This window comes from Micromonospora sp. NPDC050187 (genome assembly GCF_044459745.1).
In the GTDB taxonomy this organism is placed as follows: Bacteria; Actinomycetota; Actinomycetes; order Mycobacteriales; family Micromonosporaceae; genus Micromonospora.
In genome coordinates this window covers 1-44,564 of sequence record NZ_JBITJH010000037.1, presented here as the reverse complement: position 1 = coordinate 44,564, position 44,564 = coordinate 1, and the positions used below count along the sequence as shown (strand labels likewise).

The following is a 44,564-nucleotide window of genomic DNA, read 5'->3' as shown; positions in this document are numbered from 1 at the left end:
GCTCAACGGACGACCCCGGCAAACCCTGGGATGGCAGAATCCTGCCGAAGCACTCCACCAGCACCTCGTCGCAACAGCCACTTGAAACCGCCCACCCGGACAGGCCGGGATGCCGCAAGTCGTGTCGATCATCGGCCGGTCCGGGGCGGGGCGGGGGCGTGGGCGTGGGTCAGGGGCGGGGGCGGGTGAGCAGGTGGGTCAGTGAACGGGCGACCAGGTCGTTCCGGGCCGCCGGAGCCAACCCCTCCAGCCCGAACCCGAGGTAGACGGTGTCGGCGGTGACCACCGCCGCGCCCTCCTCGAAGGCCCGCTGGCTGCGTGACCAGTCGTTCGTGCCGGGCAGGGAACCGGGCGGCGGCGCGGCCACCGTCCAGCCGCCCAGGTCGGCGGTCTCGAACGACGTCTCCGCGACGGTGGCCCCGTCGACGATCACCCGGGCGTCGTCCAGGAAGACGCCGAGCCCCTGGGTGCCCCAGTCCGAGACGTACGAGATGGCCACCTCGACCCGCTTGCCGGCGTACGCCGACAGGTCGACCGAGAACTCCTTCCAGCCGTTGGACGCGCCGGTGGCGGCGTGCCACTGCCCGGTGCTGCCGGTCGGCGAGCAGTCCGTGCCCTGGTAGTGCAGGAGGAACGGGTGCAGCTCGGTGGCCAGCCCGCTCTCGCAGCTGTCCCCGGTGTCGGTGCTGGTGTGGCCGTTGCGGTCCGGCAACGTGGTCCAGTCGTCGGTGCCCACCTCGTGCGCCTCGACGATCATGAAGTCCCAGTTCGGCTCGATGTCGTACGAGGCGAAGAAGCGCAGCTCACCGCTGGTCGCCGAGGTCAGGTCGACGGTCCGGGTGAGCCGCTTGTACGCCTCGTCGGCCCGGCCGCTGTAGAGGTACCACTCGCCGGTGCGCGGGTCGAACGGCGCGCCGCCGGGTCGGACCCAGTCCACCGTCGTGGCGGCGGAGAACTGCGGGAACTCGTCCGGCGGCAGGAAGCTCGACGTGCTGAGCAGGGACGCCGTGTGGTCCTGGTTGCCGGCCGAACCGGGCGCGTTGAGGGTGCCCTGGAAGCCGGCGAACGCCCCCTCGGAGCCCCGCACCGGGTACGGGGTGCCGTCCGCGCTGCCGCCGTCGCTGACGTAGTTGTACGCGCCCAGCCAGTACTGCTGGAAGTCGTTGGACAGCGGCAGGCAGGTGGTGTCGTCCGGGTCGGTGCACTCGGCCGGCGCGGTCGGCTGGTAGACGTAGGCCCCGTCGGACGCCTGCGCGTACAGCGCGTACTTCCCGCTGACCAGCACCTTCCCGCCCTCGTTGAGGTAGTCCCGGACGGCCAGTTCGGTCTCGGCCGCGGCGCGGGCCGCCGTGCCGGGAACCTGGCCGGGGGAGCGGGGGATGACGTCGTCGCCGGTCTCCCACACCACCGCCCGGTAGTGCGACAGCACGCCCAGGTGGTGCGGGGCCGTCCGGCCCATCCGGTCGACGTCGTACACGTCGCTGCGGCGCCCGGCGGCGGTCAGCGCGGCGACCACCTCGTCGGCGTACTTCGCGCCGGTCCCGTCCTGCTCCGGGCTGAGGCCGGTGACGTCCTCGGCGGCGAGCACCAGCACCTCCCCGCCGATGTCGGTGTGCACCCGGTAGGTGAAGTGCTCGCTGGCGACCACCCCCCGGCCGCGTTTGGCGCCGGTGAACCAGACCTCCACCCGGTCGCCCGGCCTCGCCCCGGTGACCGTGCCGCGCAGCTCGGCGTAGTAGTCGTCGTGGGTGTCGCCGTACCGTTCGCCGCCGCGCCACTCGCGTACCGCGACGGTCTTCGGCCGGCCGCCGTTGACCGTGTAGTGCATGCGCACGTTCGCCAGCGCCCGCCGGGTGATCGCGGCGACCTGCTGGGTGCGGCCGTACGAGGTGTCGAAGGCGTCGACCACGAAGTCCGGGGTGCTCCGGCCGACCACCGAGACCGGGTCGTCCGGATCGTGGGTGGACTTCGCGACCGCGAGCGCGAACGGCAGGTTCTTCGCCACCTCGGCGGCGATCAGCTTCTCGTCGTCGGGGAAGACGAAGCTGCTGACGCAGTCCTCGGGATGCCACTGGTCGTCCGGGTCGGACGCGGCGGCGACCTGGCAGGTGGACATCTCCGGGGTGAAGCCGAGCGCGCCGTACCGCGCGACGGCGTGGCTGTCGGTGTCGCCGTTGGTGGTGTACAGCTCGGCGGAGAGGTCCGGGTCGTAGCCGGGCACGGCCGAGTGGTCGTCGTCGCCGACCATCGCCTGGTAGATCAGGTCGTCCGGGGTGGGGGTGGCGACCTGCCAGCCGAGGCCGTAGAGCAGCAGGTTCGCCGCCGAGTGGTAGTTGACGAAGAACTCGAAGCCGACCCGGCGGAAGAGCCGGTCCAGGGCCTGGGTCTCCGGCTCGGAGTTGGGGCCGGGACCACGGTAGGTGTCGCTGGCCGGGTCCGGTGAGGACCCCTCGTTGTCGTATCCCCACCTGAAGGCGAAGTTGCGGTTCAGGTCGACCCCGTCGGCGGAGGTGATCTTCCCGTCGCCGTCGTTGTCGCGCAGGTTCTTGCGCCACAACCGGTTGCCGGGGGTGAAGGTGTGGTCGTACCCGTCGGGGTTGGCCACCGGCAGGAACCACAGCTCGGTGGTGTCCACCAGCCGGGTGATCTCCCGGTCGCGGCCGTAGTTGTCCAGGACGTGGTGCATCAGCCGCCGGGTCATCTCCGGAGTGATCCACTCCCGGGCGTGCTGGGTGCTGGCGTAGAGCACCGCCGGCCGTCGGCCGTCCGGCACGGTCCGGGCGTTCTTGGTGACCTTGACAGCGAGGATCGGCTTGCCCTGGTGGGTGCGGCCGAGGGTCTCCACCTTGGTCAGCTTCGGGTGGCGCGCGGCGGTGGCGGTGATCTCGTCCCGGATGCCACCCGGCGCGGAGTACGGGCGGAACGCGGTCCAACCGTCGGCGGCCTGCTCGCGCAGCGCCCGGGAGGCGTCCCGGCCGTCGACCTGCTTCACCCGCAGCGGGACGCCGATGCTGGTCAGCCGGTCGGCCTGCCGCCGGCTCAGCACGGTCTCGACCGTGGTGTCGCCGCCGGGGCCGGTGCCCCGGTGGTCGTGGCCGAGGTCGACGCCGGCGGCGCGCAGCTGTTCGCGCTGCTCGGGGTTGACCGTACCGACGTACACCTCCAGGCCGTCGTCACGACCGCCTGGGTCGGACGGTGGCCGCGCGCTCGCCGGAGCGGTCAGCGCCAGTGCGCCGACCAGGGTGAACACGCCGGCGACCGCCAGCCGTGTGCGCCTCATCGCGGCTCCCTTCGGTGGGGAAGGACCTCTGGTGGCGAGCCTTCCGGAAGCGCTTGACGCATGTCAATGAGTCGATCGGATTGTCGCCTCGCCCTGGCCGGCTCGTTGGCGCGAAGGGGTCGCCGCCTGGGCCGGTGGACCGGGTCGTGATCGGCGGGCCGACTGATCCGTACCCGATTAGCACATTTTGTCGTTGTGGGGGAGTGCGGGACAGGAGGGAAGGCCCGATGAGCGTGGGGTACGAGAGTTCGCTGCCGGTCGTGCCCGAACGCGCCGGAAGCCGGCCGCCGACGGCGCGACCTGCCGCCGACGCGGCGCCCACGACGCCCGACGTGCGCGTCGGGGTGCGCGACGTCGCGATGGTGCTGCCCCTCATCGCCTTCCCCGCGGCCACCGCGCTGGACGCCTCGGGTGTGCTGGCCGACCTGGGGGTGCCCCTGTCCGGCGAGGCCGGCCCGCTGCGCCATCTGTTCCTCTACGCCGACCTCGCCGCCGTCGCGGTGCTGATCGTGGTGACCTGGGCCGCCCGGCGTTTCCGGGCACCGGCGGGAGCGCTGCCGTTCCTCATGTTGCTCCTGTCGTTCCTGCCCGGCTTCGCGTTGACGTCCGTCGGCGGGTACCAGTCCGGCAAGACGCTGCAGATGCTGACCACGACCCCGGCGTTCGTCGTCGCCACGCTCCTCGTGGTCGACCGACCGGCCCGGCGGGTGGCGCTGCTGTGGGCCAGCGCGGGCATCGGGGTGCTCATCGCGCTACTGGCGATGCTCCGTCCCGATCCGGTCTACCAGGCCGTCGACACGGTCGTCCTGGCCGGCACCGTCTCGATCACCACGGCCCGGCTCATCGGGTACGGCGTGGTGGGCCTGCTCTGTCTGGGTGTCCTGGTGCGCCGGCTGCGACTGGTGGCGCTGCTCGGCGCCGTGGCGCTCGCCGTGCCGCTGCTGATGACCGGCTCCCGGGGGCCGCTCGTCGCGCTGGCCCTCGCCGGTCTCGTCCTCGCCGTCACCGTCAGCGGCACCCGCCGCTGGCGGCTGCTGCCGCCGCTGGTCGGCCTGGGCGGCGTCACCGCCCTGACCGTCGCGACGGTCCTGCCGGAGGAGCTGACGTCACGCTTCTCGGTGCTCTGGGGCGGGCCGCTGGACGCCTCCGCGGAGACCCGGGTGATGCTGTCCCGGCTGGCCGCCGAGGTCTTCCTGGAGCGCCCGCTCGGACTGGGCTGGGGTGGCTTCGGCTCCGTGGTGCCGGGCGGCTCGCTGATCGTCCTGCCCGGCCTCGAGGACGCCATCTATCCGCACAACCTGCCGCTCGAGGTGGCGGTGGAGGGCGGTCTCGTCGCGCTGGCCGGGCTGGTGCTGCTGGTGGTGGCCGCCGCCCGGGTGCTGTGGAGGTGCCGGACGGATTCCTCCGTGGTCGCCGCCGCCGCCCTGTTGACCTTCGCCTTCGTCAACTCGCTGTTCAGCGCGGACCTCAACGGCAACTACCTGGTGTGGGTGTTCGCCGCCGCCGTGCTGGCCGCCGGGGGGCGGGCTCCGCGTCATGACCGGCCGGAGTGGGCGCGCCCGGTGGCGGTGGTGTCGCCCCGGGAGGCCGGGGCACGATGAGACGACCCGCCGTACCGAGCCGGGACCGCGTGCAGACGGCCGCGCTCATGATGGCGGCGCAGGCCGTGAACCTCGCCGGCATCCTGCTGGTCACCCGCCTCTACACTCCCGCCGCCTTCGGTCGCTACGCGGCGGTGGCGGCGGTGGCGGCGGTGGCCGGTGGAGCCGGCGCGCTGCGACTCGACGTGGCCGCCACCACCGCAGGCGACCGGGACGCCCCGCTGCTCCTGCGGATCGCCGCCCGGCTGAACGGCGTCGTCGGCGTCGTCGTGGCGCTGCTCGCGGTGGCGTGGGCGGCGATCGTCGGTGACCTCGACCGTCCCGCGCTCGTCGAGGCGGTCGTGCTCGGTGCGCTGACCACGGCCCTGGGCCTGTCCGGCACGATGGTCTACGCCCGGGTCCGGGACCGCCGCTACCGTCTGGTCGCGGTGGTGAAGCTCGCCACCGCTCTCGTGCAGAGCGTCGCGATGGTGGCCTTCGCGCTGCTCGGTGGCCGCTCGGCGACCGCGTTGCTGGCCGCCACGGCACTGGGCTACGCGACCGGCGCGCTGCTGCTGTTCCGCCCGCGTCGGCCGGCCGCCGGGGTGGGTGTCCGGGACGTGCTGCGGCGGCACCGACCGTTCATGACCGCCTCCGCCCCGGCGAGCCTGATCAACGGCCTGACCCTCAACGTTCCCCTGTTCTTCGCCGCCGCCGTGAGCAGTGTCGCCGCGGCGGACCTGGCCCTGGCCCTGCGGGTCGGCGCGCTGCCGTCCGCGCTTCTCGGTCAGGCCCTGATGCCCATTCTGTTCGGCGAGATCGCCCACCAGTTGCGGTCCTCGCCCCGGCGCGCCCGCACCAGCTACGACCGCGCGCTGGTCGGACTAGCGGTCGCCGGTGCCGTGCTGCTGACCGGACTCGCGGTCGGCACGCACCTCGCCGCGCCGCTCGTCTTCGGTCCGGAGTGGGCCGGCGCGGCGACGGTGTTGCTGCTCCTGTTGCCGTTCCTGGTCGGGCAGTTCGCCGCCGTCCCGCTCAGCCAGACCCTGGCCGGCACCGGCGGCAACCGGCAGCAGCTGCTCTGGGACGTCGGGCGACTGCTGACGACGGGGCTGGTCTTCCTGCCGGCCCTGGCCGGCTGGATCAGCTGGCCGGTGTCCCTGCTGTCGTTCTCCCTCGCGATGGTCGGCTGGTACGGCGTCCACGTCGTGCTGACCCGCGCGGCCCTGGCCCGCGCCTGTCCCGTCGAGGACCGTCCGGCGGACGACGCTGCGCAGCGCCCACCGGACGGGGAGCGCGCTGCGGACCGTCCGGTCGGGACCGCCCAGCGGGGCAGCACCGAGCCACTGACGCCGGTGGGGAGCAACTCGACCGTCGGTGAGCAGGCGTGACGGGGCGACGCGGTACCCGGCCACCCCGACGAACCCACACGGAGGAAGCATGATCGTCGACGCAGACATGATCACCACCGCGCACTGGCGGCTGCGGGTGCCGACGGCGGCGCCCGCAGGCCGGACGGTGTGCGTGCCCACCGTCCACCCGGTCGGCGACCGGCGGGTGCTCCGCTGCGCCCAGGCGGTGCTGGACGCCGGCTTCGACGTCCACCTGATCTGGCTCGGGGGCGAGCCGGGCGAGTCCCGCCCCCACCCCCGGGTACGGGAGACCCGGCTGCCCGAACCGACCTCGGTGCGACAGCGGCTGCGGCTCGTGCCGGCGGTCGCGGCGGTGGCCGGACGGGTCCCCGCCGACCTGTGGCACATCCACGACTACTACCTGCTGCCGCACGCCCGGCGCTGGTCCCGCCGCACCGGTCGACCGGTGCTGTACGACGTCCACGAGTACTACCCCGAGTACTACTCGCAGCGGTTCGCCGCCCCCGCGCCGGTGCAGCACGCCGCCCGCCGGCTGGTGGCCGGTGCGGAGCGGTGGTACGCCGGCCGGCTCGGGGCCGCCAACGCGGTCAGCGAGCAGTTGGCCGACCGGTTCCGGGCGCTCGGCCTGCCCGCCGTGGCCACCCCGAACTACCCGTCGGCCGACGCCTTCGCCCGGCCGGCCCGGCCACTCACCCCGGACCTGCTGCGCCGGGTCGTCCACACCGGCAGCCTGACCACCGACTACGGGGCGGACGTGCTCGTCGGCCTGGCCGTGGAGTTGGCGCGGCGGGCGCCCGAGGTGGAGGTGCTGGCGGTCTCCCGGTTCCCCAGCGAGTCGGCCCGACGACGGTTCACCGAGGCGGTGGAGCGGGCGGGTCGCCCGGCGAACCTCAGGATGCTGGACCCGGTGCCGGCACACGAGGTGGCCGACCTCCTGGCCACCTGCGGCATCGGCCTGTCCCTGATGCAGGACGTGGGGGAGGCCCGGCTCTCGGTCAACTCCAAGTTCTACGAGTACGCGATCATGGGGCTGGCGGTGGTCACCTCGGACCTGCCCGCCGCCCGCCACTTCGTCGAGAACCACGCGGTGGGGCGCTGCGTGCCACCGGCCCGCCCGGACAGCTTCGCCCAGGCGGTCACCGACCTCGTCGCCGACGCCGAGGCGACCTGCGCTGCGGTGAACCGGGCCGCCGCACGGGCCCGGGAGGAGCTGTCCTGGGAGCGGACCTGCGCGCCGCGCCTGCGGGCGCTCGTCCGTCACCTGCTGGACGTGGGTGGCGGGCTGCCCGGTCAGGTCGTTCCGCGGCCCACCTCGGTCGGCGTCGACCGGTCGTAGCGGTGGGGGACTCAGTCAGGGACGGGGTGCGGCACCCGGGGTGGGACTGACCGCGTAGACCAGGTTGTTCCCCGCGTTGCTGCCGACGCCGTCCGCGCCCGCGGCGACGTAGCAGTCGTGCAGGCTGTTGCCCGGAGCCTGGAGGATCCAGCCGAAGCGGACCCGGAAGGCGACGCCCGCGATCTCGTTGCCCCGGCAGGGAGCCACCGAGCCGTCGGCGGTGGTGCCCTGGGTCCCGTTGCTCAGCGAGACGCCGTACCCGGGACTGGAGACCGTGCCGGTGACGAACCTGTTGTGGCATCCCCCGACCACCGCCAGCGCGGGAGCCAGGGAATCGGTGATGCTGACGGTGAAGTCGGTGACCAGGTTGTCGTCGTTCGGGCCGTCCCAGCCCTCCTCGGCCGCGTTGGACCGGTTGTCGAGGTACACGGCCGTCCACGTCGCGCCCGTGACGCAGACGCCACGGACCCGGTTGCGCCGGCAGCCCTGGTACAACCACAGCGCGCTGCCCTTGACCGTCTCCGGCGTGCCGCAGCCGTGCAGGTGCAGGTCCACCAGTGTGCAGTCGCTGGCGCCCCGGGTCAGCGCGAAGCCGTTCTCGGCGTTGCGGATGGTCATGTTCTCCACCCGTCCCCACCGGACCAGGCGCCAGGTGACCGCGAAGAGGGAGCGGACCGCGCCGCCCCAGACCTTGTTCCCGTCGATGGTGAGGCCGTCGATGGTGGGCCGCACGCAGCCGACCGAGACGGCCACCCCGGTGGCACCGATCAGGGCGGGCGTGTCGAGGGTGACCGTCGTGCCGGTCACCCCGACCACGAGGGCGTACAACCGGCGGGCCACCCCGAAGGACGCCGTGGTGGTGTGCGGGGCGGGGGTCGTGCCGTACGCGCCCCGGGTGACACCGGTCAACGTGGCGCCGCTGAGTCCGGTGTAGGTGACGAGTTCGTTGTCCACCTGGAGGGTGCCGAGCACCGGGAACCCGGTGGCGGACGCCAGCGTGATGCCGCTGGTCTGCGTCGCGGTGATCGGCCCGACCAGGCGGGTGAACTGGGTGTCCAGGATCCCTCCGACCGCCTGGACGGCGACCACCGCGTCCACCCGGATGCCGGCACCGGAGGCGACGGTGAGCTGTCGGCCGCCGGCCGCGATCGAGCCCTTGGTGGTGGTGACCCGGGTGGCGAGCACCTCGGGGCAACTGCCCGTCGGGACTGCGCAGCGTCACGCCGGGCATGACGAACCCCACGCCGCCGTCCTGGACGATCCCCTTCACCTGGTAGGTGCCCGGCGGCGCGGTGACCTGGCCGCCCCCGGCGTTCCGGGCCGCGTCGTTGGCGGCCTGGAAGGCGTCCCGGTTCACCGTCCAGGTCGCGTCGGGGCTGGCCCCGAAATCAGCGGCGTCGAACATCGGTCCTCCTCGGGAGAAGTGGCGGATCCCGGCCACGGGGCGCCGGTCAGGCTACGGAGCGCCCCTCGTTCCCGGAGTCGGCTTTCTGACCCGCGTGTCCCTGTCGTGGGAATTTGCCCGGTATGCGTTTCTTCGCGTCTTCGGTGGTCGTTGTTCGGGCGTCATGACATGTGTGAACGACGAAACGGGGGCTCCGCGTGACCGTGTTGCCTGCCGGGTGCCGGGTATTGATCACCGGTGGCACCGGCTCCTTCGGACAGACGATGGTGCGACGCCTGCTCGATCGGGACGTCGCCGAGATCCGGGTGCTCAGCCGGGACGAGGCCAAACAGGACGCCATGCGCCGGGTGCTCGGTGACGACCGGATCCGCTACCACGTCGGCGACGTCCGGGACCTCGACTCCGTCCGGAACGCCACCCGGGACGTCGACCACGTCTTCCACGCCGCGGCGCTCAAACAGGTGCCGTCCTGCGAGTTCTTTCCCTTGGAGGCGGTCCGGACCAACGTCCTGGGCAGCGCCAACGTGATCGAGGCGGCGGAGCACCACGGCGTCGGGTCGGTGGTGCTGCTCAGCACGGACAAGGCGGTCCACCCGGTCAACGCCATGGGGATCAGCAAGGCACTGATGGAGAAGGTCGCCCAGGCGTACGCCCGGAACAACCCGCGTAGCCGGACCACCGTCTCCTGCGTCCGGTACGGCAACGTCATGTACTCCCGGGGCTCGGTGATCCCGCTCTTCGTCGAGCAGATCCGGGCCGGGCGTGCGCCGACGGTCACCAACCCGGCGATGACCCGGTTCCTGATGTCGCTGGACGACTCCGTCGAGCTGGTCGAGCACGCCTTCACCCACGCCCGCCCCGGTGACGTATTCGTCCACAAGGCGGTGGCCTGCACGATCGGCGACCTCGCCGAGGCCGTCTGCCAGCTCTTCGACGTGCCTGCCAAGATCGAGATGATCGGCGTACGGCACGGCGAGAAGCAGGACGAAACCCTTGCCAGCGGGGAGGAACTCGCCCGCGCCGACGACTTCGGCGACTTCTTCCGGGTGCCGCTCGACGCCCGCGACCTGAACTACGCGCTCTACGTCACCGAGGGCGACCTCGGCGGCACCCCGGCCGAGGACTTCACCTCGGCCAACGCGCCCCGGCTGGACGTACCGCAGATCGTGGACCTGCTCCGCACACTCCCCGAGATCCGCGCGGAGCTGGCGCTGCGCGACCCGGTGCTGGCATGTTGAGGGTCGCGGTCACCGGGGCGGGCGGCTTCCTCGGCTGGCACGTCCGGGTGCTCGCCCGGGCGCTCGGCTGGCCGGAGCCGGTCGTGCTCACCCGCGCCGACCTGACCGACCCGGCGACCGTGGCCGCCCGGATCGCCGGCGTGGACCGGCTGCTGCACCTGGCCGGGGTCAACCGGGGCGACCCGACCGAGGTGGCCGCCGGCAACGTCCGGCTGGCCGCCGCCCTCGCCCGGGGCCTGGAACGCTGCCCGGAGCCGCCGGGTGCCGTGGTCTACGCCAACTCGGTGCAGGCCGGCAACGGCACTCCGTACGGCGACGCGAAGGCAGTCGCCGCGGCCGCCCTGGCCGCCGTCCGCCCCGACCTGGTCGACCTGCGCCTGCCCAACCTGTACGGCGAGCACGGCCTGCCGTACTACAACTCGGTGGTGGCCACCTTCTGCCGGCTGCTCGCCGAGGGCGGCCGGCCCGAGGTGCACCACGACCGCGAGCTGACCCTGGTGCACGTCACCGACGCGGCGGCCCGGCTGCTGGGCGCGCCCGCCGGTCACCCCTGGGACGCCACCATGCCCGGGTTGCGCGTCGGGATACGGGAGCTGGCCGGGTTGCTCAGCGGCTTCGCGGCCACCTACCGCACCGGGGAGATCCCCGACCTGCCGGACCGCCACGCGGTACGGCTGTTCAACACCTACCGGTCGCACTGCTTCCCGGCGCACTACCCGGTGCCGCTGCCCCGCCGCTCCGACGCCCGGGGCGACCTGGTCGAGGCGGTGAAGGCACACGGCGGCGGGGGGCAGACCTTCTGCTCCACCACGCGACCCGGGGCGGTCCGGGGGGAGCACTTCCACCTGGCCAAGCTGGAACGGTTCTGCGTGCTCCGGGGCTCGGCGGAGATCCGGCTGCGCCGGGTCGGCGACGACACCGTGGTCCGGTTCCCGGTCAGCGGCGACGGCCCGGTGGTGGTGGACATGCCGACGATGTGGACGCACCACATCGTCAACACCGGCCCGGACGACCTGCTCACGCTCTTCTGGACCAACGAGCTCTTCGACCCGGCCCGCCCGGACACCTGGCCCGAGCCGGTCGGGCAACCCGCCTGCGAGCCGGCCGCCGCCCTGGCCGGCTGACCGCCCACCCCCCGGACGCCCGAGCCCCGCCGACCGTCACGGTCGGCGGGGCTCTTCGGGCGCCGGGTCAGCGGCCGAGGACGGCCTGCACGGTGCGGGCCAGGATCAGCAGGTCCCCGAGGAAGCTGCGGGTCTCGACGTACCGCACGTACAGCTCCACCTTGCGCGGCAGCACCACCGAGACGTAGTACTCCTCCGGCCGGTCCGCGCGCGCCAGCTCCGCCGACTCGTTGCGGTAGGCGATCGACGCCGGGTCGGTGATGCCCGGACGGACGGACAGGATGCGCCAGCGGGCCACCGACGGCCAGTGGTCGACGTAGCACCGGACCTCGGGACGGGGACCGACCAGACTCATCCGACCGAGCAGCACGTCGTAGAGCTGGGGCAGCTCGTCGAGCTTGCTGGCCCGCAGCAGCCGACCGATTCGGGTGATCCGGTCGTCACCGTCGGAGGTGACCTCCGGACCGGGTGCGGCCCGCATGCTGCGGAACTTGTGGATGTGGAAGGGGCGGCCCCGTCGGCCGGTGCGCTCCTGCCGGAACAGCACCGGTCCGCCGTCCTCGAAGCGGATCGCCACGGCGATCACGAGCAGCAGCGGAGCACAGAGCACCAGCCCCACCGTCGCGCAGACGATGTCGAAGAGTCGTTTGATCATTGCAGGACCTTGCTGACGGTACGGATGACGAGATCCACCTGCTCGTCGTCCATCGCCGAGAAGAGCGGCAGGCTGACCACCCGCGCGAACTCCCGGCTGGCGACGGGGAACATGTCGTCGGTCAACGCGAGCCAACGACGCCAGTGGGTGTGCTGGTGCAGCGGGATGAAGTGGACGCTGCACCCGACGCCGAGCCGGGACATCTCCACGATGAACCGGTCCCGGTCGACCGGGGCGTCCGGCCGTAGCCGGACCACGAAGAGGTGCCACGCGTGCACGTCCGCCTCCGGCGCGGGGGCCGGCAGGTCCAGCGGCAGACCGGCGAACGCCGCCCGGTAACGGCCGGCGACCTCCTCCCGTCGCTGCCGCATCGACTCGGCACGATCGAGCTGCACCAGTCCCATCGCCGCCGCCGGGTCGGTCAGGTTGCTCTTGAACCCGGCGTCGACCACGTCGTACCGCCAGGCGGGCCGGTCGCTGCGGTAGCGGTCGAAGCCGTCCCGGTCGAAGCCGTGCAGCCGCATCACCCGGACCCGGCGGGCGAGGTCGGGATCCCGGGTGACCAGCATGCCCCCCTCGCCGGTGGTGATGGTCTTGGTGGCGTAGAAGCTGAAGACCGTCGCGGCGGTCGGGCCGGCGCCGACCGGCACGCCTCCGCTGGCCGCGGGGAAGGCGTGCGCGGCGTCCTCCACCACGGCCACGCCGTGCCGGCGGGCGAACTCGTGCAACCGCGCGCCGTCGACCGGCTGGCCGGCGAAGTGCACCGGCAGGACGGCGACCGTGCGCCCGGTGACCTTGCGGGCGGCGTCGTCGAGGTCGATGTTGAGGGTCACCGGGTCGACGTCCACCAGCACCGGGACCGCGCCGACGTGCACCACCACCTCGGCGGTGGCGGTGAAGGTCCAGGTCGGGACGAGGACCTCCGTGCCCGGGCCCACCCCCAGCGCCTCCAGTGCGAGGTGCAGGCCGGCGGTCGCCGAACTCAGCGCGACGGCGGTGAGGCCCGGTCCGCAGTACGTGGCGAACCGCTCCTCGAACTCGCGCACGAGCGGACCGCTGGAGAGCCAGCCGGACCGGATCGCCGACGTGACGGCGGCGATCTCCGCCTCCCCGACGTCGGGCAGCGCGAAGGGAAGAGTGCGGTCATCCATACCGGTCCTCCTGCATATGTGTTTTACGCACCAATTGATGCGGCTGAGGATAAACTGCGGATGTCCGGTAGATGCCTGATTTCACGTATTGCAGCTGTTTGGGAATGAGGTGAGGGTGTGCGGCTCGGCCTGCTCAGCCAGTGGTTCGACCCGGAGCCCGGTCCGGCCGCGCTGCCCGGCGTCCTCGCCCGTGGCCTGGCCGCCCGTGGCCACGACGTACAGGTGCTCACCGGCTTCCCGAACTGGCCCACCGGGCGGCTCGCCCCCGGTTACCGGATGACCCGCCGCGCCGACGAGGTCGTCGACGGCGTCCACGTCCGGCGGGTGGCCCTCTACCCCAGTCACGACCGCTCGGCCCTGCGTCGGCTGACCACGTACGGCTCGTTCGCCGCGTCCGCACTGGTCTCCGGCACGTCCGCGTTGCGCGGCCTCGACGCGCTCTGGGTGAGCAACTCGCCGATCACCGTCGCGCTGCCGATGTGGTTCGTCCGGTACGCCCACCGGGTGCCGGTCGTGCTGCACGTGCTGGACCTGTGGCCGGACAGCGTCCGGGCCAGCGGCTTCCTCGACGCCGGACGCGACGGGCGTCCGCTCGCCGAGCGGGCGATGCACACCTGGTGTGCGGCGATGTACCGGGCCGCCGCCCGGGTCGCCTACATCTCGCCCGGCGTCGGTGACCTGCTCGCCCGCCGTGGGGTGCCGGAGGAGAAGCTCGTGCACATTCCGATGTGGGCCGACGAGACCCCGACGCCCCCGGCTCCCGACCTGCGCGCCGAACTCGGCATCACCGCCGACCGCGTCGTGCTGGTCTACGCCGGCACGCTCGGCGAGGCCCAGGGCCTCGACACCCTGGTCGACGCCTGCGCCCAGGTCGACGACCCCCGGCTGCTCTGCCTGGTCGCCGGCTCCGGCACCGCCGAACGGCGACTGCGGGACCGGGCCTCGGCGGTCGGCCTGACCAACCTCCGGTTCCTCGGACGACTGCCCCGGGACCGGATGCCCGCCCTGATGGCGGCGGGCGACGTCCACTACGTCGGGCTCCGGGCGGGCGGTATGTCGGCGTACACCATGCCGAGCAAGGTCCAGGCCACCCTCGCCGCCGGTCGGGCCCTGCTGGTCGCCGCCGATGGGGATGCCGCCACGGTCGCGCGGGACAGCGGAGCGGGGATCACCGCCCGACCCGGCGTCCCGGAGTCGGTCGCCGCCGCCATCCGCGAGGCGTGCCAGCTCGGCCGGGAGAAGCTGCACCTGCTAGGAGCGGCCGGTCGGGAGTACTACCAGCGCACCTTCTCCGTCGCCGCCGGGGTCACCCGGATCGAGGCGGCGTTGCGGGAGGCCGTGGCGACCGGAGGACGCCGATGACCGGAGCCGACCTCGCCCCACTGACCGGCCACGACGTGTCCGCCGCCGCCGACCTGCACCTGCGGGCCTTCCCGAAGTTCTTCCTGTCCAGCCTGGGCGCGCCGTTCCTGCGGGAGTTCTACGCCGGGTTCGTCGACGACCCGGACGCGGTCACCGTCGTGTCGCGAAGCGAGGACGGCCGGCTGCTCGGGCTCGTGGTCGGCACCGTCACGCCCGACGGCTTCTTCGGTCGGCTGCTGCGCCGGCGCGGCCACCGGATGGCCGTGGCCGCCGTCCGTCCCGCCCTGCGCGACCCCCGCGCCGTCGGTCGGCTGGTACGCGGCATCGCGTACCGGGGGGACGTCCCGGTCGCGGCGCGTGGAGCGCTGCTCAGCTCGATCTGCGTCGACCCGGCGGCGGCCGGCGGCGGTCAGGGCCGGCAGTTGATCGACGCGTGGTGGCGGCGGGTGCGGGAGCGCGGGGTGTACGACGCCTACCTGACCACCGACGCCGACGACAACGACCGGGTCAACGCCTTCTACCGGCGGGCCGGATGGACGTTGGTGGGGGACTACGCCACCCGGGAAGGGCGGCGGATGAACTGCTACGCCGTCTCGGTCGGTTCGGCCGTCGGATCAGGGACGCGTCGGATCGATCTCTGACGGGTAAAGTGCTGCGGCCGGCGGCAGGTACGCCGCCCGACCGCAGGGAGCCCGTCCGTGCTGCACTTGAGGATCATCACGCCGGCCGACCGGTCCGAGGCGGTGGCCGACCTGCTCGCCGCCGATCCGGGAGTGGCCCACCTGGCCGTCCTCCCGGGAGCGGCCCGCCAGCCGGTCGGTGACCTGATCCTCTGCGACGTGGTCCGGGAGAGCGCCGACCATGTGCTGCACCGCCTCCAGGAACTCGGCGTGGAGGCCCGGGGCGGGGTCAGCGCGGACGACGTGGAGCTGACCCTCTCCTCGGCCGCCGAGCGGGCCGCCCGGGAGGCACCCGGGCACGCCGACGACGCCGTCGTCTGGGACGAGATCGCCGCCAAGACCGGCGAGCAGACCGAACTGTCCGGCACCTACCTCGTGCTGATCGTCGTCGCCACCATGCTCTCCGGCATCGCGGTGCTGCTGGACCAGCCGATCCTCATCGTCGGCGCGATGGTGGTCGGCCCCGAGTTCGGGCCGCTCGCCGCGCTCTGCGTCGCCCTGCTGCGCCGCAAGCCCCGGATCATCGTCCGGTCGGTGCAGGCCCTGGTGGTCGGCTTCCTGGCGGCGATCGTGGCCACCATCCTGAGCACCTGGGCGCTGACCGCCGCCGGCCTGGTCGACCGGGGGATGCTGCTCGCCGAACGGCCGGTGACCGACTTCATCTGGCGTCCCGACGCGCTTTCCTGGGTGGTCGGCCTGCTCGCCGGGATCGCCGGCATGCTCTCGCTCACCTCGAAGAAGTCCGGCAGCCTGGTCGGCGTGCTGATCTCGGTGACCACCGTGCCGGCCGCCGCGAACGCGGCGGTCGCCCTGGCCTACGGCGTGTGGCACGAGGCGGGCGGCTCGATGCTCCAACTCCTGATCAACATCTGTGCGATCGTGGTCTCCGGGCTGCTCACCCTGGCCGTGCAGCAACTCTGGTGGTGGCATGTGGCCCGGCGTACCACCGGACCGGTCACGGCCAGTCGTCCCCTGCGTCGAGTCGCCGGGTGAGCAGCTCCCGCAGCGGGACGGAGTCGCCGTCCCGGCCACCCTCCCCGACGATCAGCGGCGCGGGATGGGGCTGCGGCGTCGCCCCGAACAGCCGGGACCGCAGGCCACCCGGGACGGTCAGCAGGTAGAACCGGCCCTCCACGTCCACCGCCCGGGTCGCGGCGCGGTCGACGTACCAGCCGGTCAGGCCGGTGCGGTACCGCCCGCCGCCCGAGTAGGAACCGGCCACCAACGGAATCGGTCGCAGTCCGCGCCGGGTCGCCTCTGCGACGAACCAGGCGACCACCTGGGCGGCCTCGGCCTGCTCGACGGCGCGTCGCCGCTCGTCCGCAGCAGCGTGCGCCCGCACCGCACGCTGTCGCTGCTCCCGCCACTCCCGGCCGTCGCCCTCACCCACGACCCCGACGGTACGCCGCTCGGCCGTCCGCTGACGGCGCGGGCTCCCGGACCAGCCCCACGGTGCGGTGTGCCGGACGAAGCCGGCCCGGCTCCCGGCCCGTCCTCGTGCCGGCCCTCAATCCCGGCCCTCAATCCCGGCCCCGCCCGACGGCATCGTCACCGGACCGATCGGGTATCACGATCCCGCCAAGTTCCAACGTCGCCGCGGTGTTGCGAGCCCGGCCGCGGTGTTGCGGGCCCTGCCACGGCGTTGCGGCCCTGCCACGGCGTTGCGGGCCCTGCCACGGCGTTGCGGCCCGGCCACGGTCCGGGCTCCGCCCTGGCGTTCCGGGCCCCGCCATGGTCCGTCTGCGAGGTGGGGGCGGGGGACCAGGGTGGAGGGTGGCGTCCTTTGGAGCTGCCCCGTTCGTGCGCCCACCGTTCGTGCGCTCGTCCGGGCGCAGATCGGCCTCCCCATCCGACGGCAGGGACCGGTGGGGCCACAGCAGGGGCTTGCTAGGCGGTGGTGTGCGATTGCGCGGCGGCAAATCTCTGCCCCGTCTGTGCGGGCAGCTCCAAAGGACGCCGTGTGCTACCTGGCCGCCCCGCACTGATGCATCCCAAGGGCCGCCCCGACTGGCCGGGTGTGCGGGTTCAGCTCCGGCACGGACCGAACGCCGGCTGCCCCCAGCTTCCCCGGCTACCCCGGTCTGACTTCGCTGAACTCGGCTGACTCCGGCTGACTCCGGCTGACTCCGGCTGACTCCGGCTGACCTCGGCCGACCCCGGCTGGCGCCCCGCGGCCTCGGTCGGGCTCGGTCGCCGGGTCCGCATCCGGACCCGGCGACCGAGCTCAGCGCTCGAGTCGGCCGGTGCCGCTCAGGCCAGGCCGGCGCGGCGGAGGGCGTCAGCCATCGCACCGGACGGCGGCGGGGCCGAAGTTCCCCGTCCCTGGCGCTGCGGTGCGCCACCCCGTGAGCCCCGGGCGTCGCCCCGGTCCGCAGCCGAGGCACCCCGGTCGCCGCGTCCACCCCGGTCGCCGCGTCCGCCTTGGTCGCCGCGTCCGCCCTGGTCGCCCCGGGGGCCGCCACGTTCCCGCCGGCCACTCTCGGCCGGGCCGCGGCCGGCGGGCGCGCCCGGCTCGTCGTCCAGCCGCAGGGTCAGCGAGATCCGCTTGCGCGGCACGTCCACGTCCAGGACCTTGACCCGGACCACGTCACCGGACTTCACCACGTCCCGGGGGTCCTTGACGAAGGTGTGCGACATGGCCGAGACGTGCACCAGACCGTCCTGGTGCACGCCGACGTCCACGAACGCGCCGAAGGCGGCCACGTTGGTGACCACGCCCTCCAGGACCATTCCCGGGGTCAGGTCACCGATCTTCTCCACGCCCTCGACGAAGGTGGCGGTCCGGAACTCCGGTCGCGGGTCGCGCCCCGGCTTCTCCAGCTCGGCCAGGATGTCGGTGACCGTGGGCAGGCCGAAGGTGTCGTCGACGAACTCGGTCGCCCGCAGTCCACGCAGGATCGTGCTCTTTCCGATCAGCGAGCGCAGGTCCTGCCCGGTGTGCGCGAGGATGCGCCGCACCACCGGGTACGCCTCCGGGTGCACGCTGGAGGAGTCCAGTGGGTCGTCCCCGTCGGGGATGCGCAGGAAGCCGGCGCACTGCTCGAACGCCTTCGGCCCGAGCCGGGCCACCTTCTTCAGCTCCGCGCGGGTCCGGAACGGCCCGTTGGCGTCCCGGTGCAGGACGATGTTCTCGGCCAGCCCGGCGCCGATGCCGGAGACCCGGGTGAGCAACGGAGCGGAGGCGGTGTTGACGTCCACGCCGACGGCGTTGACGCAGTCCTCGACCACCGCGTCCAGCGAGCGGGAGAGCTTCACCTCGGAGAGGTCGTGCTGGTACTGCCCGACGCCGATCGAGCGCGGATCGATCTTGACCAGCTCGGCGAGCGGGTCCTGGAGGCGGCGGGCGATGGAGACCGCACCGCGCAGCGAGACGTCCAGGCCGGGCAGCTCCTGCGAGGCGTACGCGGACGCGGAGTAGACGGACGCGCCGGCCTCGGAGACCACCACCTTGGTGAGCGTCAGCTCCGGGTGCCGCTTGATCAGGTCGGCGGCGAGCTTGTCGGTCTCCCGGCTGGCCGTGCCGTTGCCGATGGCGACCAGTTCGACGCCGTGCGCGGCGGCCAGCTTGGCCAGGGTGGCGATCGAGGCGTCCCACTGCCGGCGCGGCTCGTGCGGGTAGATGGTGTCGGTGGCGACCACCTTGCCGGTGGCGTCCACCACGGCCACCTTGACCCCGGTCCGCAGCCCCGGGTCCAGGCCCATGGTGGGGCGGGTGCCGGCCGGGGCGGCGAGCAGCAGGTCGCGCAGGTTGGTGGCGAAGACCCGGACCGCCTCGTCCTCGGCCGCCTGCCACAGCCGCATCCGCAGGTCCGCGCCGAGGTGGATGAGGACCCGGGTACGCCAGGCCCAGCGCACCGTGTCGGTGAGCCAGCGGTCCGCCGGTCGACCCTGGTCGCTGACGCCGAACCGGCCGGCGATGGCCGCCTCGTAGCGGGTCGGGCCGGTGACCGGGGCGTCGGCGTCGCCGTCGGGCTCCGGATCCATGGTCAGGTCGAGCACGCCCTCCTTCTCGCCCCGCAGCATCGCCAGGATCCGGTGCGAGGGCAGCTTCGGGTACGGCTCGGCGAAGTCGAAGTAGTCGGCGAACTTGGCGCCGGCCGTCTCCTGCCCCTCGCGTACCCGGGCGACCAGCCGGCCCCGCGACCACATCTGCTCGCGGAGCGTACCGATCAGGTCGGCGTCCTCGGCGAAGCGCTCGATGAGGATGGCCCGCGCGCCCTCCAACGCGGCGGCCTGGTCGGCGACGCCCTTCTCGGCGTCGACGTAGCCGGCGGCGACGGTCTTCGGGTCCTGCGTCGGGTCGGCCAGCAGCGTGTCCGCGAGGGGCTCCAGGCCCGCCTCCCGGGCGATCTGCGCCCGGGTCCGCCGCTTCGGCTTGTACGGCAGGTAGATGTCCTCCAGCCGGGCCTTCGAGTCGGCGGCCATGATCTGCGCTTCCAGGGCCTCGTCGAGCTTGCCCTGGCTCCGGATCGACTCGAGGATCGCGGTGCGCCGCTCGTCCAGCTCGCGCAGGTAGCGCAGCCGCTCCTCGAGAGTGCGCAGCTGCGCGTCGTCGAGCAGGCCGGTGGCCTCCTTGCGGTAGCGGGCGATGAACGGCACGGTGGAGCCGCCGTCGAGCAGCTCCACGGCTGCGCGTACCTGACGTTCGGTGACGCCGAGTTCCTCGGCGATCCGCTGATGAACGGACTGGGTCACGATCTGATCCGCCTTCTCGGGTGGGGTACGCCCTGCATTGTGCCGTCTCACGCCGACACGACCGTCGTCCGGTACACGGGCGCGTCGGACGGAGCCGCTGCGCTAGCGTGGCGATCATGGAACAACCTGCGGACCCCCGGGCCCGGCGGCTCTTCGGCGGCAGCGCCCGAGCCCTGGGTGACCTCGCGGCGAGTCCGTTCCGCGCCGACCGGGACCGGATCGTGGGCTCGCCCTTCTTCACCCGCCTCGGCGGCGTGACCCAGGTGGTCAGCCCCGGCGGCTCCGGCCTGCTGGTGCACAACCGCCTCACCCACAGCCTGAAGGTCGCCCAGGTGGCCCGGGCCATCGCCGAGCGGCTCACCGCCGACGACCGGTACCGGGACCTGCTGACCGCCCTCGGCGGCTGCGACCCGGACGTGGTGGAGGCCGCCGCGCTCGCCCACGACCTCGGGCACCCGCCCTTCGGGCACCTGGGGGAGCGGGTGCTGGACCGGCTGGCCCGCCAGCGCCTCGGCCTGGCCGACGGATTCGAGGGCAACGCGCAGTCGTACCGGATCGTCACTTCGACCGAGATCGGCGGCGCGGCCACCATCGGTCTCGACCTGACCGCGGCGGTCCGGGCCGCGATGCTGAAGTACCCGTGGACCCGGCTGGACCACCCCGACCCGCACCCCCGGCACCTGGACCCGCCGCCCCGGGGCGCCGCCGCGCCGCCGGACGACCCGGCCAGCGGCTCGGTCAAGTTCGGTGCCTACCGCACCGAGCTGGACGACCTGCGGCAGGCCCGGGAGCCGTTCGCCGGCCGGATCGCCGACTGGCAGCAGACCGTGGAGGCGTCGGTGATGGACACCGCCGACGACATCGCGTACGCCATCCACGACGTGGAGGACTTCCACCGGGTCGGTGTGCTCCAGCAGGGCGCGGTGGCCGCCGAACTGATCGCCTGGCAGCGGGAGCACGGGCACTACCGGTCGGTCACCGACGCGGCGCTGACCAGCACCGCCCGCCGACCCGGCGCGGCGATCGAGCGGCTGCGCCGGCAGCTGCACCGCAAGGACGGCTGGATCGCCGACGACGAGGCGTTCGCCGCCGCCGTCGAGCACGTCCGCCGGGAACTGGTCGAGGGGCTGCTCGCGCTGCCGTTCGACGGCTCGATCGAGGCGGAGCAGTACGTCGCCCGGTTCTCCGCCCGCTGGACCACCCGCTTCGTCGACGCGATCCAGGTGGTCGAGAAGCCGTCGGTGCGTTCCGGGCACGTGCAGCTCGCCGCGCCGCAGTGGCACGAGGTGCAGGTGCTCAAGTTCGTGCACCACCGGTTCGTGCTGGCCCGACCGGATCTCGCCCTGCACCAGCGCGGCCAGGCCCGGCTGCTCGGCTCGCTGGTCGAGGCGCTCTGGGAGTGGCTGCTCGACCCCGAGGAGGAGTCCCGGCTGCCCCGCCGGCTGCACGACCTGGTGGAGCTGGCCGAGGCGGAGCTGCACCCGCGCACCTCGGACCGGTCGGCGCGGGCCCGGGGGCGGGCCATCGTCGACTTCGTCGCGCTGCTCACCGACTCACAGGCGGTGGCGATGCTGGATTCGCTCTCCGGTCGCTCGGGCGCGCTCTGGACGGACGCCTTCGTGCTCTGACCCGGCACCGTTCAGGCGACCTGGTCCCACCAGGCGTCCACGGGCGGTGGGTCGTCCACCACCACCCGCTCGCCGGGGCGCGGCACGGCGATCCGGACGCCCCGCGCCTTCGCCTCCCGCCAGAGCCGGTTCACCGGCTCGGCCCAGTCGTGCAGGGCCAGGGTGAAGGTGCACCAGTGCACCGGCACCAGCAGCCCGCCCCGCACGTCGAGGTGGGCGGCGACCGCCTCCTCCGGGAACATGTGGATGTTCGGCCAGGCCTGGTCGTACGCGCCGATCTGGGTCAGCGTCACGTCGAACGGCCCGTACCGCTCGCCGATCTCGGCGTACCCGGGGAAGTAGCCGGAGTCGCCGGTGTAGAAGACCCGGCGGTGCGCCCCGGCCACCACCCACGAACCCCAGAGCGTGCCGTCGCGGCGCAGGCCCCGGCCGGAGAAGTGCTGGGCGGCGGTGGCGGTGATCGTCAGCCCGGCCACCCGGTGGCTCTCCGCCCAGTCCAGCTCGATGATCCGGTCCGCCGGCACACCCCACCGGTCCAGGTGCGCGCCGATGCCGAGCGGCACCAGGAACGGGGCGGACTGGGTGTCCCGCAGGCGGCACACCGTCGCCATGTCGAGGTGGTCGTAGTGGTCGTGCGAGATCAGGACCGCGTCCACCGGGGGCAGCTCGTCGAGGCGCACCGGCGGGGCGTGCAGCCGGCGCGGACCGACCACCTGCGACGGGGAGCAGCGGTCGCTCCACACCGGGTCGACGAGCACCCGCCGTCCCTCGATCTCGACCAGCGCGGACGCGTGGCCGTACCAGACGACGGCGAGTTCCCGCTCGTCACCGCCACCGGGGCTCGGACGCAGCAGCGGCACCGGTCGCGCCGGCCGGCGGCGCTGCTGGCCGAAGAACAGTTCCCACACCAGGTTCCGGCCGGGGTCGGCGATCGTCGTGTGGACGTCGGCGGGATTGTGGAACGCGCCGTCGTGGAACTGCGGTGAGCGGCGTACGCGGTCGGCGCGGGCACCGGTCAGCCGGCCACCCAGGGCGGCCGGAACGTCCCGGGCGGCCCAGGCCAGGGCGGCCAGCGCGGCCAGTCCCAGCACCCCGGCGGCCCCGCCGCCCCGACCCCGCCGTGTCCGCTGCGCGCGTCCCCCCATGATCGTTTCCCTCCGCCCGGTGGATGCCGGGTGCCCACGGTAGCCTCGGCGCGTCAGCCGCCGTTGCTCGGGCGCTGCCGGGTGGCCCGGTGGGCCGTCCCGGTGCCGGTCAACCCGTCCACCGCGTCGAGGAAGCTCCGTCCCATCTTCGCCCGTGCCGTCACCGCCGGATGGGTTCCGCCGAAGTTGCCCGCGTCGGCCTGCCCGGCGGCGAAGAGGGCGTACGTCAGCACCGGCGCGCCGGCCCGGTCGAAGATCACGCCGGCCTCGCAGCGGGCGTCGGCGTACCAGCCGCCCTTGGTGGCGATCCGGGCCCGCTCGTCGGAGGACATGGTGCGCCGGACGCCGTCGGTGTGCGCGATGGGGGAGCGCAGCTGCCGCAGCAGGAACGCCGTGGAGGCGGGCGAGAGCAGGGTGCCGGCGACCAGTGCCCGGAGCAGGTCGTGGGTCTCCCGGGGCGTGCTGGTGCCGAGGTAGAACCGGTTGGGGTTGGCCACCGGCTGGACCTGGGTGTTCGGGAAGCCCTTGGCGACCAGGATCGCGTTCAGCTCGGCCGCCGGGCAGACCAGGCCGCACAGGCGTACGGCGGTGTCGTCGGAGACGGTGAGCAGCGCGGCGAGGGCGTGGCCGAGCGTGACCGAGCTGGGGTACGCCCCGTCCAGGCTGAAGATCCCGTCCCCGCCGGAGACGACGATCGCGGAGGTGACGTCGACCTGTTGGTCGAGGGTGAGCAGCCCCCGGTCGACCTTGTCCAGCACCGCCACGGCGACGGCGATCTTGTTCACGCTGTACGCCTCCAGCCGGAGGTTCGGCTCGTCGGCGACGGCCGGCAGCGGCGGACCCGCCGGGTCGGCCACGCTGACGTACGCCTGCCAGCTGCCGCCCGCCTCGGCGATGCGCTGCTGATACGCGGCGGCGACCAACGCCGCGGCCTGGGCGGGGGTGCCCGCGGGCTGTCTCACGCCACGCTCCTCGGCCGATGCCGGCGTCCCGTTGCCGAGCACCGTGCCGGCGGTGGCGGCGGTGCCCAGCCCGAGTGCGGTCCTTCGGTTCATCCTGGCAGTCAAGCGTGTCTCCTCGTCCCGTGTGGCCGGAGTGTTCCCCGGTCACCCTAGGCGATGAGACGGCTCCGTCGGGTGCCCTGCCGGCCGCCACGAGCCAGCGGGAGCACCACCCGACTCACGGCGCGAGCACGACCTTGACGCAGCCGTCCTCCTTCTTCTGGAACATCTCGTACGCCTTCGGCGCGTCGCCGAGCGGCATCCGGTGGGTGCGCAGGTCCTCGACGCCCAGCGGATCGTCGTCGCCGGCCAGCAGCGGCAGGATCTCGTCGGTCCAGCGGCGGACGTGGCACTGTCCCATCCGCAGCTGCACACCCCGGTCGAACATCTCCATCAGCGGCAGCGGATCCACCTCGCCGCCGTACACCCCGGAGATGGAGACGGTGCCGCCCCGACGGACGGCCTTGAGCGCGGCCTTGAGCACCACGAGCCGGTCCACGCCCGCTTTGTCGGTCATCGTCTGGGCCAGCCGGTCCGGCAGCAGCCCGGCGGCGGCCTGGGCGATCTTGCCGGAGGTGGAGCCGTGCGCCTCCATGCCGACCGCGTCGATCACCGCGTCCGGGCCACGCGCGTCCACCAGGTCGATCAGCGCACCCGGGACGTCGTCCAGCTGAGAGACGTCGAGTACCTCGATGCCGTGCCGGCGGGCCATCTCCAGCCGCTCCGGCACCAGGTCCAGGCCGATCACCCGGTCCGCGCCGAGGTGCCGGCCGATCCGGGCGCAGAACTGCCCGACCGGGCCGAGCCCGAAGACGGCGAGCGTGCCGCCCGGCGGGGTGTCGGCGTACTTCACCGCCTGCCACGCGGTGGGCAGGATGTCGGACAGGTAGAGGTAGCGTTCGTCGGCACCGGTCTCGGGAACCTTGATCGGCCCGAACTGGGCGTGCGGCACCCGCAGGTACTCGGCCTGTCCGCCGGGCACCGAGCCGTAGAGAGAGGTGTAGCCGAACAGCGCCGCGCCCTTGCCCTCGCCGGTGACCTGGGTGGTCTCGCACTGCGCGTAGAGCTGCCGGTCGCACATCCAGCAGGAGCCGCAGGCGATGTTGAACGGCACCACCACCCGGTCGCCCGGCTTCAGCCGGGTCACCCCGGAGCCGACCTCCTCGACGATCCCCATCGGCTCGTGCCCGAGGACGTCGCCCGGCTTCAGGAACGGCCCGAGCACCTCGTAGAGGTGCAGGTCGGAGCCGCAGACGGCGGTGGAGGTGATCCGGACGATGGCGTCGGTCGGCTCCTCGATCCTCGGGTCGGGCACCTTCTCCACCCGTACGTCCCGCTTCCCGTGCCAGGTCAGTGCCTTCATGCCGGTTCCTCCGCCGTGTCGGGTCGTCCTGTCCTGGACTGCTACCCGGGAAGCGACCGGTGAACCGTCCCGCCGGTCATCCCGCCCCGGGCGTGGGCAGGGAGACGGTGACGTCCAGACCGCCGCCCGGCCGGGGCAGGGCACGCACCGTACCCCCGTGCGCCCGGGTCACCGCCCGGACGATGGACAGGCCCAGCCCGAAGCCCCGGTTGCCGGCGGCCCGCTCCCGGTTCAGTCGCCGGAACGGCAGGAAGATCGACTCGACCTCGTACCCGGGCACGACCGGCCCGCTGTTGCTGACGGTCAGCTCGGCCCGACCGTCGGCCGTCGTGGTGGTTACGGTCAGCCACCCGTCCTCGCCGAGGTTGTGCCGTACCGCGTTCTCCAGCAGGTTCTGGGTCAGCCGTTCCAGCAGCACCGGGTCACCGACCGTCCGGGCCGGGGCCAGCGTCCGGGAGACCGCCAGCGTCGTCCGGGCGGCGGTCTGGTCGGTCAGGTGGCCGGCCACCTCGGCGAGGTCCACCTCAGTGCGCTCGGTCAGCGTGTTCTCCGACTCGGCGAGGGTGAGCAGCCCGTCGATCAGCCGTTCGTGCCGTTCGTTCACCGTGAGCAGCGTCTCCCCGAGCTGGCGCAGCTCCGCCGGGGCGTCCGGCCGGGTGACGGCCACCTCGATCAGGGAACGGTTGATCGCCAGTGGGGTGCGCAGCTCGTGCGAGGCGTTGGCGACGAACCGCCGCTGGCCGTCGAAGGACCGGTCGAGCCGTTCCAGCATCAGGTCGAAGGTGTCGGCGAGTTCCTTCACCTCGTCGGTCGGCCCGTCCAGGGCGATCCGCTCGTGCAGGCCCCGCCCGGCGCCGTCCGCGCCGGCGATCCGGCGGGCGGTCCCGGTGATCTGGTTCAGCGGCTGCAACGCCCGCCCGGCGACCAGCCAGCCGAACGCGACGGCGGCGACCGTCACCACGGCCAACGCCACCCCGCCCTGGGTCAGCAGGGAGTCCAGCGCGTCCTGGCGGGCGTCCTCCTGCACCTGCCGCACCAGCCCGCGCAGGGTCTCCGCCTGCTCAGGGGTGATCTTGGTGCCGGACTGTGGCAGCGGCACCCGGTCCGGGTCCCGGCTGCGCAGGTCGAACCCGAGACCCCGGGTGAGGCGCTGGTCGACCAGCACGTAGGTCACGGCGAGCAGCACCGCCCCGGCGAACAGGAACAGCCCGCCGTAGACCAGCGTGAGCCGGGCGCGGATGGTCAGCTTCTTCACCGGATCCGATACCCCGCGCCGGGCACCGTCTCGATGACCGGCGGCTCGCCCAGCTTGCGGCGCAGCTTCATCACGGTCACCCGCAGCACGTTGGTCAGCGGGTCGATGTGCTCGTCCCAGGCCCGTTCGAGGAGTTCCTCGGCGGAGACCACCGCGCCGTCGGCGCGCAGCAGCTCGGCCAGCACTCCGAACTCCTTGCGGGACAGCGGCACGTGGCGCCCGTCCCGGGTCACCTCCAGCCGGGCCGGGTCCAGCACGATGCCGGCCCGGGCGAGCCGGGGCGGCGCGGCCGGCCGGGTGCGCCGGGTCAGGGCGTGCACCCGCGCGCTCAGCTCGATGAACGCGAACGGCTTGGTCAGGTAGTCGTCGGCGCCGATGGCCAGCCCGGCGACCCGTTCCCGGACCGCGGCGGCGGCGGTCAGCATCAGCACCCGGGTCTCCCGGTCGGAGTCGACCACGGCCCGGCACACGTCGTCGCCGTGCACCACCGGCAGGTCCCGGTCGAGCACCACCACGTCGTACCCGTTGACCCCGAGCCGTTCCAGCGCGGCATCCCCGTCGTACACGACGTCCACCGCGAATGCCTCCCGGCGCAGCCATTCGGCGATCGCGTCCGCCAGGAGCCGTTCATCCTCGACCACCAGTACCCGCACCGCTCCATCCTCGCCCACCTCGGCATAACCACGCCGTTAACGGCACGGTGGGTGTTTACGCTCCGGCTACGCCCCGTGACGTTGACTCGACCATGGACGCCGGCTTCCCGCCGGCCACGGAGATGAGGAGCACGAGACGATGCGGAGACGGCTGACGGGCGTACTACTCGCCCTGCCTCTTGCGGCGGCCATCGGTCTGGCCGGCTGCGGTAAGGCCGACCAGGACGACGACGGGGTGGCCACGGCCGGTGGCGGCGGTGCGAAGCCGACGGTCAACGCCGCCGCGTTGAGCGACGAGGAGCGCCGGATCAAGTTCACCAGTTGCCTGCGTGACCAGGGGCTGGACGTGGCGGATCCGGAGCCGGGCCAGAACGGGCCGCGCTTCAGGCAGGGCTCCGACGTGGACCGCACGAAGGTCCAGGCGGCCCTTCAGGCGTGCCGCGAGTTCGCCCCGAACGGCGGACAACCCCGGGAGCTCAACGCCGACCAGGTCGAACAGGTCCGTAAGCTCGCCCGCTGCATGCGGGAGAACGGCGTGCCGAACTTCCCCGACCCGGACGCCGACGGCCGGATCCAGCCCGGGAAGGCCGACATCGACCGGAAGGACCCGGCGGTCCGGGCGGCGTTCGACAAGTGCCGCGAGGTGATGCCCAACCTCGACGAGCGTCTGGGGGCGTCGTGAGCGCGCCGATGGGCGCCGACACCGGGGCCGCCCCGGCGGGCGACGGTGACGGCGCGACGGAGGCACCGACCCGGCGGCGCCGGTGGCGGCCGGTCACCGTGCTGGCCGCCGGGGCGGTCGTCGTGCTGGCCGGCGGGGCGGTCGCGGTCGGCGTGGCCTCCGACGGCAGCGCCGGGGAGTCGGCCGGGGCCGACCCGCTTCCGCCGACCAGCACCACCGTCGCCCGGCAGACCCTGGTCGACCGGGAGACCAAGACCGGCGAGCTGGGGTACGGCACACCGCGCGCCCTGGACACCCGGTACACCGGCACGCTGACCTGGCTGCCCGCCACCGGGAGCACGATCACCCGGGGCAAGGCCCTGTACCGGGTCGACGACGACCCGGTGGTGCTGCTGCACGGCAGCCTGCCGGCGTACCGGACCCTGCGTTCCGGGGTCAGCGGCCGGGACGTCAAGCAGTTCGAGCAGAACCTCAGCGGTCTGGGCTACACCGGGTTCACCGTCGACGACGACTACACCTCCTCCACCGCCGACGCGGTCCGCCAGTGGCAGGAGGACCTGGGGGTGGCCGAGACCGGGCAGGTCGAACCGGGCCGGGTCGTCTACGCCGCCGGCACGGTCCGGGTGGCGAGCCAGGGCGCCGAGGTGGGGGACGCCGTCGGTCCGGGCCGGGCGGTGCTCTCGGTGACCGGCACCACCCGGCTGGTCACCTGCACCCTGGACGTCGACGACCAGCGGCTGGCGCGCAAGGGCGCGGAGGTGACCATCACGTTGCCGGACGGCAGGCGGACCACCGGCCGGGTCGGCACCGTCGACACGGTCGTCCAGACGTCGGCCGGGTCGGCCGGACAGGACCCGGTCAGCGAGACGAAGATCGAGGTCTCGGTGACCGGGAACGACCCGGCCGCCCTCACCGGCTTCGACCAGGCGGCGGTCGACGTCGGGTTCGTGGCGGCCGAGCGGGCCGACGTGCTCACCGTGCCGGTCGCCGCGCTGCTCGCCCTCGCCGAGGGCGGATACGGCCTCCAGGTGGTGGACGACGCGGGCACCCGGATCGTCGCGGTGAAGACCGGCCTCTTCGCCGCCGGCCGGGTGGAGGTCTCCGGCGACGAGGTCGTCGAGGGGCTGACGGTGGGGATGCCCGGTGACTGACCGGATCTCCGCCGCCGCCGACCACGTCGTGCGGTTGCGGGACGTGACCAGGCGGTACGGCGACACCGTCGCCGCGCTCGACCGGGTCGACCTGACCATCGGCCGAGGCGAACTGGTGGCCATCGTCGGCCCCTCCGGTTCCGGCAAGTCCACGATGCTCAACGTCATCGGCACCCTGGACCGGCCCACCTCGGGCACCGTGTCGGTCGACGGGTACGACACGTCACGCCTGACCGACCGGGAGCTGTCCGCGCTGCGGGCCAGCCGGATCGGCTTCGTGTTCCAGCAGTTCCACCTCGCGGTGGGCGTACCGCTGGTGGAGAACGTCGCCGACGGCCTGCTCTACGCGGGCGTACCCCGGCGGGATCGGCACCGGCGCGCGGAGGTCGCGCTGCGCCGGGTCGGGCTGGGCCACCGCCTCGACCACCGTCCGCACCAGCTCTCCGGCGGCGAACGGCAGCGGGCGGCGATCGCCCGGGCCGTGGTCGGCGAGCCGCCGCTGCTCCTGGCCGACGAGCCCACCGGCAACCTGGACTCCACCTCGGGGGCCGGGGTGATGGAGCTGCTGCACGGGCTGCATGCGGCCGGCACCACGGTCGTCGTGATCACCCACGACCGGGAGATCGCGGCGAGCCTGCCCCGTCAGGTGCGGATGCGGGACGGGCGGATCGTGACCGAGGACGTCCCGCTGGTCGAGGGGGTGTTCCGGTGACCGCGACGACGACCCGGGCCGCGCGCCCGGACCGGCTGCGGCCCGCCCGGATGCACCCGCGCGACGTGCTGCGGGTCGGCGGGGTGGGTCTGCGTACCCGTCCGCTGCGGGCCTTCCTCTCCGCGCTGGGCATCGCCATCGGCATCGCGGCGATGATCAGTGTCGTCGGGATCTCCTCGTCGTCCCGGGCCGACCTGGACCGGACCCTGGCGGCGCTGGGTACCAACCTGCTCACCGTCGCGCCGGGCAGCACCCTCTTCGGGGCCGACGCCCAACTGCCGGTCGAGTCGGTGGAGATGATCTCCAGGATCGGGCCGGTGGAGCAGGTCGCGGCGGTCGCCCAGCTCGCCGACACACCGGTCTACCGGTCGGACCGGATCCCGGCGGCGCAGACCGGCGGCCTGGGCACCCAGGCGGTCACCCTGGACGTCCTGGACACCGTCGGCGGCACGGTCGCCCACGGCACCTGGCTCAACGACGCCACCGCCCGCTACCCGGCCACCGTGCTCGGCGCGGTCGCCGCCGAACGGCTCGGGCTCGGCGCGGCCGGACCGGACATCCAGGTCTACATCGACGGTCGGTGGTTCACCGTGATCGGGATCCTCCGGCCGGTGCCACTCGCCCCGGAGATCGACTCGGCGGCGCTGGTCGGCTGGCCGGCCGCCACCACCTACCTCGGGCTGGACGGGCACCCGACGCGGATCTACACCCGCTCGGCGGAGCAGCACGTCGAGGCGGTCCGGGGGGTGCTGGCGGCGACCGCCAACCCGGAACAGGCCAACGAGATCCAGGTGTCCCGGCCCTCGGACGCGCTGGCCGCCCGGCAGGCCACCGACGAGGCGTTCACCGGTCTGCTGCTGGGCCTGGGCGCGGTGGCCCTGCTGGTGGGCGGTGTCGGGGTGGCCAACACCATGGTCATCTCGGTGCTGGAGCGGCGGGCGGAGGTCGGGTTGCGCCGGGCGCTCGGTGCCACCCGGGGGCAGATCCGGACCCAGTTCCTCGCCGAGTCCCTGCTGCTGTCCGCCCTCGGCGGGCTGGGTGGGGTGCTGCTGGGGGTCCTCGTCACCACCGGTTACGCCTTCTCCCAGGGCTGGCCGACGGTGGTGCCGGCGTGGGTGATGGCCGGTGGCATCGGCGCGACGCTCGTCATCGGCGCGGTGGCCGGGCTCTACCCGGCGATCCGGGCCAGCCGGCTGTCGCCCACCGAGGCCCTGGCGACGCCCTGAGGCGATGGACGCCATCCCCGGCCCCGGGGGATGGGTGCGGCGCCCGACGGCCGGTGGGGACACCGGCCGGCGGGCGCCGCGTGGCGTCGGATCAGCGTCGGGTCAGCTTGTGCAGTTCCCAACCGCCCAGGTGCGTGTTCGGGTCGGTCCGCAGGTTCATCGGGTTCGCCATGCCGATGTAGAGCGTGGACCCGTCCGCCACCATGGTCCGTACGCCCTGGTTGAGCGGGTTGCCGAACCCGGTCTTGTCGACCGCGCGGGCCGGCCGTCCCGGCGTGTCGAACGACCACAGGTCGGAGCCGAAGGTGGGCGGGTCGACTCCGGGAGTCGGCTCCGTCGGCATCTGACCGTCCAGCGCGATGTAGGCGAAGTCCATGGTGCCGACGTAGAGCCGCCCGCCGGCCACCATCATCTTCCAGGCGTACAGGTTGTACGGGTCACCGAAACCGGACTTGCCGTGCACCGGGGTCACGCCGGTCGGAGCGGTCTGCCAGGCGCCGACCCCGTTGTTCGCCGCCGGGTCGTACTTCGGGAGCTGGGACTCGCCGTAGAGCGTCTCGACCGTCTCGTCGGCGCCGCCGAAGTCCCGGCCCCGGAGGACGACGAACGCCCGCTGGGTGTTCTTGATGGTGGCCTGGAGCTGCTCCTGGCTCTTCGGCGGGTAGACCTTGACGTGCAGCGTGGTGGCCTGGAGCGGGACGTGCATACTGCCCCAGTAGAGGTACCCGCCGTAGGAGGCGAGCCCCCCGAGCGCGTACGCCCGCCGGACCACCGGGTCCGGCTCGTACTCGGCGGGCGACCAGACCTGCGTCCAGGCGGTGGCGTCCGGCGGGGTGAGGCCCGGCTCCCCGTCCTTCAACGGGGGGCTCATCCAGATGCTGGCCAGGTCGGCGGTGTTGTTGGCGGCCTCCGGGCCGGTCGCGGAACCTCCCACGACCGACTTCGGCCAGGTGGAGACGTAGAGCCGGCCCTTGTGCGCGGTGATGTCGGCGGCCTGGGTCGGCAGGTCACCGACCACGGTGAAGGCGAACGGGTTGGTCCGGTCACCCGTCCAGCGCAGGACCCGACCGGCGTCACCGCCGTTGGTGCCCATTCCGACACCCGCGTAGAGCACCCCGTCGGCGACGGTGAAGTGCCGGATGTTCTCGTAGTCGGAGAGGTTGGTCGAGCCGAGGTAGTGGCCGGTGAGGGCGTCGAAGGCGAACAGGTTGACGCCGCCGACGATGCTGGGGCCGCCGAGCAGCACCACACCCCGGTGGGCGGCGCCGCTGCGCAGTCCGGCCGTCGAGCGCAGCAGGGCCGCGTCCGCCGCCGCCGCGTCGGTGATGTCCTCGGTCCGCTCGGTGAGCTGCTCGCTCGCCAGGTCGTAGGTGTAGACCTCCGGCGGCCGGTGGTCGCCGATGTTCGGCGGCAGGTCGGGGTTCTGCCGGGACGGCTGGCTGCTGGCGTACTCGCAGGTGAAGTCGTCGTTGACGACCGGATCGCTGGCCTGGTAGCCCTCCGGCTTGAGGCAGAGGACGTTCGCTCCGGTGCCGAACCAGAGCTTGCGTCCGGCCTTGGCCAGACCCCAGACGTACGACTGGTTGACCTTGTCCTGGCCCACCGCGCAGGGTGGACCGGCCGGGTAGTCGACGCCGATCCCGGCGAAGCACTCGTCGGCGGCGGCCTTGGCCAGCAGCCGTACGCTCTCCGGGGGCCGTCCGCCCCCGGCCTCGACCTCGGCCACGGCCGGGGCGGCCGACGTGGTCACGAGACCCAGGGCGACGAGGACGGTCAATAGTCGACCTGGTGGTTGGAGCCGACGCATCTGTCTTCCTTCCGACACCGTTCGGGAGCGGCGCGGGGGCCCGGAACGGGTCACCGGAATCGCCGCCGAGTGAAGGGGTTGCCGCACGACTCACCGAGGTGTGCCCGTGCGTCGGGTAACCCCATTCCAGGAGCCGTGCGGGAGAGACGTTAACACGCCCATGAATGGCGCTCTATCGATTCTCGCCATTAAATAATTTGGAACGAGGTGTGGCCCGTTGATCGATCTTCCAGCCCGGTCGGAACGTGTGTCGGAAGGGGGGCGCGTTCATTGTCGATCAACCGCAAAAGCTGGCCAAAGGTGCACAAGGTGCCGGCTGCCCAAGAACGGGTGCAACCAGGGCGGCCGAGGATGTCCACAGTGTATCGGCCAGGGTGGTGGGCCGGGTCCGCGCGATGTCGCCGGGGATTCTGGTGCGGCTATTTCCGGCCTGCGTGAAAATTACCGTTGTTTACTCGGCATAAACCCGCGACATGACCGCTGTCCAAGTTCACCACAAGTTCTCGATCGCCCGTGGAATTTCCGTCGTCAACCGGTGGAATCTCAGGCGCCGGAAGTGTCGCCCCGCTTCGTGGTGGCCGTGAGGTAGTCCCGGTTGAGTCGGCCGATGGTGTTCAACGGGATGCCCTTCGGGCAGACCGCCGTGCACTCACCGGCGTTGGTGCAGCCGCCGAAGCCGGCCTCGTCGTGCGCGTCCACCATGTCGACCACCCGGGTGTACCGCTCGGGCTGACCCTGCGGCAGCAACGAGAGCTGGGTGACCTTGGCGGCGGTGAAGAGCATCCCGGAGCCGTTCGGGCAGGCGGCCACGCACGCCCCGCAGCCGATGCAGGCCGCCGCGGAGAAGGCGGCGTCCGCGTCGGCCTTCGGCACCGGGGTGGCGTGCGCCTCGGGGGCGCTGCCGGTCGGCGCGGTGACGTACCCGCCGGCCGCGATGATCCGGTCGAAGGCGCCCCGGTCGACCACCAGGTCCTTGATCACCGGAAAGGCGCGGGCCCGCCACGGCTCGATGTCGATGGTGTCGCCGTCGGAGAACTGCCGCATGTGCAGCTGGCAGGCGGTGGTGCCACGCTGCGGTCCGTGCGCGTCGCCGTTGATCATCAGGCCGCACATGCCGCAGATACCCTCGCGGCAGTCGTGGTCGAAGGCGACCGGCTCCTCACCGGCGAGGATCAGCCGCTCGTTGAGTACGTCGAGCATCTCCAGGAAGGACATGTCCGGGGAGACGTCCTCGACCCGGTAGGTGACCATCCGGCCCTTGTCCCGGGGGCCCTTCTGGCGCCAGATGCGCAGGGTCAGGTTCACTTGTAACTCCGCTGCGTCGGGTGGACGTACTCGAAGGTCAGGTCTTCCTTGTGCAGCACCGGGAGCCGGTCGCCGTCGGCGAACTCCCACGCCGCGACGTACGCGAACCGCTCGTCGTCGCGCTGCGCCTCGCCCTCGGGGGTCTGGTGCTCGGCCCGGAAGTGGCCGCCGCAGGACTCCTCCCGGTGCAGGGCGTCGACGCACATCAGCTCGGCCAGCTCGAAGAAGTCGGCCACCCGGCCGGCCTTCTCCAGCGACTGGTTGAGCCCCTCGCCGTCGCCGGGCACCCGGACCCGCTGCCAGAACTGCTCGCGCAGCGCCCGGATCTCGTCGATCGCCTTGCGCAGCCCGGCCTCGGAGCGCTCCATGCCGCAGTGCTCCCACATGATCTGGCCCAGTTCGCGGTGGAACGAGTCGACGGTCCGGTCGCCGTCCACCGCCAGCAGGCGCTGGATCCGGTCCTCGACGCCACGTCGCGCCTCGACCGCCGCCGGGTGGCTCGCCGTCACCGGCTCGAACGGTCCGTCGGCCAGGTAGTGGGCGATGGTGTTCGGCAGCACGAAGTACCCGTCGGCGAGGCCCTGCATCAGCGCGGACGCGCCGAGCCGGTTCGCCCCGTGGTCGGAGAAGTTCGCCTCGCCGATGACGAACAGGCCGGGGACGGTGGACTGGAGGTCGTAGTCGACCCAGAGCCCGCCCATCGTGTAGTGCACCGCCGGGTAGATCCGCATCGGCACCTGGTACGGGTCCTCGCCGGTGATCCGCTCGTACATCTCGAAGAGGTTGCCGTACTTCGCCTCGATGGCCTTGCGGCCGAGTCGGCCGATCGCGTCGGCGAAGTCGAGGTAGACCCCGAGCCCGGTCGGGCCGACACCCCGGCCTTCGTCACAGACGTTCTTCGCGGCCCGGGAGGCGATGTCCCGGGGCACCAGGTTGCCGAAGGACGGGTAGATCCGCTCCAGGTAGTAGTCCCGCTCGTCCTCCGGGATGTCCTTCGGGCCGCGCCGGTCGCCCTTGGCCTTCGGCACCCAGACCCGGCCGTCGTTGCGCAGCGACTCGCTCATCAGGGTCAGCTTCGACTGGTGGTCGCCGGAGACCGGGATACAGGTCGGGTGGATCTGCGTGTAGCAGGGGTTGGCGAAGTACGCGCCCTTGCGGTGGGCCCGCCAGGTGGCGGTGACGTTGCAGCCCTTGGCGTTGGTGGAGAGGTAGAAGACGTTGCCGTACCCGCCGGTGGCGAGCACCACCGCGTCGGCGAACTCGGCGGTGATCTCGCCGGTGACCAGGTCCCGGACCACGATGCCCCGGGCCCGGCCGTCGACGACGATCAGCTCCAGCATCTCGTGCCGGGCGTTCATCTCCACCGTGCCCAGCCCGATCTGCCGTTCCAGGGCCTGGTACGCCCCGAGCAGCAGTTGCTGGCCCGTCTGCCCCCGGGCGTAGAAGGTGCGCTGCACCTGCGCCCCGCCGAAGGAACGGGTGTCCAGCAGGCCGCCGTACTCGCGGGCGAACGGCACGCCCTGGGCGACGCACTGGTCGATGATGTTCACCGACACCTCGGCCAACCGGTGCACGTTCGACTCCCGGGAGCGGAAGTCGCCGCCCTTGACGGTGTCGTAGAACAGCCGGTGCACCGAGTCGCCGTCGTTGCGGTAGTTCTTGGCGGCGTTGATGCCGCCCTGCGCGGCGATCGAGTGCGCCCGGCGCGGGCTGTCCTGGTAGCAGTAGGTCCTGACCCGGTAGCCCTGCTCGGCGAGGGTGGCGGCGGCCGACCCGCCGGCCAGGCCGGTGCCGACCACGATCACCGTCATCTTCCGGCGGTTGGCCGGGTTGACCAGCTTGGCCTCGAAGCGGCGGCGGTCCCAGCGGGTCTCGATCGGGCCGTCGGGAGCCGTGGTGTCGGCGACCGGGTCGCCCTCGACGTAGAGATCCATGATCAGTCCACCAATCCGGTGAGTACGGCGAACGGGACCATCAGGTAGCCGGCGCAGAGCGCGACGGAGAAGAGCAGGGCGACGAGTCGGGCCCGGCGCTCGCCGCGCGGGGTCTGCTGGCCGAGGCTGCGCAGCGCGCTGAACAGGCCGTGTCGCAGGTGGAACCCGACGGCGACGATCGCCAGGGTGTAGAAGAGCGTGACGTACCACCGCGCGGGGGCGAAGTCGGCGACCACGTTGGCGTACGGGCGGCTCGGGTCGCCGACCGGGTTCAGCGTCCCGGTGGTCAGGTCGAGCAGGTGGTAGACCACGAAGAGCAGGATGATCACGCCGCCCCAACGCATGGTCCGGGCGGCGTAGCTGCCCCGCACCTTCCTGCGGTGGGCGTAGCGGACCGGGCGGGCGGCGCGGGCCCGCCGGGCGAGGGCGGTGGCCGCCGCGATGTGCCCCAGCACCGCCACGAGCAGGCCGACGCGCAGGATCCAGAGGAACCAGACACCGGGCAGGATCGGTGCGCCGATCTCCCGGAGCCAGTGGGCGTAGTGGTCGAACGAGGGCTGCCCGGCGAAGACCTTCAGGTTGCCGAGCATGTGCGCGACGAGGAACAGCACCAGGACGATGCCCGTCACCGCCATGACGGCCTTGAGGCCGACAGTGGAACGGACGGGCGACCGGGGCGACGTGACTACCACGCCATCGACGCTAGGAGGACTGCAATCAGTCGTCCAATGCATCGAACTCGCAGCATGCATAGCTATAAGCTATGTAGATGCAGTTCCATCAGCTCCGGTACTTCGTGGCAGTGGCCGAACTACGACATTTCACGCAAGCCGCCGAGCTCGTGGGGATCACCCAGCCATCGTTGAGTAAGCAAGTTCACGCCCTCGAGACAGCCCTCGGCACCCCGCTCTTCGAGCGGGTCCGGGGCAACATCGCCCTCACCGCCGCCGGTGAGGTGCTGCTCCCGTCCGCCAAGCGGATCCTCGCCGACGTGGAGACCGCGCAGCGCGAGGTGCAGGAACTGGTCGGCCTGCGTCGGGGACGCGTCCGCCTCGGTGCCACGCCCAGCCTGGTCACCTCCCTCGCCCCGCCGGTGCTGGCCCGGTTCCGCGACGCGTACCCGACCGTGGACCTGCGGGTGGAGGAGAGCGGCTCCCAGGACCTCGTCCGGGACCTGCTCCGCGGCGACCTCGACCTGGCGCTGATCATCATGCCGGGCCAGGGCACCGACCCAGGGCTGCGCGCCGAGCCGATCCTGCGGGAAAGCCTGGTGGTCGCCTCGCTGGACCCGCTCCCGGCCGCCGCCAGCGGCGAGCTGCGCATCGCCGACCTCCGCGACCAGCCCCTGGTGATGTTCCGGCAGGGCTACGACATCCGCGACGCCACCCTGGACGCCTGCCGGGCCGCCGGCTTCGAGCCCTCCTTCGCCGTCGAGGGCGGCGAGATGGACGCCGTGCTCAGCTTCGTCGAGGCCGGGCTCGGGGTGGCCCTGGTGCCGGGCATCGTGGTCGCCCGCCGCCCCCGCATCCGGGTCACCCCGCTCGCCCCGCCCGGGGTGCGCCGGACCATCGCGGTCGCCCGCCGACGGGACGCCGTACCCACCCATGCCGGCCGGGAGCTGCGCCGGATCCTGCTCGACCACATCCGGGACGCCGCCGGCCGGGGAAACCTGCCCCCCGGCGTCGAGCCGCTCTGACCCCGGCCGGGCGGCCGGCTCAGCGTCCCTCGGCCACGTCCATCGCCCGGTAGATCCGCTGCTCGGAGACCGGGTACGGGGTGCCGAGCGCCTGGGCGAAGACGTTCACCCGCAGCTCCTCGATCATCCAGCGGATCTGCCGGACCGCCTCGGCGTTGCGCCGCGTCGGTGGCAGGGCGGCCAGCATGTCCTGGTACTCCTTCTGCACCACCGCGATCCGGTCCTGCTGCTGGCGGTCCCGCTGCGGGTTACCGGGCAGCCGGTCCAGCCGCCGCTCGATCGCCGCGAGGTAGCGCAGCAGGTCGGGCAGGCGGGCGTACCCGGTCTCGGTGACGAACCCGGCGTGCACCAGCCCGGCGAGTTGGGCCTTGAGGTCGGCCAGCGCGGCCACCAGGGTCAGGTCGGTGGTCCGGGTCAGCCGCTGCTGCACCGCGTGGGCGGCGGCGAGTACCTTGCGGACCCGGTCCATCACCTCGACCACGGTGTCCACCAGGTCGGCGCGGACCTTGTCGCGCAGCGCGGCGAAGCCGTCCGCGTCCCAGGCCGGGCCGCCCGCGTCGGCGACCAGCCGGTCGATGGCCGCCCCGGTCGCGTCGGCGATGAGCTGCTGCACCCCGCCGTGCGGGTTGCGGCTCAGCGCCAGTTTCGCCTCGTTGGAGAGCCGGCCCTGGAGGAACTTCGCCGGGTTCGCCACGGTCAGCCGCAACAGCCGGCGGGTGCCCGCCCACATCGCCGCCGCCTGCTCGGCCTCGGAGTCGAAGACCTTCACCCCGACCGTCTCGCCCTCGTCGACCAGCGCCGGGTACGCGGTGACCCGGTAGCCGGCCCGGACCTGCTCGATGGTGCTCGGCAGCGTCCCGATGCTCCACTCGCGCAGCCCGGTGCGGGCCACGTCCGGCGCGGCGGCGGCGACCACCTGGCGTACCTCGGCCTTGAGCTGCCGTTGCAGGGCCGACAGGTCCTTGCCCTCGGCGACCGGCTTGTCCTCCTCGTCGAGCACCCGGAAGGTGACCCGCAGGTGTGCCGGGAGCCGGTCGAGGTCCCACGCGTCCCGGGGCACGGTCACCCCGGTCATCCGGCGCAGCACCCGGGTCAGCGCGTCCAGCAGCGGTTCCTCGCCCGGCGTGATCGCGGCCAGGGCGGCGCGGGCGAAGTCCGGCACCGGCACGAAGTTGCGCCGTACCGCCTTGGGCAGCGAGCGGATCAGCGCGACGACCAGTTCCTCGCGCAGCCCCGGCACCTGCCAGTCGAAGCTCTCCGCCGGCACCTGGTTGAGCAGCGGCAGCGGGATGTCCACGGTCACCCCGTCGGTCGGGGTGCCCGGCTCGAACCGGTACGTCAGCGGCAGCGTGACCCCGTCGGAGAGCCACTCGTCCGGGTAGTCCGCCTCGTCCACCCCGCTCCGGCCGGCGTTGACCAGCAGCTCCCGGGTGAAGGTGAGCAGGTCGGGCTGCTCCCGGCGGGTCTTCTTCCACCAGGCGTCGAAGTGCCGGCCGGACACCACGTCGGCGGGGATCCGCTGGTCGTAGAAGGCGAAGATGGTCTCGTCGTCGACCAGGATGTCCCGCCGGCGGGCCCGGTGCTCCAGCTCCTCGATCTCGGTGAGCAGCTTCTGGTTGTCCCGCCAGAACTGGTGGTGGGTGGACCAGTCGCCCTCGACCAGGGCGTGCCGGATGAACAGCTCCCGGCTCAGGCCCGCGTCGATCCGCCCGAAGTTCACCTTCCGGCCGGTGACCAGCGGGATGCCGTAGAGGGTCACCTTCTCGTAGGCGAGAACCGCCGCCTGCTTCTTCTCCCAGTGCGGCTCGCTGTAGCTGCGCTTGACCAGGTGCTGCGCGAGCGGCTCGACCCACTCCGGCTCGACCCGGCCGGCCACCCTCCCCCACAGCCGGGAGGTCTCCACCAGCTCGGCGGCCATCACCCAGCGCGGCGGCTTCCTGAACAGCGCCGACCCGGGGAAGACCGCGAACTTGGCGCCCCGCGCGCCGAGGTACTCGTGCTTCTGCGGGTCCTTCAGTCCGATGTGCGAGAGCAGCCCGACCAGCAGCGACTGGTGCACCTTCGGGGTGTCGATCTCCTCCGGCAGGTCCGCCCCCCGGTCCCGCCGTCCGCCGCCGGACTCCGCCGCGTCGCGCCGTCCGTCGTCCTTCGCAGCCTCCGCCGGCCCGCGTCGGCCGCGCCCCCCGCCACCCTGCTCCGGGGCACGCAACACCTGGCGCACCTGGCTGACGATGTCCTGCCACTCGCGCACCCGCAGGTAGTTCAGGTACTCCGCCTTGCACATCCGGCGGAACGCGCTGGAGGACAGCTCGCGCTGCTGCTCGCGCAGGTACCGCCAGAGGTTGAGGAACGTGACGAAGTCGGACTCCTTGTCGGTGAACCGGGCGTGCGCCTGGTCGGCCTGGGCCTGCTTCTCCGCCGGCCGCTCGCGCGGGTCCTGGATGGAGAGCGCGGCGGCGATCACGACGACCTCGGTGGCGCAGCCGTTGTGTTCGCCCTCCACCACCATCCGGGCCAGCCGGGGGTCGACCGGGAGCTGGGCCAGCCGCCGCCCGAGCGGGGTGAGCCGCTTCGCCGGGTCGGTCTGGGTCGGGTCGAGCGCGCCCAGCTCGTGCAGCAGGTTCATACCGTCGGTGATGTTGCGCCGGTCCGGCGGGTCGATGAACGGGAACGCGGCGATGTCCCCGAGCCCGATCGCGGTCATCTGGAGGATGACCGAGGCCAGGTTGGTCCGGAGGATCTCCGGGTCGGTGAACTCCGGGCGGGAGAGGAAGTCCGGCTCGTCGTAGAGGCGGATGCAGATGCCGTCCGAGGTACGCCCGCAGCGGCCCTTGCGCTGGTTGGCCGAGGCCTGGGAGACCGGCTCGATCGGCAGCCGCTGCACCTTGAGCCGGCTGGAGTAGCGGGAGATGCGGGCGGTTCCCGGGTCCACCACGTACTTGATGCCGGGGACGGTCAGCGAGGTCTCCGCGACGTTGGTGGCGAGCACCACCCGGCGTCGGCTGTGCGGGGCGAAGACCCGGTGCTGTTCGGCGGAGGAGAGCCGGGCGTACAGCGGGAGGATCTCGGTGCCGAGCAGCGACCGTTTCTTCTCCACCAGCTTGCCCAGCGCGTCAGCGGTGTCCCGGATCTCCCGCTCGCCACTGAGGAAGACCAGGATGTCGCCCGGCCCCTCGGCGGCCAGTTCCTCGACCGCGTCGCCGATCGCCTGGATCTGGTCCCGGACGTTCTCCTCGTCGTCGCCCTCGTCGTCCTCGGCCCCGGTGACCTCCACCAGTGGCCGGTAGCGCACCTCCACCGGGTACGTCCGCCCGGAGACCTCCACCACCGGCGCGGGTTTCCCCTCGGCAGCGCCGTCGGCGGGCGGCCCGGCGAAGTGCCGGGCGAACCGGTCGGTCTCGATGGTCGCCGAGGTGATGATCACCTTGAGGTCGGGCCGGCGGGGCAGGAGCTGCTTCAGGTACCCGAGGATGAAGTCGATGTTCAGGCTGCGCTCGTGCGCCTCGTCGATGATCAACGTGTCGTACTGGCGCAGCATGCGGTCGTTCTGGAGTTCGGCCAGCAGGATGCCGTCGGTCATCAACTTGACCAGGGACCGGTCGCTGACCTGGTCGGTGAAACGCACCTTGTAGCCGACCACGTCACCGAGTTCGGTGCCCAGTTCCTCGGCGATCCGGTCGGCGACCGTGCGGGCGGCCAGCCGGCGGGGCTGGGTGTGCCCGATCAACCCGTGCACGCCCCGCCCCAGCTCCAGGCAGATCTTCGGCAACTGGGTGGTCTTGCCCGAGCCGGTCTCGCCGGCCACGATCACCACCTGGTGGTCGCGGATCGCGGCGGCGATGTCGTCCTTGCGCTCGCTGACCGGCAGACCCACCGGATAGGTCACCGTCGGCACGGCGGCCCGGCGGGCGGAGAGCCGTGCCTCGGCTCCGGCCACGTCGGCGGCGATCTCGGCCAGCGCGGCATCCCGTCGTGCGGGGTCGCGCAGCCGGCGTACCCCGTCCAACCGGCGTTGGACGCGGCGCTGGTCGCGGAACATCAGCGCGGCCACCCGGCGGTTCAGCTCACCGAGGGAGGCGGAGGGCTCGCGGACGCTGTCGGGCGTGGCGGAGGCGGATGGATTCTGCATGTCGTCGCCAAGGATAGGCAGCCCGCCGCCGGACCGCTCCCGGGTTACCGACGGCTCCGCCTCCGTCGTCCACCCGAACGGGCCGCGGGTCGTAGCGGGGAGGGGCACCCTCCGGGGTAGCGGAGGGTCTACAGTTGGTCGCCGATCGAGCGCGGGGGATGCGATGACGATGCGCGACACCGACCGGGCGTTGGTGCAGGCCGCCGGTGCGGTCGCCCGGCTGCGCTGCCGTGGCGCCCGGCACACCGTGGCCGCCGCCGCCCGGACCCCGGAGGGCCGGGTCCTCACCGGGGTCAACGTGCATCACGCCGAGGGCGACACCTGCGCCGAGGTGGTGACCGTCGGCACGGCCGCCACGCAGGCCGCCGGTGAGCTGGAGACGATCGTCGTGGTGGGGGATCGGGGGCGGGAGGTCCTGACGCCCTGCCACCGGTGCCGGCGGTTGCTGCTCGACCACTTCCCGGCGATCCGGGTGATCGTCGGCCCGATGGACGAACCCCACGTGCTGCCCCTGGCCGACCTGCCGACGCCCGCCGCGACGCCGCAACGCTGACCGGGGCGGCCTGTCCCCGCCGCGGCGGAAACCGGGCCGGCCTCCTACCGGGGCTGCGCTGGGCGGGTCGCGTCGGCACCCTGGCCCGGGGTGCTGTCCCCGGCCGGGTGGTTGCCGTCGCCGTCGTCCGTGGCCGTGTGCTCGGCGACCGGACCCGCGTCGGTGGCGTGGTCCTGGTCGGTGGCGTGGTCCGGGTCGGCGGCCTCGGCGCGTCGGCGTCGCGCCCAGAGCAGCGCCGCGACGGCCGCGACGGCGGCCAGTGCGATCTTGAAGCCGACCTTGCCGAACGCGAGGTTGCCGAGGCCCACCGTGATCACTCCGGCCCACCAGGACGGATCGAGGTAGCGGTCCCGGTCGGTGGAGAACTCCCAGTCGCGGAGCCACCAGCCGAGGGCGACCAGACCCAGGGCAGCCACTCCCACGAGGATGGCCGCCACGACCAGTCGGGCGGTGCCGTCACGTGCCGCAGACATGTCCCGACCCTATGCGTCACCCGCCAGCCGAACCGCCACCGCCACCTGCCGGCCGATTTGCCACCGCCACCTGCCAGCCGCCCGCCACCCGGCGGGGCGGACGGTGAACGGCTGGCAGCGTTGGCGCAGGCCGGGCGGCGGTGTCGGCACCGGCTGGGCGTTGGCGTCGGGTCAGACGCCGGCGGTGACCGGGGTGGCGGCGCGGCGACGGCCGAACAGCAGGTGGTCCAGGCTGAACCGGCCGGCGCCGACGGCGGCGAGCAGCAGTGCCGCCGCGCCGAGAGCGAGGACGAGTTCGTAGCCACCCTGGTCCACGAAGATGCCGTTGCCGGCGTGCACGAAGACGTAGGCGCCGAGCATGTTCAGCGCGAGCAGCACCCCGGCGACCGGGACTGCCAGGCCGAGGACCAGCGCCGCGCCGCCGACCAGCTCCACGGCGGTGGCGAACCAGGCGGCGAGCGTCGGCAGGGGGACGCCCGACTGGTCGAAGAAGGCGGCGGTGCCGTCGACGCCGTTGGTGACCAGCTTCTGCCAGCCGTGGGCGAAGAACACGACGCCGACGCCCATCCGGGCGAGCAACATCGCGACGTCACGAACGGAAGCAGGCAGGGACATGGGTCTTCTCCTCGGATGGGCGACGGTGGGACGCCGGCCATTCGGGGGCCGGCGGGTGACGGCCTACGCGTCACTGCCCGGCCCTGAGAGGACCGGGCAGCGCGTGGAACACGCGGCGTCGGAGGGTGGACCACCGGGCGGGCGGCCCTGCCTCGTCGACCACCGTACCGGGAGATTGTTGAAAGCTCAATGATTGAAAGTGGGAGCTCTTCGGGCGTAGCGCCAGCTGTCTGGGCACCCTCCTTCGCTCCGGGCTCACGCCGGCGGCCCGTTTCGGCGTGCCGTCCGGCTCTGATCGGCAGCGTTGCGTGACGATGGTGACGGTGCGCCCGATGTCACGACCGGTAATCGTCGTGGTGGTCAGCCGGTATCGCTCTCCCGCGCTTTGCTCTGCACCCGTATAGGCGCCATTCGTCTCACCAGGCTTTCCTTGGGGTCGGTGGCAGTTGCGGCGCCGCATGCCGGACTACGGATGGTGACTGGCGCATCGGTGGGTGCAGAGCAAAGGAGGTCGGAGGACAGTGGCGCGGGCGCGGTGGTGATACACGCTCCGTGCAGGCGGATGGTGGGTGGACATGTCCGGTATCCGGTGTCCGGTTTTGGCCTCCGGCTCACGATTGGTGATTCCGGGCAAACTCTTACGTACGTCCCGGATCATCCCGACCGGGCTCGCAGACGTCGGGCGTCCGGTGACCGTTGGCTGTCATGAGGGAGGCAGGCCCCGGCGTCACGTTCGGCTGGCCCGCCGCGGTGGCCGTGGCGGGGAATCGGTCCGGGGGCGGGGGCGTTGTAACGAGTTCACCCGTGAGCCTCCCGCCCACCCGGCTCCCGGCCGCCGGCCCTTCCCGAGCCGACGTGCCCCACCCGGAGCCGGGACCCCGGTCCCCGGAATGCCGGCCGGTCGGGTGGCGTTGTACCAACCTGGCGCACCGAGTGGGCCGAGCCCCGGACCGCGCCCCCCGATCTTCCTCCGTGGTGCCCCCGCGCCGCGACCATCCACCTCCACGTGTGGCGCCCCCCGCGCCCGCGTGCCCCCCGGAACAACGGAAAGGCAGGACACCCCCATGACCACGCTGATCCGTAAGGCCGCCCTGACCGCCGCTGGTGCCGCCCTCGCCGGTGGCGCGCTCGCCGGCCCCGCGACCGCCTTCGCCGCCCCCACCACCCACACCCCGACCACCTCGGTCACCGCCGACCGCGGCCACGACCGCACCAACGCCAAGCACGACAAGGGCCAGCGGGAACTGCGTGTCCGCTACGAAGCGCAGCCGAACTTCTACTACTGCGGCCCCGCCGCCGCCCGCAACGCCCTCACCACCCTCGACCGTGACGTCTCCCAGGACGACCTCGCCCGCGA

Annotated in this window: 34 protein-coding genes; 16 read left to right on the top strand and 18 right to left on the bottom strand. The window is 72.9% G+C overall.

Features of this window, described 5'->3' with window-relative positions; translation table 11 throughout:
- Positions 1-169: 169 nt before the first annotated feature.
- Positions 170-3,280 (bottom strand): M14 family zinc carboxypeptidase, encoded by a 3,111-nt coding sequence (locus ACIBJE_RS30505; RefSeq protein ID WP_396753736.1) that lies wholly within the window; start codon positions 3,278-3,280, stop codon positions 170-172.
- A 227-nt stretch (positions 3,281-3,507) separates the two neighbouring features.
- Between ACIBJE_RS30505 and ACIBJE_RS30500 the strand changes: the two genes are divergently transcribed.
- From ACIBJE_RS30500 to ACIBJE_RS30490, 3 genes are read left to right on the top strand one after another with little or no spacing between them, the layout of a single operon-like run.
- Positions 3,508-4,881: an O-antigen ligase family protein gene (locus ACIBJE_RS30500; protein ID WP_396753735.1), complete on the top strand. Its 1,374-nt coding sequence runs from the start codon at positions 3,508-3,510 to the stop codon at positions 4,879-4,881.
- Positions 4,878-6,251 (top strand): oligosaccharide flippase family protein, encoded by a 1,374-nt coding sequence (locus ACIBJE_RS30495; RefSeq protein WP_396753734.1) that lies wholly within the window; start codon positions 4,878-4,880, stop codon positions 6,249-6,251. The genes ACIBJE_RS30500 and ACIBJE_RS30495 overlap by 4 nt, the downstream gene beginning before the upstream one ends.
- Positions 6,252-6,300: 49 nt before the next feature.
- Entirely contained in the window at positions 6,301-7,569 is a 1,269-nt protein-coding gene (locus ACIBJE_RS30490) for a glycosyltransferase family 4 protein (protein WP_396753733.1), read from the top strand.
- A gap of 15 nt (positions 7,570-7,584) precedes the next feature.
- Here the strand turns inward: ACIBJE_RS30490 and ACIBJE_RS30485 are convergent, their stop codons facing one another.
- A complete protein-coding gene (locus tag ACIBJE_RS30485) occupies positions 7,585-8,754 on the bottom strand; it encodes a hypothetical protein (protein ID WP_396753732.1) in 1,170 nt (389 codons plus the stop codon).
- A 417-nt stretch (positions 8,755-9,171) separates the two neighbouring features.
- On the opposite strand from ACIBJE_RS30485, the gene ACIBJE_RS30480 reads away from it, so the two are divergent.
- Positions 9,172-10,212 (top strand): polysaccharide biosynthesis protein, encoded by a 1,041-nt coding sequence (locus tag ACIBJE_RS30480; RefSeq protein ID WP_396753731.1) that lies wholly within the window; start codon positions 9,172-9,174, stop codon positions 10,210-10,212.
- On the top strand, positions 10,206-11,336 hold the full coding sequence (locus ACIBJE_RS30475) for an NAD-dependent epimerase/dehydratase family protein (RefSeq protein ID WP_396753730.1): 1,131 nt from the start codon (positions 10,206-10,208) through the stop codon (positions 11,334-11,336). Before ACIBJE_RS30480 ends, ACIBJE_RS30475 begins: the two co-directional genes overlap by 7 nt.
- A gap of 67 nt (positions 11,337-11,403) precedes the next feature.
- Here the strand turns inward: ACIBJE_RS30475 and ACIBJE_RS30470 are convergent, their stop codons facing one another.
- Both ACIBJE_RS30470 and ACIBJE_RS30465 read right to left on the bottom strand, forming a co-directional pair.
- A complete protein-coding gene (locus ACIBJE_RS30470) occupies positions 11,404-11,991 on the bottom strand; it encodes a sugar transferase (protein ID WP_396753729.1) in 588 nt (195 codons plus the stop codon).
- Positions 11,988-13,142 carry a DegT/DnrJ/EryC1/StrS family aminotransferase gene (locus ACIBJE_RS30465; RefSeq protein WP_396753728.1) on the bottom strand — a complete coding sequence of 385 codons (1,155 nt, stop codon included), beginning with the start codon at positions 13,140-13,142 and terminating at the stop codon, positions 11,988-11,990. Before ACIBJE_RS30465 ends, ACIBJE_RS30470 begins: the two co-directional genes overlap by 4 nt.
- Before the next feature lie 117 nt (positions 13,143-13,259).
- Here ACIBJE_RS30465 and ACIBJE_RS30460 point away from each other — a divergent pair, with 117 nt between their 5' ends.
- Genes ACIBJE_RS30460 through ACIBJE_RS30450 form a run of 3 tightly spaced genes read left to right on the top strand, consistent with a single transcriptional unit; the run spans position 13,260 to position 16,177 of the window.
- Entirely contained in the window at positions 13,260-14,504 is a 1,245-nt protein-coding gene (locus ACIBJE_RS30460; protein ID WP_396753727.1) for a glycosyltransferase family 4 protein, read from the top strand.
- Positions 14,501-15,145: a GNAT family N-acetyltransferase gene (locus tag ACIBJE_RS30455; protein ID WP_396753726.1), complete on the top strand. Its 645-nt coding sequence runs from the start codon at positions 14,501-14,503 to the stop codon at positions 15,143-15,145. The genes ACIBJE_RS30460 and ACIBJE_RS30455 overlap by 4 nt, the downstream gene beginning before the upstream one ends.
- Before the next feature lie 57 nt (positions 15,146-15,202).
- Positions 15,203-16,177 (top strand): DUF389 domain-containing protein, encoded by a 975-nt coding sequence (locus tag ACIBJE_RS30450; protein WP_396753725.1) that lies wholly within the window; start codon positions 15,203-15,205, stop codon positions 16,175-16,177.
- On the opposite strand, the gene ACIBJE_RS30445 is transcribed toward ACIBJE_RS30450, so the two are convergent.
- The gene (locus ACIBJE_RS30445) at positions 16,140-16,574 is read right to left on the bottom strand and encodes a hypothetical protein (protein ID WP_396753724.1); all 435 of its coding nucleotides are present in this window, start codon (positions 16,572-16,574) and stop codon (positions 16,140-16,142) included. The two genes, ACIBJE_RS30450 and ACIBJE_RS30445, sit on opposite strands and share 38 nt — an antisense overlap.
- A gap of 860 nt (positions 16,575-17,434) precedes the next feature.
- Positions 17,435-19,879: a Tex family protein gene (locus ACIBJE_RS30440; RefSeq protein ID WP_396753723.1), complete on the bottom strand. Its 2,445-nt coding sequence runs from the start codon at positions 19,877-19,879 to the stop codon at positions 17,435-17,437.
- A 116-nt stretch (positions 19,880-19,995) separates the two neighbouring features.
- Here ACIBJE_RS30440 and ACIBJE_RS30435 point away from each other — a divergent pair, with 116 nt between their 5' ends.
- Positions 19,996-21,507: a deoxyguanosinetriphosphate triphosphohydrolase family protein gene (locus ACIBJE_RS30435; RefSeq protein WP_396753722.1), complete on the top strand. Its 1,512-nt coding sequence runs from the start codon at positions 19,996-19,998 to the stop codon at positions 21,505-21,507.
- Positions 21,508-21,518: 11 nt separating this feature from the next.
- On the opposite strand, the gene ACIBJE_RS30430 is transcribed toward ACIBJE_RS30435, so the two are convergent.
- From ACIBJE_RS30430 to ACIBJE_RS30410, 5 genes are all read right to left on the bottom strand, one after another.
- Positions 21,519-22,652 (bottom strand): MBL fold metallo-hydrolase, encoded by a 1,134-nt coding sequence (locus ACIBJE_RS30430; protein WP_396753721.1) that lies wholly within the window; start codon positions 22,650-22,652, stop codon positions 21,519-21,521.
- A 53-nt stretch (positions 22,653-22,705) separates the two neighbouring features.
- Entirely contained in the window at positions 22,706-23,707 is a 1,002-nt protein-coding gene (locus ACIBJE_RS30425) for a serine hydrolase (RefSeq protein ID WP_396753720.1), read from the bottom strand.
- 124 nt (positions 23,708-23,831) lie between these two features.
- The gene (locus ACIBJE_RS30420) at positions 23,832-25,016 is read right to left on the bottom strand and encodes a zinc-dependent alcohol dehydrogenase (RefSeq protein ID WP_396753719.1); all 1,185 of its coding nucleotides are present in this window, start codon (positions 25,014-25,016) and stop codon (positions 23,832-23,834) included.
- 76 nt (positions 25,017-25,092) lie between these two features.
- Positions 25,093-26,271, bottom strand: a complete 1,179-nt coding sequence (locus ACIBJE_RS30415; RefSeq protein ID WP_396753718.1) for a sensor histidine kinase — start codon at positions 26,269-26,271, stop codon at positions 25,093-25,095.
- Positions 26,268-26,924, bottom strand: coding sequence for a response regulator transcription factor (locus ACIBJE_RS30410; protein WP_396753717.1), 657 nt, complete (start codon positions 26,922-26,924; stop codon positions 26,268-26,270). The genes ACIBJE_RS30415 and ACIBJE_RS30410 overlap by 4 nt, the downstream gene beginning before the upstream one ends.
- A 139-nt stretch (positions 26,925-27,063) precedes the next feature.
- On the opposite strand from ACIBJE_RS30410, the gene ACIBJE_RS30405 reads away from it, so the two are divergent.
- The 4 genes from ACIBJE_RS30405 to ACIBJE_RS30390 are packed head-to-tail and all read left to right on the top strand — an operon-like array spanning position 27,064 to position 30,695.
- Positions 27,064-27,606, top strand: a complete 543-nt coding sequence (locus ACIBJE_RS30405) for a hypothetical protein (RefSeq protein WP_396753716.1) — start codon at positions 27,064-27,066, stop codon at positions 27,604-27,606.
- Positions 27,603-28,757, top strand: a complete 1,155-nt coding sequence (locus ACIBJE_RS30400) for a peptidoglycan-binding protein (RefSeq protein WP_396753715.1) — start codon at positions 27,603-27,605, stop codon at positions 28,755-28,757. Before ACIBJE_RS30405 ends, ACIBJE_RS30400 begins: the two co-directional genes overlap by 4 nt.
- Positions 28,750-29,469, top strand: coding sequence for an ABC transporter ATP-binding protein (locus ACIBJE_RS30395; RefSeq protein WP_396753714.1), 720 nt, complete (start codon positions 28,750-28,752; stop codon positions 29,467-29,469). The genes ACIBJE_RS30400 and ACIBJE_RS30395 overlap by 8 nt, the downstream gene beginning before the upstream one ends.
- 50 nt (positions 29,470-29,519) lie before the next feature.
- Positions 29,520-30,695: an ABC transporter permease gene (locus tag ACIBJE_RS30390; RefSeq protein ID WP_396753737.1), complete on the top strand. Its 1,176-nt coding sequence runs from the start codon at positions 29,520-29,522 to the stop codon at positions 30,693-30,695.
- A 91-nt stretch (positions 30,696-30,786) separates the two neighbouring features.
- Here the strand turns inward: ACIBJE_RS30390 and ACIBJE_RS30385 are convergent, their stop codons facing one another.
- From ACIBJE_RS30385 to ACIBJE_RS30370, 4 genes are all read right to left on the bottom strand, one after another.
- Positions 30,787-32,472 (bottom strand): hypothetical protein, encoded by a 1,686-nt coding sequence (locus tag ACIBJE_RS30385; RefSeq protein ID WP_396753713.1) that lies wholly within the window; start codon positions 32,470-32,472, stop codon positions 30,787-30,789.
- 573 nt (positions 32,473-33,045) lie between these two features.
- A complete protein-coding gene (locus tag ACIBJE_RS30380) occupies positions 33,046-33,807 on the bottom strand; it encodes a succinate dehydrogenase/fumarate reductase iron-sulfur subunit (protein ID WP_396753712.1) in 762 nt (253 codons plus the stop codon).
- Complete coding sequence (locus tag ACIBJE_RS30375) at positions 33,804-35,741, bottom strand: fumarate reductase/succinate dehydrogenase flavoprotein subunit (RefSeq protein ID WP_396753711.1); 1,938 nt, start codon at positions 35,739-35,741, stop codon at positions 33,804-33,806. Before ACIBJE_RS30375 ends, ACIBJE_RS30380 begins: the two co-directional genes overlap by 4 nt.
- Before the next feature lie 2 nt (positions 35,742-35,743).
- Positions 35,744-36,433 (bottom strand): succinate dehydrogenase cytochrome b subunit, encoded by a 690-nt coding sequence (locus ACIBJE_RS30370; protein WP_396753710.1) that lies wholly within the window; start codon positions 36,431-36,433, stop codon positions 35,744-35,746.
- A 77-nt stretch (positions 36,434-36,510) separates the two neighbouring features.
- Between ACIBJE_RS30370 and ACIBJE_RS30365 the strand changes: the two genes are divergently transcribed.
- Positions 36,511-37,437, top strand: a complete 927-nt coding sequence (locus tag ACIBJE_RS30365; RefSeq protein ID WP_396753709.1) for a LysR family transcriptional regulator — start codon at positions 36,511-36,513, stop codon at positions 37,435-37,437.
- Positions 37,438-37,456: 19 nt separating this feature from the next.
- Here ACIBJE_RS30365 and hrpA read toward each other — a convergent pair whose 3' ends face one another.
- Positions 37,457-41,566 carry an ATP-dependent RNA helicase HrpA gene (hrpA, locus tag ACIBJE_RS30360; protein WP_396753708.1) on the bottom strand — a complete coding sequence of 1,370 codons (4,110 nt, stop codon included), beginning with the start codon at positions 41,564-41,566 and terminating at the stop codon, positions 37,457-37,459.
- A 169-nt stretch (positions 41,567-41,735) separates the two neighbouring features.
- Here hrpA and ACIBJE_RS30355 point away from each other — a divergent pair, with 169 nt between their 5' ends.
- Positions 41,736-42,119, top strand: a complete 384-nt coding sequence (locus ACIBJE_RS30355) for a cytidine deaminase (protein WP_396753707.1) — start codon at positions 41,736-41,738, stop codon at positions 42,117-42,119.
- 44 nt (positions 42,120-42,163) lie between these two features.
- On the opposite strand, the gene ACIBJE_RS30350 is transcribed toward ACIBJE_RS30355, so the two are convergent.
- Both ACIBJE_RS30350 and ACIBJE_RS30345 read right to left on the bottom strand, forming a co-directional pair.
- The gene (locus ACIBJE_RS30350; RefSeq protein WP_396753706.1) at positions 42,164-42,592 is read right to left on the bottom strand and encodes a hypothetical protein; all 429 of its coding nucleotides are present in this window, start codon (positions 42,590-42,592) and stop codon (positions 42,164-42,166) included.
- A 171-nt stretch (positions 42,593-42,763) separates the two neighbouring features.
- Complete coding sequence (locus tag ACIBJE_RS30345; protein WP_396753705.1) at positions 42,764-43,207, bottom strand: DoxX family protein; 444 nt, start codon at positions 43,205-43,207, stop codon at positions 42,764-42,766.
- Between the two features lie 1,064 nt (positions 43,208-44,271).
- Between ACIBJE_RS30345 and ACIBJE_RS30340 the strand changes: the two genes are divergently transcribed.
- On the top strand, positions 44,272-44,564 hold a 293-nt coding region (locus ACIBJE_RS30340), incomplete at its 3' end, for a C39 family peptidase (protein ID WP_396753704.1).

What these genes read in the sequence shown, in the direction of transcription:
- ACIBJE_RS30405 (WP_396753716.1), top strand. Translation starts at nt 27,064, where the DNA reads ATGCGGAGACGGCTGACGGGCGTACTACTCGCCCTGCCTCTTGCGGCG.
- ACIBJE_RS30475 (WP_396753730.1), top strand. Translation starts at nt 10,206, where the DNA reads ATGTTGAGGGTCGCGGTCACCGGGGCGGGCGGCTTCCTCGGCTGGCAC.
- ACIBJE_RS30390 (WP_396753737.1), top strand. Translation starts at nt 29,520, where the DNA reads ATGCACCCGCGCGACGTGCTGCGGGTCGGCGGGGTGGGTCTGCGTACC.
- ACIBJE_RS30425 (WP_396753720.1), bottom strand. Translation starts at nt 23,707, where the DNA reads ATGAACCGAAGGACCGCACTCGGGCTGGGCACCGCCGCCACCGCCGGC.
- ACIBJE_RS30430 (WP_396753721.1), bottom strand. Translation starts at nt 22,652, where the DNA reads ATGGGGGGACGCGCGCAGCGGACACGGCGGGGTCGGGGCGGCGGGGCC.
- ACIBJE_RS30435 (WP_396753722.1), top strand. Translation starts at nt 19,996, where the DNA reads ATGGAACAACCTGCGGACCCCCGGGCCCGGCGGCTCTTCGGCGGCAGC.
- ACIBJE_RS30355 (WP_396753707.1), top strand. Translation starts at nt 41,736, where the DNA reads ATGCGCGACACCGACCGGGCGTTGGTGCAGGCCGCCGGTGCGGTCGCC.
- ACIBJE_RS30345 (WP_396753705.1), bottom strand. Translation starts at nt 43,207, where the DNA reads ATGTCCCTGCCTGCTTCCGTTCGTGACGTCGCGATGTTGCTCGCCCGG.
- ACIBJE_RS30505 (WP_396753736.1), bottom strand. Translation starts at nt 3,280, where the DNA reads ATGAGGCGCACACGGCTGGCGGTCGCCGGCGTGTTCACCCTGGTCGGC.
- ACIBJE_RS30465 (WP_396753728.1), bottom strand. Translation starts at nt 13,142, where the DNA reads ATGGATGACCGCACTCTTCCCTTCGCGCTGCCCGACGTCGGGGAGGCG.
- ACIBJE_RS30350 (WP_396753706.1), bottom strand. Translation starts at nt 42,592, where the DNA reads ATGTCTGCGGCACGTGACGGCACCGCCCGACTGGTCGTGGCGGCCATC.
- ACIBJE_RS30495 (WP_396753734.1), top strand. Translation starts at nt 4,878, where the DNA reads ATGAGACGACCCGCCGTACCGAGCCGGGACCGCGTGCAGACGGCCGCG.
- ACIBJE_RS30470 (WP_396753729.1), bottom strand. Translation starts at nt 11,991, where the DNA reads ATGATCAAACGACTCTTCGACATCGTCTGCGCGACGGTGGGGCTGGTG.
- ACIBJE_RS30500 (WP_396753735.1), top strand. Translation starts at nt 3,508, where the DNA reads ATGAGCGTGGGGTACGAGAGTTCGCTGCCGGTCGTGCCCGAACGCGCC.
- ACIBJE_RS30490 (WP_396753733.1), top strand. Translation starts at nt 6,301, where the DNA reads ATGATCGTCGACGCAGACATGATCACCACCGCGCACTGGCGGCTGCGG.
- ACIBJE_RS30420 (WP_396753719.1), bottom strand. Translation starts at nt 25,016, where the DNA reads ATGAAGGCACTGACCTGGCACGGGAAGCGGGACGTACGGGTGGAGAAG.
- ACIBJE_RS30365 (WP_396753709.1), top strand. Translation starts at nt 36,511, where the DNA reads ATGCAGTTCCATCAGCTCCGGTACTTCGTGGCAGTGGCCGAACTACGA.
- ACIBJE_RS30375 (WP_396753711.1), bottom strand. Translation starts at nt 35,741, where the DNA reads ATGGATCTCTACGTCGAGGGCGACCCGGTCGCCGACACCACGGCTCCC.
- ACIBJE_RS30455 (WP_396753726.1), top strand. Translation starts at nt 14,501, where the DNA reads ATGACCGGAGCCGACCTCGCCCCACTGACCGGCCACGACGTGTCCGCC.
- hrpA (WP_396753708.1), bottom strand. Translation starts at nt 41,566, where the DNA reads ATGCAGAATCCATCCGCCTCCGCCACGCCCGACAGCGTCCGCGAGCCC.